Genomic DNA, 57,671 nt, shown 5'->3' with positions numbered 1-57,671 from the left:
TGGCTGTAATCCGCCGCTACCGAGGGCACTTTGCCCTGCGCTTTCAGGAAGGTGGCGGTATCGACAATCGCTTTGTTCACCGGCCCGGTCAGCTGCTGCACCTGCTGCGCAGGGGTCAGGTAGGTATTGCCTTTCACCAGCCCCGGCACGTCCGCTTCCGGCACGCCGCTCAGTCGGGCGAGTTTTTCCAGATTGGCGGGCTGCTTCAGCCATTCATCGGGGTTACTGATATAGGGCTGCTGGGCGTCGAGGGCGCTTTTGGCAAAGGCTTTCACCACCTCGGGATGTTTCTCAGCAAAGTCTTTGCGCACGACCCACACGTCGAGCGTCGGCGCGCCCCACTGGCCCACCTTTTCGGAGTCGGTCAGCACGGTGCCGTCTTTTTCCAGTTCGTTCACGGCTGGGGCCCAGACATAGGCTCCGTCAATATCCCCACGCTGCCAGGCCGCGATTATCGCGGGTGGCTGGAGATTAAGAATCTGAACCTGCCCCGGCTTGATGCCCCAGTGTTTGAGCGCCGCCAGCAGGCTGTAGTGGGTGGTAGAGATAAACGGCACGGCGATGCGCTTGCCGATCAGGTCTTCCGGTTTGGTGATGTTTTTCTTCACCACCAGCGCTTCAGAGTTACCGAGCTGCGAGGCGAGCAGGAACACCTCAATCGGCACCTGCTGGCTGGCCGCGACCGCCAGCGGGCTGGATCCGATATTGCCGATCTGCACGTCGCCGGAGGCTAACGCACGCACGACGGACGCCCCGCTGTCGAACTTGCGCCAGTCGACGTTCGCGCCGCTCGCTTTGGCAAAGGTGTTATCCGCCTGCGCAACTTTCGCCGGTTCCGCAGAGGTTTGATACGCGACGGTGACGTCTACCGCCTGCGCCTGAAAGGCCCACAGCGCCAGCGCGCCGAGAAGTGTGATTCGCGATGAAATTGCCATAGTATCTGCTCCCCTTGTTGTTATGAGGGCAGTATTTCCGGCGCGGGAATTTTGATAAAGGAATTAAAACGCATCGCTCATAACGATTCGTTTTTAGATAAAAAGTGGGAAAGGATAGTTGGTTTTGTGCGATTCGTTTTTTCCCCTCTCCCTGTGGGCTTAGGAATCTCCAGCAATTTTTTCCTGAAGCGATGAATGTAGCATCAGAATAATGAATGCCTTACAGCGGCGCCCTGGTCCGGCTGTAAATCGCCGAAGCGTTTCCGTAAGGCCGGGGCGAGGCGCACGGATGCGCCGAGAGGGCGTGGCCTGCAGGGATGCAGGCTCATGCCCGACCCGATAGCCTGAAGGAATAAGCTGAGGGTACCGCGAAGCGGCGATTTACCGCCGGGAGCCCGGGTCGCCAGGGTGGTGGCGATTGAGCCACCCTGGCACGTTCACCGGTCATGTCGTTACAGAATAGCAAGGAACATAAAGTGAACGTAATGACCACCACAGCCGTATGTTCCCCCTCACCCCAGCCCTCTCCCTCAAGGGAGAGGGGGCCGTCTGTGCAGCCATTAATTTGTAAGGATCCCTCACCCCCGTGGAAAAGGATCAGGATGAGAGCCTCAGCGCTTTGCGTTTAGCTCAGCAATATCCTTCGGTGTGGTGCGACAGCATCCACCGATTAATTTCGCTCCAGCCGCCAGCCACTGAGGCAAATAGCCCGCCAGCGTCTCGCACGCTTCGCCGTGGTGGTGCCAGGTTTTGGTCACCGCATCATAGTGCTCGCCCGAGTTCGGGTAGACCACCAGCGGCATCGCCGTCAGGCTTTGCAGATGTTTCAACGCCGCGGTGGTGTTTTCCAGGGCGATGCAGTTGATGCCCAGCGCGACAATGTGCGGGGAGTTTGCCAGCACGTCGACCACCTCACGCAGCGGCGTGCCGTCGCTCAGGTGCTCGCTATCACGCAGGGTAAACGAGAACCACGCCCGGGCGCGAGGATACTCGGCCAGAAGCGCCGCCAGCGCCTTAATTTCCCCAAACGAAGGCAGCGTTTCGCAGGCCAGCAGGTCAGCCCCCGCATCCAGCAGCGCTTCCACACGCGGGCGGTGGAAGGCGGTAAACGCCTCGGCGCTGCGCACGTAGTCGCCGCGATATTCCGAACCATCTGCCAGATACGCGCCGTACGGCCCCACGGAGCCTGCCACCAGCAGCGTACCTGCGTGCGGGTTTTCAGCCAGATACGCTTCGCGCGCCTTACGCGCCAGTTCCACGCTTTTGCCAATCAACGCCCGGGACTGTGCCTCGTCCAGCCCGCGTGCCGCGAAGCCCGCGGGCGTGGCCTGGTAGCTGGCAGTGATCGCCACCTGCGCCCCTGCGCGGTAATAATCAAGATGCACTTCGCGGATAAGTTCCGGGTTTTCTACCAACACTTTGGCAGACCAGAGGCTGTCTGCAAGGTTACACCCGCGCGCTTCCAGCTCCGTTGCCATCGCCCCATCCAGCACCACAAACGGCTGTTTTTCGAGAAGGGCGGTAAGCGGATTATTCTGCGACATGTTCAGGCTCCTGCGATGTCATATTTCGGGTCAGGTAGTACGCACCATAACACAGGGCGACAAACGGAAGCCCGCAATAAAGGGCAATACGCTGGCTCGGGTCAAACCACAGGCCGACACAGGCAACCACGCAGAGAATAAAACCGAGTACCGGCACCAGCGGATACCACGGCGCACGATACTGCAACGCAGAGAGCGGCTGGCCGGACTGCAGATGTCGGCGACGGAAAACGAAGTGCGACGCGCAGATGCTGATCCAGACCGCCACCACCGCAAAGCCGGAAATGGCCGAGAGCGCGACAAACACCGTGTCCGGGGCGATAACGCTTGAGAACAGCGCCAGCACGCCACCGAGCATGGAAACCGAAAGCGCCGTCAACGGCACGCCATTTTTGTTCACCCGGGCAAAGCAGCGCGGCAACGTTTTTTCGTTAGAGAGCGACCACAGCATGCGCCCGGAGGCATACAACCCGGAGTTGGCCGCCGAGAGGATCGCCGTCAGGATCACGAAGTTAAAGATATCTGCCGCGTAAGGAATACCGACCTTCTCAAACACCAGCACGAACGGGCTCTTTTCCACGCCCGCCTGCTGCATCGGGATCAGCGCCGCCAGTACAAACACGGTGCCGATAAAGAAGATAATCAGCCGCGCGATGGTGGTGCGGATTGCGACCGGAATGACCTTGTGCGGATTTTGGGTTTCGCCCGCCGCGATACCAATAAGTTCGGTGCCGGAGAAGGCAAAGTTCACCGCCACCATGGTCATCAGGATCGGCAGGCCACCGTGCGGGAACCAGCCCTCAGCGGTAATGTTGCTTAACCCCGGCGCAGGAGAACCGTCCTGCATCGGGATAAAGCCAAAGACCGCCGCCCCGCCGAGGATAATAAAGGCGATGATGGTGATAACTTTCACCAGCGAGAACCAGAATTCGCCTTCAGCAAAGAAGCGCGTGGAGATGACGTTAAGGCCAAAAATCACCACGCAGAAGACCACGCACCACGTCCAGACGGGCACCTGCGGGAACCAGTACTGCATGCAGAACCCGGCGGCGGTAAAGCTCGACCCGAGCGCCACCGTCCAGGTGAGCCAGTAGAGCCACGCCACGGTGTAGCCCGTCGCCGGACCAAGATAACGGGCGGCATAAACGTGGAACGCACCGGTTTCCGGCATCGCCACGGAAAGCTCACCAAGACACTGCATCACCAGCCAGACCACCAGCGCGCCAATCAGGTATGCCAGCAGCGTGCCCGCCGCCCCGGTCGTGGAAATGATATAGCCCGTATTAAAAAATAACCCAGTCCCAATCACGCCGCCCAGCGAGAGCATAATCAGGTGGCGTGTTTTCATGGTGCGCTTCAGCTGCCCATTTTCTTGTTGTGTTTGCATATTACCTTCTATACGTATGGACATCTAAACATCCAAAGAAGGTGTTATACCGCGATTGTTAATAAAAAGCTAGATGACCAGACGCAAACGAGCGCGCCGCGCACTGAGTCTGGGGTGGGATGTCAGGATGACATAGAGAAAAGGACGCCAGGCCATAAGCACCTCCGCAAGCTGATATGTATATCATGGTGCGGGAAGAGACGATCTTCGGTCAGTCGAAAGTGGGATCCGTGAAGAGTGGATTCATACCGCAACACTGTCCACAGAACAGGTAAGGCGCAAAGGTTGGTAATTCTCACAATCAGTTCTATAGTCGAACAGTTTCTTAGTAACCAGGAATGACTGATGCGCTTTAACGGACTGACCAAAGGTTTCTTTATTTTCATCCTCGCCCTTGTGACCTGGGCCTTCTTCGACGTGCTGTCGCCCTACTTCTCCGCAATACTGTGGGCCGCTATTCTGACCGTGATTTTTAACCCGGTAAAAAACAAGCTGCGCACCGCGCTGGGGGATCGCAACGGGCTGGCCTCGCTGCTGACCATCGGCATTATCTGCCTGATCGTCTTTATTCCGCTGATGGTGATCCTCTCCTCACTCGCCATTGAGCTGAACGTGGTGTACACGAAGCTTCAGGAGAACAACACGCAGTTTCCGGAAGTGGTGGCGAGCATCTTTAACCACCTGCCGGACTGGGCCAGCGGCTTCCTCGCGGATCACAACCTGAACAACGCGGCGCAGATCCAGAAAAAACTCTCCGATGTTGCGCTGCAGGGCGGGCAGTATCTGGCGGGTAGCGCGTTTCTGATCGGCAAAGGTACGTTTGGCTTTGCGATTAGCTTCGGCATCATGCTTTATCTGCTGTTCTTCCTGCTGAAAGACGGACCGTATCTGGTGCGCCAGATCCTCGACTCCCTGCCCCTGTCTGATTTCGCCAAACAACACCTGTTCGCCAAATTTGTCGGCGTATCGCGTGCCACGGTAAAAGGCACGGCGGCGGTGGCGGTGGTCCAGGGCATACTCGGCGGGATTGCGTTTGCCATTGTGGGCCTCGACGGCAGCGTCCTCTGGGGCGCGCTGATGGCTTTCCTCTCGCTGGTACCTGCCATCGGTTCGGCGATTGTCTGGGTCCCTGCCGCCATCTTCCTGTTCGCCACGCACCAGATCTGGCAGGGGCTGTTCATTGTCGGCTTCTTCGTGATAGTCGTCGGGCTGGTGGACAACATCCTACGACCGCTGCTGGTGGGTAAAGACACCAAAATGCCGGACTATCTGATACTGATCTCCACCCTCGGCGGCATGGAGCTGTACGGCATTAATGGCTTTGTCATTGGGCCGCTGATTGCCGCGCTGTTTATCGCCTGCTGGAACCTCTTCTCCGGCCGCGACCACGAAGGAAATGCTGAAGAGCTGGATGCCGATTTCATTGAAGAGGGAAAAAACCCTCCAGATTTGTAAGGATGTGACGATATAGACCCCACCAGGCGGCACTGTGCCGCCTTTTTTTCGCCTTAAATCAGCCGTTTTCTATAATCTGAAGAACGCCATCCTCTTCAAGTTGTAAAAGGATCACCAGGTGCGAATCGCGACAATTACTAACTGGGCCTATGGTGCCACGGTCTGCCTGACCATTGCGTCCGGTATTATCATGCTGCTGGCTTCCGGCGCCGACACCGCCGAGCGTCAGGCCATTGAACAGCGTCAACGTTTTGATGAGCTGACGGAAAATATTGAAACTGATGCCTGGGTACAGTCCGATTTAGCGCGCCTGTACGTCGTCAAAAAAGATCCTCAAATCCTCAAAGAGTATAACCAGTCAGAGAATAGCCTGAAGCACATCGAGCTGAAGCTGGAAAAACTGCAGGACGCTGGCGCATCGGATGACGAGCTTGCCCTGCTGCATGAAGGCTTAAAGATCGTTGATGAGCTGCAGGACGAACAGCAAATGGCCCTGGCGAACACGGCGCGGGGTGAAGACGCTCAGGCCATCGCCCTGCTCTATGGTGCCTCTTATGAGCAAGAGCTTGAGCGCGCCCAGAACCAGATCGATCACTTTCGCCAGATACTCGACAAACGTGTAATCACGTCCGTACGGGAGGCGACAAAAAAATCGAAAGCGCTGCGAACGGCCTCTGAGTTGATGGTTGGCCTCACCGCCCTGCTGTTCCTGTTTGTGCTTGGCTTTATATTAAAACGCCGCGTGCTGCGTCCGGTCGTGCGCCTGAGCGACGTGGTGCACCGCCTGGCATCACAGGACTACGCGGTGGAAACGCCCAACTTCAACCAGATTGATGAGATCGGCGATATGGCGCAGGCCATCCGCATCTTCCGTGAAAACGGCCTTGCGCGCCAGCGTCTGGAAAAAGAGCGCGATGCCGACTGGGCCATCCGCGAGCTGCTGGCGCGCATGACCCAGAGGCTGCAGGGATGTGAGAACGTAAACGATGTGATTAACGTGGCGGAGTTGTTTGCGCCCAATATTGCACCGGGGATCCCTGGCCGACTCTACGTTCTCGACCGGGATCCGTGGCAGATGCGCTGCGTCGCGCAATGGCTTGCGCCGGTGGGTGACGAGACGATGTTCCACCCTGACGAGTGCTGGGCCGTGCGTCGTGGTCAGAGCCATCCGCCGGTCAACGGTGAGCCGGATATCGCCTGCTATCACCTGCAGGAAGAGACGGCGAACAGCGCGCTGTGCGTGCCGCTTATCGCCCAGGGTGAGGCCATTGGCTTGCTCTCTTTCCAGAACATCAACGCGGACAATGCCCCTTCCCGCCCGTATCTTGAACTGATGGCTGAGGCGCTCGGACTGGCGCTGGCGAACCAACGTCTGCGCGACGCGTTACTGGAAAAAGCCCTGTTTGACCCGCTCACCGGCCTGCGTAATCGCCATCATCTGGAAGACACCCTGCACACCCAGATGGCACAAGCCATGCGTAACGATGAACCGGTTAGCTGCCTGATGATCGACATCGATCACTTCAAGAGCATTAATGACCGTTTCGGCCATGAGGCCGGAGACCTGGTCATTAAAAGCGTGGCGCTGATTGTTCAGCGAGCCGGGCATGACAGCGGGCTGGCCTTTCGCTTCGGGGGGGAGGAATTTCTGGTACTGCTTCCCGGCGCCGGAGAAGCAGAAGCGCATGCCTGTGCGCAGAAGATTTATGACGGTGTGCGTGAGCTGTCGCTTCGTTACGGCCTCTCAGAGATTGGGCCGGTGGATGTCTCGATTGGTATTGCCAGCTATCCAGAGCATGCCCAGAGCGACAACCTGCTGCGCGCCGCGGATGTCGCCTTATACCGGGCGAAAGAGCTGGGCCGGGCGCGGATTGTGAGTTTTGGGATGCTGGAAGCGGGTTAAGGTTAGACTCTTATTCATGACGCATGATGTTCATGTCATTGTTCTGACGCCAGAAGATCAATCATGGCCCGTGTGGCTGCTGACTGGCGTCGATGGGGCGCATAGATGAGCGAGAAAGGTCGCGATCGTCCACGAAGTTGCGGAAGTATCTCAACTAACTGGCCGCGCTGTATCTTCTCGCGGACAATGAATTCGTAGCTCTGACAGACCCCTATTCCATGTTCAGCCAGCGAAACCACGCCAAGGACATCATCTGAAATCTCGATGGTTGAATCTGGCTGCCAGTCAACATCCCGCTCATCCACGCGAAATACCCAGGGCGCAATACGGCCGGTACGCGGCATAATAAAAGGCAGGCACATATGCTGCCGCAGTTCATCGAGCGTCTGCGGCATTCCCATGCGATGAAGGTAAGCGGGTGAAGCAACCAACAGCAGTGCCGCATCCTGCAATTTACGCGCGACGAATCCACTGTCAGGCATTTGACCCAGGCGAATAGCCAGGTCGAATCCCTCAGCGATCAGGTCGACATTGCGATTGGTAATGTTCAGCTCCACCTGAACGCGCGGAAACTGTTGGGAAAAGCGGGCCAGCAAGGGCGGCAGACAATAATGCCCATAGGTGGTCGGGACGCTGATCCGTACCCGGCCAGTCAGATCCCCCTCCTGCCCCCGGCCATCGCGTTCGGCGTCATCAAGCAGGGAAAAAGCAGAACGCGCCTGCTCAAGATAAATCCGTCCGGCTTCCGTTAGCCCCACACGACGTGTGGTGCGTTGCAATAGCTGTCGTCCAAGACGCACTTCAAGACGGGAGACCGCACGACTCAACACTGAGGGCGTGGTTGAAAGGGCGACCGCTGCAGCGGTAAAGGAGCCATGTTCAACAACAGTAATGAAGACCTCAACATCGCCGAGATAATCGAATTTTCTGCTCATTTTGCTCTTTCAGGAACAAATGTTTTTCATTTTCGCTAATTTATCTCCGTTTGAGCGATGAGTAAAGTAGCCGCACTTGTTACCAAAAGGCAAAAACGATGGATCTTCAACTCAACGGTAAGACAGCACTTGTTACAGGGGCCACCGCAGGCATTGGGCTGGCTATCGCCAGTACTCTTGCGCGCGAAGGTGTTGCCGTCACGATTACCGGACGCGATCGGGAAAAACTGCACAATGCGGTAGCGAAAATTGCTCAGGCAGCTCCCCAGGCCCGGGTATCAGCCATTGTCGCCGATCTGGCTAACGCTGAAGGTGCAGAAGCGCTGATTAAGGCCTGTACGGATACCGATATTCTTATCAATAACCTGGGTTTTTATGAAGCCACCCCTTTCGCTGATATCACCGACGAGGAATGGCTACGCATGTTCAACATTAACGTGATGTCAGGCGTTCGTCTTTCACGGCATTACTTCCCACGCATGCTAGCACGCAACTGGGGCCGGGTGATTTTTATGTCCAGCGAAGTTGGCGCTTTCACTCCGCCAGACATGGTGCATTACGGCGTCAGCAAATCAGCTCAACTCGCCGTATCGCGAGGAATGGCAGAGCTGACGAAGGGTACCGGCGTAACGGTCAACAGCGTACTGCCATCGGCAACCCGCTCTGACGGAATCATTGATTACCTGCGCCAGACAGCGCCTGAACCTGGCATGACAGACCAGCAGATTGAAGCGCATTTCTTCCAGACCTACCGCCCCAGTTCCCTGATCGCGCGAATGATCGAGGCTGACGAGATAGCCGCTATGGTCGCGCTACTGGCAAGCCCACTCGGCGCGGCATCAAACGGGGCTGCGGTACGCGTCGAAGGCGGAACGTTCCGCTCCATTCTTTGATACCGCATTAAGAAACCGCGTCTTACTCACATCACCGGAGCATGTATGTCCTACCGTATCGGTACTTTCCCCGCCATTGCAATGGCGGCATTGTTCTCTTTCGCAAGCTGCGCCAGCGCGGCGGATCAGATGCCTCTTGAGCGCTGGCGCAGCTACTCAGGCGTAAGCTGGGATAAACCTGAAAACGTGCAAATGCCAGCCGTGTTTTCCGGGTCGGTGAATGCCCCCTTAGCAGGCATTCACTTTGATGCAAAGGGCCGGGCCTTTGTCAGTACGCCCCGACTGATTTCAGCCAGCGCCCCCGCCACGTTGAATATTCTCGACACCGATCCTCAGTCCGGACCCGCGCGCCTGACAGCATTTCCGTCCCGCGAGCGTAATGCGGTTGATTCCGCTCCCGATCAGAACCTGCGCAACGTGCTCGGCTTTTATGTTGATCGTAAAAACGGCTGGTTATGGGCGCTGGATATGGGGTTCATCGCGGGAGAAACGGAATCCCCTTCAGGCTCGCAGAAATTGGTCGTACTGGATCTCGACTCGGGCCGAACGGTTAAACGTATCCCCCTGGACGGCGTGGCCGACCGTAAGGCAAGTTTCCTTAATGATGTCGTTGTCGATGAGAATCATCGTATCGCATACATTTCCGACAGCGGGTCGCGCAGTGCGCCTGAAAACCGTGTCGGCCTGATCGTCGTGGATTTCGCCACCGGCACAGCCCGACGCGTGCTGAATAGTCACCCTGCCCTGCAGATTGAACCGGGGGTAAACGTCATTTCCCATGGCGCGGAGGTATGGCCAGGTAAACCGCTATTGATTGGTATCAACGGCATTGCGCTGTCTCCCGATGCAGAAACATTGTACTGGACGGTGACGACGGGAACACATGCATACGCGGTGCCCACTGCCGTGCTGAAGCAACATGATTCAACTGATGCGCAGATTGCCGCTCAAATTCAGAATCTGGGCACGGTGGGAGGTAATACTGACGGTTTGGTGACCGATGCAAAAGGCTACCTCTATATTACAGATGTCACCCATAACGGCATTGTCAGATATGATCCGAAGACCCGTAAAATGTTACTTATTGCTGCAAATGAAGCCATAAAGTGGCCAGACACACCGGCTATTCGCCCGGACGGTGACCTGATCTTCACATCAAGTAGCCTTAATGACCACTTCGCTGGAATGGTCAAACCAGGCCATGAACGGTACGATCTGTGGCGCTTGCGACAGGACACGAACCCGCCGATGAACACTCGCTAATATGGCTGCGCCACCCCATGGGTGGCGCTTTTTTAGCTGTGATGGGCAGGTAAAATCTGTGTCGTGAGAAAATAACGCTCATTTAAAACGATTATTTTTTAAACGCAAAAGAGCTTATTCAAGTAACGTTAGTTTGTCTCAAAATTTCAGTAGCACCATCCACAAATCAAACACCCTACCCCAAAACCACCCAACCCATTGTTTTTAATGGTTTTTACTAAACTAAACGTGCAGTAACAACCGCTACTCAACAAAATATGTAAACTACTGTGATAACTAAATTATAATTCATATACTTCGTTAAAAAAGTGGGGGTCAAAATGAGATTAACCTTAATGCTGTTGTGCTGTCTGGTGCCAACTTTAGCCTGGGCAGGTGAACTGCCAAAACCTGTTGGAAAACCTATTTTGACGATTTACGGTAATATAGAAAATACCAACGAAGAGGGAAAAGCAGTGTTTGATCTCGCCAGCCTTGAAAAACTAGGGATGGTGAGTTTCGAGACGACATCGCCCTGGTATAACGGACGTACTAAGTTTGAGGGTGTCCCAATGAGAAAACTCATGGATTATGTGGGGGCAAAGGGTACTAACGTTAACGTCATTGCGCTCAATGATTACTCTACCGTCATCCCTCTTAGCGACTTCAAAAAATACAACGCCATACTTGCCTTAAAGGTCAATGGCGAATATATGCGCATCCGCGACAAAGGCCCGTCGTTCATTGTTTACCCTTATGACAGTCTTCCTGAGTTGAATAATCAAATTTATTATTCGCGTTCAGCATGGCAGGTTAGCAAAATGAAGATTGAGTAGCAGTTCAGGAGAACATAATGAACAGGATACTGGTTGGTATCATTTTTTCTCTTTTTATCACGACAGGATATATTGCATTCCTTGTTTACGATCGACAGCAGGAGTTGCAAAAACTGACTCAATACACCGAGTCCTGGTCCGTGGCTCAACTGGTATCAGAGTATTACCGATTTGAATCATGGCTTGGTCTATACGCAACCGATACCGATGACGTTACGATAGACCAGGTCCGCATGCGTCTTGAAATTATGCTAAGCCAGAGCGATTTAATGAACGGCGGGGATTTAGGTCGCTATATTGACAGCGATAAAATGCACCAGGAACTCGCTTCGCGTTTAGAGAAAATACTGGCGTATCTGGATGGCAATCTCGAAAAAATGAGCCATTCGGAGTTACAGGCATACCTGAAAAATATGCATATGCTTGATGCGCCGCTCAGCCAACTTTCGGCCACGGCATTAACAAAAGATATTAATACAGTTAATGAATCAAACAGAAAAATCCAAATCCTGTATTATATTTACTCCGCACTTTCATTACTTCTGGTGATCTTAAGCTTTATTCTGGGCTTTTTAATGATCTACCAGAATAAAAACATTCTCAAAGCCCACATGCAGGTTAAAAGCCTGGCTGACGAACTACAGATATCAAAAGAAACGCTGCAGATTCAGAACGCGAAGCTGGAGTATGATGTTTATCATGATTCCCTGACCGGTATGAAAAACCGCCTTTTCTTCTGGGACGATCTCAACAAAATTAATCTTCAGGCGGATAAAAACCATATCCCCGTCACGGTAATGTTATTTGATTTAGACCGGTTTAAAGAGGTCAACGATACCTATGGTCATGATGCCGGAGATTTACTGCTGAACCAGGTCTCCCGCCGCCTTACCTCAATGAGCAGCGCGACGGATACGTTTTACCGTTTGGGTGGCGACGAGTTTGCCCTTCTCTCCAGCGGCCTGACGGAAAGCGCTGCGGTTTCGCGCGCCAAAGAGATCAGCGATCATATCAGCCAGCCCTATACGATTAATAACCAGCTGATAAAAATTGCCACCTGCGTGGGTATTGTTTTATCGGATAACGAACGACGCTCTGATTATCTTTACAAGTTTGCCGATCTCGCCCTCTACGAAGCCAAAAAAGAGGGCTCGCAGCAGATAAAAGTCTTCCGTCAGTGGATGCTGCAAAAACTGCAGGAAAGCAGAACCCTTGAACATGATATGGCGCTGGCGCTCGATCATCATGAATTTGTTGTGTATTACCAGCCTATTGTCGATGCATTCAGCAATGATATTTACGGCTATGAAGCGCTTATTCGCTGGATACACCCGCAGAAGGGAATACTGTCGCCGGATTACTTTATCTCTGTCGCTGAAAAAACAGGGATGATCAATGAGATCGGTAAAAATGTGCTTGAGCTTGCCTGCCGGGAGGCCGTTTCCTGGGCGGTTCCGGCACGGATCTCGGTGAACGTCTCGCCTGTTCAGTTAGGCACGAAATCCTTTACGGCGATGGTGCAGTCTATTCTGAAAGAGACTGGGCTACCGGCCAATCGCCTTGAGTTAGAAGTCACCGAGTCTTCACTCTTCAGTGACAGCAACACGCCAGTCACTATTCTCAAAAAGCTCAGATCGCTGGGGGTAAGAATTTCGATCGATGATTTCGGTACCGGGTATTCATCGCTCTCACGGCTCAGTGAACTCAACTTTGATAAAATCAAAATAGATAAATCCTTTGTGAATCCCATCTCCACGCAAGATGATGCGCTGAATATCGTTAAGCTGATCGCCGGTATGGCGAAGAGTCTTAATATGAGGGTCATTGCAGAAGGTGTCGAAACCGAAGCTCAGCTTGAACGTCTTCAGGCGCTTGGCTGCGACCTCGTGCAGGGCTATCTGTTCGGAAAACCGCAGGCTGAAGTCGACAAAAAAATAAAAAGCGGTGCAGCGTGATCCCACCGGGATCACACTTTTCAGCCGTGGGTATTCACATCCCCTCACCAGCTGTTACCATTCACCCCGTAAATACCTTTCAACTCAACCCGAGGCTTTGATGCTGGAGAATGTCATCATCCGATAATCAGCTCCCGACCTTTCAGGCCGGACTGATTATCAATGCGCCGAAATCGAATGCGGGCACCGCTGTGTGTTTGCACGTTTTGCACATGATGATTAAACAGGTTTTCCAGTATGAATTTATCCCGTCAGGAACAACGTACCTTACACGTTCTCGCCAAAGGTGGCCGTATTGTGCACGTCCGCGATACGTCCGGCCGCGTCACCGCCGTGGAATGCTACAGCCGCGAAGGGCTGCTGCTGTCTGATTGCACGCTCGCCGTCTTTAAAAAACTCAAAACTAAAAAGCTGATCAAATCCGTTAAGGGTCAGCCCTACCGCATCAATACCACCGGGCTGAACAACGTTCGTGCTCAGCCTGACAATCGTTAAGGAGAGGAATATGGATATCCCACGTATTTTTACCGTCAGCGAAAGCGAACACCGCATTCATAACCCCTTTACGCCAGAAAAGTACGCCACGCTGGGCCGCGTGTTACGCATGAAGCCAGACACGCGCATTCTCGATCTCGGCAGCGGCTCGGGAGAGATGCTTTGCACCTGGGCACGTGACCACGGGATTACCGGCACTGGCATCGACATGAGCCCGCTCTTTACTACGCAGGCCAAACTGCGCGCAGAGGAACTGGGCGTTGCCGAACGCGTTCAATTTTTTCATAACGACGCGGCAGGTTACGTTGCGGATGAAAAATGTGACGTGGCGGCGTGTATTGGCGCCACATGGATTGCAGGTGGCGTCGCCGGAACAATGAGCCTGCTGGCACAAAGCCTTAAGCGCGGGGGAATCATGCTCATCGGCGAACCTTACTGGCGGCGGCTTCCCGCAACGGATGAGGTGGCTCGGGCCTGTGGCGCCTCGTCCATCGCAGACTTTCTCACCCTGCCCGACCTCGTCGCCTCTTTCGATCGGCAAGGCTATGACCTGGTGGAAATGGTGCTGGCCGACCAGGAAGGCTGGGACCGATATGAAGCCGCGAAATGGATGACGCTGCGTCGCTGGCTGGAGCAACACCCTGACGATGACTTTGCGCAGGAGGTGCGAGCGGAGCTGAAAAGCGCGCCTGAACGCCATGTGACCTACACGCGGGAATACCTCGGCTGGGGCGTGTTTGCGTTAATGGCACGACAGGAGGACGTTTGCGGTACCGCCTAAAGGGGAAACCGGATCACACTGAGTATAAATCGTTGTCGAAACCCGCGGGGTAATAGTCTGATGGCGTGTTTATGCAGAAGCCTGAAGAAACAGTGGATGACCAATTTTCGTTGTCCAGGATAATGCCTCACTTTCGCCTGCCCTTACCGCCCCCTCCGGGGCGGTAAGGCTTTTTTGCCTTGTGAAACGCCCTGACTGGTCAACTCCTGGTTCCCAGTTCTGAACGAATGAGGCATTACAAGTTGGTAGTCGAATGATAAGGTAGATTTCCCTCTCTCTACCGGGATGAAGCCAACGTGAGTATTTCAGACAACTATGAATGGTATAAGAATGACTACCTGGTGAGTACAGACAGAGACAAGCTGGATGTGCAGGCCATCCATCAATATCTGACGAGATCAACCTGGGCAAAAGGTATTCGCCTGGACATAGTCTCTTCCTCAATAGAAAACAGTCTTAACTTTGGCGTTTACCATAATGGAAACCAGATTGGTTTCGCTCGTCTGATAACGGATTATGCAACCTTCGCCTACCTTTGCGATGTTTATATACTTGAAGACTATCAGGGTGAAGGGCTTGGAAGATGGGTTATGGAATGCATTCACAGTCACCCCGTGTTTGAGCCGCTTCGCAGGATCATGTTATTTACTACCACCGCGCCCTGGCTTTATGAGAAATTTGGCTACGAGCCCGTTAACAGGGAAAACTATGCCTGGACGATTACGCGGCCTGATATTTATGCGGGTGGGGAAAAAGAGGGTTGAGATTAGTTGACCGCTACAGAATTAAAAAGACCAGGTGTAGCTGGTCTTAAGTTTGGTGAGTATCTTCCATTGAATCGCCACGGATACTCTATGAATATAGTAAGGCTTTCTGAACCACCTAAAGTTAACGTTTGGCAAGGTGCTCAAGTGGCAGCACGGAGTTGCACTGCATGGGGATCTTCTTGTGCCGAGCCTTTCGGCGGTTTAACTTCTTTTTGTTCTCAGCCATCCTCAAGGTGATATATGGAAACAATAGTCACTATGAGGTATCAATGTACTGGTGAATTGAAGAAGTAAGCTCCGGGGGGTCATGTCCCCTTATTTTTTGGGATACGAAAAATTCAGCAGTAGCTAAATGTCATACTGACTTATCGTTGTACACTCTCCAAAACAAGGATAAAATCAAGATAATTCTTAAATAAATGGAATGGCGCATATGGTTAAGAAAATCACTTTACTGAGCTTGTCGGCTCTTTTTGCTACACAAGTTGCCTTCGCTGAGACTTCAAGCAATTGGATTGAAGTTACAACGAATAAAGATGGCGCTTTTTTAGTCAAAAAAGGCACATTCAGAAATGTAAAAGGTGATTCATCTGCTTTGTTCATGTATGAAAAAACAGATAAAAAAGTTGAATATTACAAAATTAGTATGAAAAACACAGATTGTGATAATGGATATGGTGAAATAAAATTTTCTATATGGATGGAAGTTTGGCTTTTAAAGGTGATTACGTGGCTGATGGGACCAGTGTTGGGGCTGGTCTTGGTGATTTCATCTGTGGTGTAAGAATCGCGGCTGACGCACAAAAAAGTTGAGGAAGGGGGGCATATGCTAAAAGCAACAGACCCTTCACCCTTAGGTAAATTTCCTCGCTTCTCTGTAGCCAGCTTAATTTCAGCTTCTTTGACTTTCATGCGCCCTAACCATGATTTGCCCTCCGGTGTTGCCAGAAATTTACGGGTGTGAATTTTGCGGTTGTTGCGTTTTGTAACTGATTTTTGGTTAGCTTTTTTACATGCTCCCCCCTACGCTGAATATGCCAGGGCTCAACGTAAAGCTGAGAGAAATTACAATGAAAGTCATAATGGTGTAGATCATTATTGTTAGGCACATAAGAAAAGACGGTGCGTAGCGCTTCCGAAGAGAGGATAACCCCTTAGCACTAACTCTTATCAGGTGAGCGTTATGCTCCGGCTATCTAAACCATGGCAGAGCCAGTTTCTTTTCCGATCCGGTTAGTCTGCCCAACATTACGCTGTTTTATCCTCCCCCACATCATCTCGACGTGTAGCATTATTGAGCACCGCGCGAAGCGCGGAACGTATACCCAAGGGTTCAAGTGATGTGTTTAGAGAGTTCAGCAACTCTTTCAGCTTCTGGGACTGGTAGCTGCCAGGTCAAAACATTGTACTCGACTTGAGCCAATACAACACAAAGGCGTCTATCAAGGATGATAATGAAAGATAGAACCCTGTATATTTTTTGACGCTAACTGATTGATTTTATTAGATGGTGCCGATAATAGGAGTCGAACCTACGACCTTCGCATTACGAATGCGCTGCTCTACCAACTGAGCTATATCGGCCCTGAGAGGCCGGTTACGAGTGTAACCACGGGGCAAAAGGTTAGATCTAACCGGGTGATGCGTCAATGCCCTTTTGAATCAAACGGCTATTTTTGCATCACCCGTGATTATTTACGCACGAATTGTATCGTCACCGAAGCCGATCCATTTGTACGTGGTCAGAGCTTCGAGGCCCATAGGGCCGCGCGCGTGCAGTTTCTGCGTGCTGACCGCCACTTCTGCGCCAAGTCCAAACTGGCCACCGTCGGTGAAGCGCGTTGAGGCGTTGACATACACCGCAGAGGAGTCCACTTCGTTCACGAAGCGATCGGCATTGCGCAGCGTACGCGTCAGGATCGCGTCAGAATGCTGGGTACCATGCTCACGGATGTGGGCAATCGCGTCATCGAGATCGCTAACAATCTTCACGTTCAGTTCCAGCGAAAGGAACTCGTCATCGTACTGCTCCGCTTTGACTGGCACTACCTTAGCCGGGCCATCCTGGAGCAGTGTGAGCGCATTGGCATCCGCGTGCAGCGTTACGCCGCTCTCCGCCATCTGTTTGCTCAGCGCCGGGAGGAAGGTATTTGCAATACCCTGATGCACCAGCAGCGTTTCCACGGTGTTACAGGTACTTGGACGCTGAGTTTTGGCGTTAACGATAATCTTCAGCGCCGGGGCAATCTCTGCGCTGTCATCGACAACGATATGGCATACGCCGATCCCGCCTGTAATGACCGGAATAGTGGACTGTTCACGGCACAGCTTGTGCAGACCTGCGCCACCGCGTGGGATCAGCATGTCGATGTATTTATCCATGCGCAGCATTTCGTTGACCAGCGCACGGTCTGGGCTCTCGATCGCCTGCACGGCTCCCGCCGGTAAGCCACACTCTTCCAGCGCCTGCTGAATGACGTTTACCGTCGCGGCGTTGGTGCGCCAGGTCTCTTTTCCGCCGCGCAGAATGGCAGCGTTACCGGTTTTCAGGCACAGAGAGGCGACGTCAACCGTCACGTTTGGACGGGCTTCATAAATCACACCAATGACGCCGAGCGGCACGCGGCGACGCTCCAGACGCAAACCGCTGTCAAGCAGCCCACCGTCAATCACCTGCCCTACCGGGTCAGCCAGATTACAAACCTGACGGACATCATCAGCGATGCCTTTCAGGCGCGCCGGCGTCAGCGCCAGGCGGTCGAGCATCGCTTCGCTCAGGCCGTTTTCACGCGCCTCAGCTAAATCTTGTTCGTTGGCTCGCAGGATCTCAGCGGATTGCGATTCCAGATAATCAGCGATTTTTTCCAGCACGCGGTTTTTCTCACGGCTGGAAAGGAGCGCCAGTTTGTAAGAGGCGGCCTTCGCGGCTGCGCCCATTTGTTCCAGCATGTTCTGGCTCCTTAACGAATAATCATGTCATCGCGGTGAACGGCAACCGGGCCATATTCATAGCCCAGAATGGCGTCGATCTGCTGCGAATGGTGGCCCGCAATACGGCGCAGCGCGTCGCTGTTATAGCGGCTTACGCCATGGGCAATGTCGCGACCTTCAAGGTTACGGATGCGGATCACTTCACCACGGGAGAAGTTGCCTGTCACGCTTTTAATTCCTTTAGGAAGCAATGAACTCCCTCGTTCCAGAATCGCCGCCGTCGCGCCTTCATCAACGGTGAGCTCACCGGCAGGAGGCGCGCCAAAAATCCAGCGCTTGCGGTTTTCCAGCGGGGATTCCTGCGCGTGGAAGCGGGTGCCGACAGAGATGCCTTCCATCACGTCACCAATCACGCCCGGGCGGCTGCCCGCCGCAATAATGGTGTCGATACCGGCACGGCACGCCACGTCAGCAGCCTGCAGCTTGGTTCCCATGCCACCGGTTCCCAGCCCTGAAACGCTGTCACCGGCGATGGCACGCAGCGCATCGTCGATGCCATGAACGTCGGTGATCAGTTCGGCTTCCGGGTTGGAGCGCGGATCGGCGGTAAACAGCCCTTGCTGATCGGTCAGAAGCAGGAGTTTATCAGCTCCAGCCAGAATGGCGGCCAGCGCAGAGAGATTATCGTTATCCCCCACTTTGATTTCAGCGGTGGCAACGGCATCGTTTTCGTTGATGACGGGAACAATGTTGTTGTCCAGCAGCGCGCGCAGGGTATCACGCGCGTTCAGGAAGCGCTCTCTGTCTTCCATATCCGCGCGCGTCAGCAGCATCTGCCCGACGTGAATACCATAGATAGAGAACAGCTGTTCCCAGAGTTGAATGAGTCGGCTTTGTCCCACGGCGGCCAGCAGCTGTTTAGAGGCGATCGTCGCGGGGAGTTCGGGGTAACCCAGATGTTCACGCCCGGCGGCAATCGCCCCGGAAGTCACAATCACAATACGATGCCCTGCGGCATGCAGTTGAGCGCACTGACGTACAAGCTCAACAATGTGGGCGCGATTTAGGCGGCGCGATCCGCCTGTTAACACACTGGTACCGAGTTTTACCACCAGCGTCTGGCTGTCACTCATGATTCTCTGCCGTTCAACGATAAGGGAAAGTAATGTCGAACGAACGTTTTAACAGGAGTCAGCCCGGTTGCCAACTGCCTTAGTACATCACAAAGCACTTTGTTGCGCGGGATCAGGAAGCGTAGCGGCAAAATTTGACGGATTTATTACCGAAATAATAAATCACAGTTTTTTAAAATTATTCTTAGTTTGTCATAAAAGTTTCATTCCAGAACGATAAAACCCTTCCTGTTTTTTCACGGGACTTAAGCATGAGCTTATCGTCCAGCGAATTTTTTTAGCGCGTTTATAAGACAGGATCGAAAATGAAAAAGAGCACTCTGGCATTAGTGGTTATGGGCGTGGTGGCTTCTGCATCCGTTCACGCAGCTGAAGTTTATAATAAAAACGGTAATAAACTGGACGTGTACGGCAAAGTTAAAGCGATGCACTATATCAGCGATGATGACACCAAAGATGGTGACCAGACGTACGTTCGCTTCGGTTTTAAAGGTGAAACCCAGATTAACGATCAGCTGACGGGCTATGGCCGTTGGGAAGCCGAATTTGCCGGTAACAAAGCCGAAAGCGACTCTTCTCAGAAAACACGCCTGGCGTTTGCGGGTCTGAAACTGAAAGACTTTGGTTCCCTGGATTATGGTCGTAACCTGGGTGCGCTTTACGACGTCGAAGCGTGGACCGATATGTTCCCTGAGTTCGGCGGCGACTCTTCCGCACAGACCGACAATTTTATGACCAAGCGTGCCAGCGGTCTTGCAACCTACCGTAACACCGATTTCTTCGGTGCGATTGATGGCCTGGACATGACGCTGCAGTACCAGGGCAAAAACGAAAACCGTGACGCCAAAAAACAGAACGGTGACGGTTTCGGTACCTCTCTGACCTATGACTTCGGCGGCAGCGATTTCGCCGTCAGCGGCGCGTACACCAACTCTGACCGCACCAACGCGCAAAACCTGCTGGCGCGTGGTCAGGGCCAGAAAGCGGAAGCCTGGGCTACCGGTCTGAAATACGACGCGAACGATATTTATCTGGCAGCCATGTATTCCGAAACCCGCAATATGACGCCAATTTCCGGCGGCTTTGCTAATAAAGCGCAGAACTTTGAAGTTGTTGCACAATATCAGTTCGATTTCGGCCTGCGCCCGTCTCTGGGCTATGTCCAGTCTAAAGGCAAGGATATCGAAGGGATTGGTGACGAAGACCTGGTGAAATATATCGATGTCGGCGCGACCTATTACTTCAACAAAAATATGTCCGCATTTGTTGATTATAAAATCAACCAGATTGACGACGATAATAAACTGGGCGTAAGCAGCGATGATATTGTTGCGCTGGGTATGACGTACCAGTTCTAAGATTATCCGAATAAGAAAATCCCGGCAGATGTGCCGGGATTTTTTTTGCCCGAAATGAATGCGGTCTGATGCCCTCACCCCGGCCCTCTCCCACAGGGAGAGGGAGAAAAGCATTACGCGGTCAGCTTCACCGCTTCGCTGGAAAAGTTATCCGCGGGTTCGAACTTCAGCTCCAGAGAGGCCAGCAGTGCGCTCGCTTTGTCATGGAACTCTTTGAGGGTATATTCCAGGCGATCAATCACTTCCTGATCGTTGATGGTGGTGGCCTGCCAGTTGCCGTCTTTATTAAACAGGCCAAACTGGTAGCTATAGGTAAAACGTTTCTCCTCAGCTTCCATTTCCATCCACCAGCCCCAGAATTCACGTTTTTCGGGTGCAGGCTTCACGTTGACGCAAACAGCCAGGCAGTCGAAAAAAAAGCGATTCTCTTCACACTGCTCTTCTCGAATATACGGGCCGAGAGCCATAAATTTCTTAATCAGCCTACTTTTCGGGTGTCCACTCGGTAACGTCATTGCGATCTCCTTTTGTGAAGCCACTGTTTTACCAAACCAGCAAAATTTAGCAATCTATTAACACAATCTCTGAGCGATCCAGCGCGTAATCTCTTTCAGTGCTTTGTCGAAATTCTGATATACCGGGCTGAACGGCACCTCAAGCAATTTGCCATCCGCAGATGACGAAGTGATTAAGCGTGACTCTTCCTCCGGGCTGAACGGATCGTTTTTCCAGAAGCCGGACAACATCGGCGTCGGGCAACGGCGTCCCAGCAAACCTTGCGTTTTTAACGAGTAACGATTGAGCTCAACGCGCAGCGCTTCATCTGATGCATCATGCATGCCAAGGCGGCTGGCCAGCACGTCAAGGTACATTTCCGGCACGCTGCCCTGACGGGCAGGATCGCTAAGCAGGGCGTGGACTACCGGGCCCAGGCACGCGACGGCCTTCAGGCGCGATGATTCAAGATAAGCCAGACGCACTGCGACGTTCGCCCCAAAGCGGAAGCCGAATGCCGCCACGCGGGTGTGGTCAACCCAAGGAATGTTTTCCAGCGCTTTTAGCGCATGCTGGTGCAGCAGACTGGAATCCTGAGTCAGCTTCCATTTGGATGAGAAACCAATTGAGGGCATATCAAGCGTCAACATCGCGATCCCTTTTGGTGCGAAGTAACGCTCATACAGGCTGTAATAGTCGATTTGCAGCGAATCCAGCCCGCCGCACATCAGGACGGTCGGGAACGGGCCGTCTCCTTCAGGCATATGAAGGAAGCCGGTGACGGGCGCACCGCCGGGAATGGTGAACTCCAGTTCGCGCATCTGGCCCGGAAGGCGCTGAGCCGCTTCTTCATAGGCTCGGTTCGCCAGCGCCTGAGCCTGCTCAGCCAGCTCATCACCTTTTAAATGCGGGTAGGCGGCAATGGCGTAGAGATTGGCTGCATGGAGCCAGTGCTTGCCGCTCCGCGTAGCATCTTCCTCCTGGCTGGCTTTTTGCTGCCAGAGCATCGCCTGTTTAGACCATTCATAGATCCAGTTGCCGCCGCGATAGCCGACCACCGTGTCGTAGAGTTCGCTGTCTGTGCGCTCCGACTCGCTCATGACGATACGCGCCTGCACATCCAGGATTTCACGCGGATCAATACCGCGCCAGATCCACATCAGGCGGTTAATCATGCGATACCAGTGGGGGACGTTTTTGCCGTCTAAGGCAGACTGGACGGCAGGCTGGATACCCGGATTGAACCGACGGACCAGCGTCGACGTTTCAGGGTGTTTGAAACGGGGTTTGAAGAGTGTCTCGGTGAGATTCGCCTGCGTCATTGCGTTGCCTCCATGGATACGTCATATAACGTCCATTGTAACGCGTGGCAGGATAAAAAGAACAACGCCCGACATAGCCGGGCGTGTAAAGTTACGTGCGGAAATTAACGGCCTGAAATAGGCGGTACAAAGACCACGCCCATATCCCATGGCTGTTCAATCCAGGTATCCTGAGGGATATCAATCACGTAATCGTCAACCAGTGGGCGACCCGCCGGTTTCGCGAAGATAGTGACGAAATGCGCTTTTGGATACATTTCGCGGATAGCCACCGCGGTACCACCGGTGTCCACCAGATCGTCGATGACGATAAAGCCTTCACCGTCGCCTTCAGCGCGTTTCAGCACTTTCAGCTCACGCTGGTTGTCGTGGTCATAGCTGGAGATGCAAACGGTATCGACATGACGAATACCCAGCTCACGTGCCAGCAGCGCCCCCGGTACCAGACCGCCACGGCTGACGGCAATAATGCCTTTCCACTGTTCGGAAGGCATCAGACGCGCAGCCAGTTTGCGGGCGTGAATCTGCAACATGTCCCAGGTGACGACGTATTTTTCGCTCATGTGAAGTGTCCCAGCCTGTTTTTATACGGCTTAAAAAGTGTTCGAGGGGGAAATAGGTTGCGCGAGATTATAGAGATCTGACGCACTAAAAACCAGTGTTTAGCGCCCTCTGCCTGAGTTTTTACATGCTTTATGCTACCAGCCCGCAGAGAAAGTGGTATTCTCAGTTGCATCTCGCAAGCCTGTCTTGTGGTAACTATTAACCTGCTAACCCTGTGACCTGCAACCTTGTTTGCAGAGCATCGACAAGGAGACTTATCGTGTCTGAACTGTCTCAATTATCTCCGCAGCCGCTGTGGGATATTTTTGCCAAAATCTGTTCCATTCCACACCCTTCCTACCATGAAGAACAGCTTGCCGAACATATTATGGGTTGGGCGAAGGAAAAAGGTCTGCACGCTGAACGCGACCAGGTTGGCAACATTCTGATCCGTAAACCGGCCACCGCAGGCATGGAAAACCGCAAACCGGTTGTACTGCAGGCGCACCTGGACATGGTGCCACAGAAAAACAACGACACCGTTCACGATTTCACTAAAGACCCGATCCAGCCCTACATCGACGGCGACTGGGTGAAAGCGCGCGGCACCACCCTGGGTGCAGATAACGGCATCGGCATGGCCTCTGCGCTGGCCGTGCTGGCGGATGACAGCGTTGAGCACGGTCCGCTGGAAGTGCTGCTGACCATGACCGAAGAAGCGGGCATGGACGGCGCATTCGGTCTGCAGGCGAACTGGCTGCAGGCTGATATCCTGATCAACACCGACTCCGAAGAAGAAGGTGAGATCTACATGGGCTGCGCGGGCGGGATTGATTTCATCTCTACCCTGCCACTGTCACGCGAAGCGGTGCCTGCGGGTTACCAGACCTTCAAGCTGACGCTGAAAGGGCTGAAAGGCGGCCACTCCGGCGGTGATATTCACCTGGGCCTGGGCAACGCCAACAAACTGCTGGCACGCTTCCTGGCGGGCCACGCGGCTGAGCTGGATCTGCGCCTGGTAGACTTCAACGGCGGTACCCTGCGCAATGCGATCCCACGCGAAGCCTTCGCCACCGTTGCAGTACCTGCAGCAAAAGCGGACGAGCTGAAAAAACTCTCCAGCGTCTACCTGGATATCCTGAAAAACGAACTGTCAGCGAAAGAGAAAAACCTGACCGTGGTGCTGGAGTCTGTTACTACCGACAAAGCCGCGCTGACCGTGCAGTCTCGTGACACCTTTGTTCAGTTGCTGAACGCGACACCAAACGGCGTGATCCGCAACTCTGACGTGGCGAAAGGCGTGGTAGAAACCTCACTGAACGTGGGCGTGGTCACCATGAGCGACGACAGTGCAGAAATTATCTGCCTGATCCGTTCCCTGATCGACAGCGGTAAAGAGTACGTGGTGAGCATGCTGGAATCTCTGGGGACGCTGGCGGGTGCCAAAACCTCCGCTAAAGGCAGCTACCCGGGCTGGCAGCCGGATGCCAGTTCTCCGGTGATGGCGCTGGTGCGCGAAACCTATCAGCGTCTGTTCAACAGCACGCCGAACATTCAGGTGATCCACGCGGGTCTGGAGTGTGGTCTGTTCAAGAAACCGTATCCGAACATGGACATGGTCTCTATCGGGCCAACCATTACCGGGCCGCACTCGCCGGATGAGCAAGTTCATATCGAAAGCGTGGGCCATTACTGGACCCTGCTGACCGAGTTGCTGAAGGCGATTCCTGCTAAGTAATTCGTCGTCTGTTGCCCGGTGGCGCTACGCTTACCGGGCCTACGATTGGCGTAATCTACAATCCCAAAACCAACTGACGCTCTAACTGTGGATCCAACAGTGTGACGTGCAGCCCCACCAGCCGTACTCCGCGCCCTGCCCGCCGTTCTTCCCATGCTTTTTTTGCCGTCGCGATAAGATCGTCTCTGTTCAGACGCGGCCAGACGTGCTCCTGCGTAGTCTGCTGGAAGTCGTTAAACTTGAGCTTCACGCCCTGCCGGGCGATGAGCAGATCGGGCTTAACCTTCGCTAAGCGCCTTTCCAGCTCAGGATAAAGCTGTTCAGTGATGATGAATTCACATTCGGACCAGTCGTGAATATCTTCCATCAGCGTGCGTTCAACACCAACCGATTTACGCAACCGCTCGCTGCTTACGCTGCGTTCGTCAATGCCCTGACTGCGTTCCCACAGCACGCGACCAAACTTTCCGAAACGCTTGAGTAGCATAGCCAGATCGCTTCGCTGCACATCTTCGCAGGTGCGTAATCCCATACTTTCCAGCTTCGCGGCGGAGACTTTGCCTACGCCGGGGATTTTGCAAAGCGGAAGCGTTTTCAAAAACGCAGGCACCTCTTCGGGGGTAATGACGTACTGACCGTTGGGTTTATTTAAATCGGAGGCGATTTTAGCGAGAAATTTTACCGGCGCGACCCCTGCTGATGCGGTGAGATTCAGCTCGCTGGAAATAGTCTGGCGGATCTCCTGCGCCATCAGGGTGGCGGAGCCGTGACAGTGAAGGCTGTCGGTGACGTCAAGATAGGCTTCGTCCAGGGATAGCGGCTCAATCAGTGAGGTATAGCGTGAGAAGATTTCCCGTATATGGTTCGACGCTTCTTTATAGGCTTCAAAGCGCCCAGGCAAAAGGGTGAGGTGCGGGCAGAGTTTTAACGCCATCGCCGTCGGCATGGCGCTGCGCACGCCAAATTTGCGCGCAGGGTAGTTGGCGGTGCTGATCACCCCACGCTGTACGCGGCTGCCGCCAATGGCGATGGGGATATCCCGCAGCGCCGGGTTGTCACGCATCTCCACTGCGGCAAAAAAGCAGTCCATATCGACATGGATTATTTTGCGCATAGTAAGCCCTCACTCATCACTGGATAAGTATACAGTAAACAAATGAGGGTTGAGAAGTGTACGTGGGAATTGTCGGGTGGCGGCTTCGCCTTACCCGACTAACAAGACTAAATAATGCGCTGCTGTTCGCGGGCCATTCTTTTTTTCCGCGCATCGCACGGTTCCGGGCAGTCGCAGACCTTTTCCATTCCGAGAGAAGAGATCCCGCCGCAGCTGCCCTGAATGCTTTTACGCTTGATGATCCAGCCTAATGACATGCCGAATACCACCAGCACAAACACCGCAAAGGTCGCCAGAAAGGTCAACATGATCAGCCTCCGAAATCATCAAGGAGGATGTTCTCATCTTCCACGCCGAGATCTTTCAGCATCTTGATCACAGCGGCGTTCATCATTGGCGGACCACACATGTAGAACTCGCAGTCTTCTGGTGCCGGGTGCTGTTTGAGGTAATTTTCATAGAGCACGTTGTGGATGAAGCCCGTATAGCCTGTCCAGTTATCTTCCGGCTGCGGGTCGGAAAGCGCCACGTGGAAGGTAAAGTTAGGGTTCTCACGCGCCAGCTGTTCGAACTCATCGTCATAGAACATTTCGCGCAGGGAACGCGCCCCATACCAGAAGCTGATCTTACGCGTGCTCCCAAGACGCTTGAGCTGGTCAAAGATGTGTGAGCGCATCGGCGCCATACCCGCGCCCCCGCCGATAAAGACCATTTCTGCGTCGGTATCTTTGGCAAAGAACTCCCCGAACGGACCGGAGATGGTGACTTTGTCGCCAGGCTTGAGGGACCAGATGTACGACGACATCACGCCCGGCGGGGCATGTGGCACGTTTGGCGGCGGAGTGGCGATACGCACGTTGAGCATAATGATGCCCTTCTCTTCCGGGTAGTTAGCCATGGAATAGGCGCGAAGCGCGGGCTCTTTGACCTCGGAAACAAAGCGGAAGAGATTAAATTTATCCCAGTCGGCACGGTACTCTTCAGGCACGTCGAAGTCGGCATACGCCACGGTGTGTGCCGGACAATCAATCTGGATATAGCCACCCGCACGGAACGGGACGCTCTCCCCTTCAGGCACACGCAGCTTAAGCTCTTTAATGAAGGTGGCTTTGTTATCGTTAGAGATAACCTCGCACTCCCATTTTTTCACGCCGAAGATCTCTTCCGGCAGCTCAATCTTCATGTCCTGACGCACCGCGACCTGGCATGCCAGACGACAACCCTCTTTCGCTTCACGTTTCGTAATATGCGACAGTTCTGTGGGCAGAATATCACCGCCACCCTCTTTCACCGTCACACGGCACTGCCCGCATGAGCCGCCGCCACCGCAGGCTGACGAGACAAAGATCCCGTTGCCGGAGAGCGTATTAAGCAGTTTATCCCCTGCCGGGGTACGGATCTGATTCTGGGGATCGTCATTGATATCAATGACCACATCACCGGAATTGACCAGCTTCGCGCGCGCCGCCAGAATCAGCCCTGAGAGCACCAGTACTATCAGCGTGAACATCACCACGCCAAGAATAATTTCCATCTTTTAGCCCTTATAGCTGCACACCGGAGAAGGACATAAAGCCCAACGCCATCAGGCCGGTGGTGATAAAGGTGATCCCTAAGCCACGCAGCCCGGCAGGGACGTTGGCATATTTCATTTTTTCGCGGATCCCCGCCATGGTAACAATCGCCAGCATCCAGCCGATACCGGATCCAAAGCCATACACCACGGATTCACTGAAGTTGTAATCACGCTGAACCATGAATGAGACGCCACCAAAGATGGCACAGTTTACGGCGATGAGCGGCAGGAAGATCCCCAGCGCGTTGTACAGCGACGGGAAATACTTATCGAGGATCATCTCCAGGATTTGCACCAGCGCCGCAATTACCCCGATAAAGGTGATGAAGTTCAGGAAGCTGAGATCAATCCCCTCCACCAGCGCACTGTCCCGCAGCACAAAGTTGAACACCAGGTTGTTAATCGGAACGGAAAGCCCCAACACCACGGTGACCGCCACGCCCAGACCAAATGCCGTCGAGACCTTTTTGGAAACGGCAAGGAACGTACACATGCCCAGGAAGAAGGCGAGCGCCATGTTTTCAACAAACACCGCGCGCACAAATAAACTCAGGTAATGAGCCATTGTCGGTTACTCCTTTTCTTGCTGTTCGGGCTTCAACGTACGAATCAGCCAGATCAGCAAACCGATAATGAAAAATGCGCTTGGGGCCAGCAGGAACAGTCCGTTTGGCAGATACCAGCCGCCGTTCTGTACCGTGTCCAGCACCGTGATGCCAAACAGCTTGCCGCTGCCAATAAGCTCGCGCAGGAAACCGACCGTCAGGAGGATCACGCCGTAGCCCAGACCGTTGCCGATCCCATCCATAAAGCTCGCCAGCGGCGGCATTTTCATGGCGTAGGCTTCAGCGCGTCCCATCACGATACAGTTGGTGATAATCAGGCCGACAAACACCGAAAGCTGCTTCGAGGTTTCATAAGCAAACGCGCGCAGCAGCTGATCAACGACGATCACCAGCGAAGCGATGATCGCCATCTGGACGATGATCCTTACGCTGTTGGGTATGTGGTGGCGGATCATTGAGATAAACATGCTGGAGAACGCTGTCACCAGCGTAACTGCCAGCGTCATCACTACCGCCGTTTCCAGTTTGGTCGTCACCGCCAGGGCAGAGCAAACGCCCAGCACCTGCAGCGTTATCGGGTTATTGGCTAAAAGTGGGCCAATCAGTACCTTTTTAACTTCTTTCAGTTCACCCGTATCAGCCATTGTTTAGCGCTCCTTCACGTACGTTTTTCAGGAAGGGACCAAAGCCCAGTTCACCCATCCAGAAATCAAAACTGTGCTGCACCCCGTTAGAGGTGAGCGTGGCCCCGGAAAGGCCGTCAACGGCGAAGTCATCACCGGGACGCGCCCCCCCTTTCACCACCTTAAGCGCAGGCTGACCGTTATCGTCGAGTACTTTTTTACCGACAAACTGCGCACGCCAGTTAGGGTTCTCAACTTCGCCACCCAGCCCCGGCGTTTCGCCCTGATCATAATAAGTAATGCCTTTGACCGTGCGGCCATCGGTGTCCAGCGCCACAAAGGCGTACATCATTGACCACAAGCCGTTACCATAGATGGGTAAAACCACTTCCTGCACGCGTTTTTGCTCGTCACGAACGAGATAAATCTCCGCAATATTGCTGCGGCGCTTAATCCCTGCCGGATCCTGAGAGGCATCAAGCGAAGTGCTCATCTGCGGATCTTTCAGCGCCAGCGCCTGGTTATATTTCGCCGGGTCTTTATCCATCAGTTCACCGGTTTTTAAATTCACCAGCCGTGCGGTAATGCGTTCAGCAAACACGGCTGAGACGTCGTCCTTCGTCATGCCTTCCTGCATCAGCCCGGCCACGGCCAGGATGTTACGCTGTTTATCCAGCGCCCGTTGCTCCTGCTGCAGCGGTTTTAACCCGACGGCAGAACCGGCGACGACAATGGAACAGACCAGGCAAAGCACCAGAACCACCAGCAATGTTTTGCTGATGCTGTCGTTATTTTTGACTTCAGCCACGCGCCTTCCTCCGCTTAATGTTGGCGCGCACGACCAGATAGTCGAACAGCGGCGCAAACAGATTGGCAAACAGAATGGCCAACATCATCCCTTCCGGATAGGCCGGGTTGACCACGCGAATCAATACACACATCACCCCAATGAGCGCGCCGTAACACCATTTACCTCTGTCGGTAAACGAGGCCGAGACGGGATCGGTGGCCATGAACATCATGCCAAACGCAAAACCGCCCAGCACAAGGTGCCAGTACCACGGCATAGAGAACATCGGGTTCGTGTTTGAACCAATGAGATTGAACAGGGTGGCAGTAAGCACCATCCCGAGCATCACGCCTGCGACGATGCGCCAGGAGGCCACGCGACCAAAGAGAATGATCGCCCCACCGAGCAAAATCATCAGGGTAGACACTTCCCCGATGGAGCCCGGGATGTTGCCAATAAACGCATCAAACCAAGTCACCGGCTGGCCGGTCGCATTATTGACCAGCGTTTCACCGCCGCCTGCCGCCCACTGGGAAAGGGGTGTCGCACCGGAGAAACCGTCCGCAGCCGTCCACACCAGGTCACCTGAGATCTGCGCCGGGTAGGCAAAGAAAAGGAACGCACGCCCCGCCAGCGCCGGGTTCAGGAAGTTACGCCCGGTCCCGCCGAAGATCTCTTTGGCAATCACGACGCCAAAGCTTATCCCCAACGCCGCCTGCCAGAGTGGCAGCGTAGGTGGCACAATCAGCGCAAACAGGATAGAGGTAACAAAGAAGCCCTCGTTAATCTCGTGTTTGCGGATGATGGCGAACAGCACTTCCCAGAAACCGCCCACGATAAAGACAGTCATATAAATCGGCAGGAAGAATACCGCCCCCAGCGTCATCATGCTGAGCCAGCCCGCGTCCGCCGCGAAGCTCACGCCTAACGACTGTGCCAGGCGGTAGTGCCAGTCAGACTGAATGACCTGCGCCAGCTGCTGCGCATCATAGAGATGATGCAGCGCCGGAATGGTTTGCAGCCCCACGTTGTACATACCCCAGAACATGGCCGGGAAGACCGCAAACCACACCAGGATCATCATGCGTTTCAGGTCGATGGCATCGCGAACGTGCGCCGCCCCTTTCGTCACCAGACCCGGCGTGTAGAAAATGGTCGTCGTCGCTTCGTACAGCGGGTAGTACTTCTTCAGTTTACCCTCGGTAAAATGCGGCTCTATTTTTTCAAAGAGGTGTTTTAAGCCCATCGTTATCCTTCCTGCTCAATGCGGGTTAACACCTCGCGCAATACGGGTCCATATTCGTATTTACCTGGACACACATAGGTACACAGCGCCAAATCTTCTTCATCCAGCTCGAGACAGCCCAGCGCCTGCGCGCCGTCGGTATCACCGGCAAGGAGATCGCGCAGCAGCACGGTGGGCAGAATGTCCAGCGGCATCACGCGTTCGTAGTTGCCAATCGGGACCATTGCGCGCTCCCCGCCGTTCGTGCTGGTGGAGAAATTAAAGAGCTTATGACGCAGGAAGTGACCCAGCGTAGTGCGGGTCACGGAGTATTTCTCTGCACCCGGCAGCACCCAGCCGAACAGCTCTTTCTCACGCCCTTCCTGCACAACGCTCACCTGAAGATGGAAACGGCCCAGGTACGCATGCGCATCAACTGCACGGCGCCCACTGAGTACTGAACCGGAAATCAGGCGGTTTTCACCCTCTTTCGTTTCCCCGGAAAGCAGGTCATTAAGATCGGCTCCCAGAAGCGTTTTTACCAGGCGCGGGTTTGCAGCCTGCGGACCGCCGATAGCGATGATCCGCTCAGCGCAGAGAACGCCAGTGGTAAAGAGCTTACCAATGGCAATGACGTCCTGATAATTAAGATGCCAGACCTGTTTTTTCAGACTCACCGGCTCAAGGAAGTGAATATGGGTGCCGACCAGCCCAGCCGGATGTGGACCCGAAAATTCATTAAACGTGACCTGCCCCTGCGGATGGCCGCCAAGCTTGCCACCGCCGGCCTGGCAGACGTGAACTTTTCCGGGCGTCAGGCGCGTTAAAACCGTCAGCCCGGCATCGAAGGCTTTACGCTGCGCCAGAATAACGGGCTGCGGGTCTGCGCTGAGCGGGTTGGTGTCGATGGCCGTCACGAATATGGCAGCCGGGGCCGTATCAGGAGCGGGGGATTTGCTGAAAGGACGCGTGCGAAGTGCCGTCCACAAACCGGATGCCAGCAGTTGAGCCTGCACAGTTTCCCGACTAAGCGACGCGAGTTCTGCGGCGTCGTAATGGGCAAACTCACGCTGTTCATCGCCTTCAATGCGGATCACCACCGACTGAAGGACACGGCGCTCGCCACGATTGATCGCCACAACGGTGCCGCTGGCGGGAGCAGTGAACAGCACGCCGGGATTTTTTTTATCCTCAAAGAGCGCCTGCCCTTTGATAACGCGATCGCCCTCCTGAACCAGCATAGAGGGGCGCATTCCCAGATAATCGTCGCCTACGATGGCGACATGACGGACACTTGCACCGGGCGAAACGTGCTGCTCGGGCACGCCTGCAATCGGCAGATTAAGTCCTTTTTTTATTTTAAACATGTGGTTAGCAGGTTTCCATAAACAACAATCCAGTGGGCGCGAAGTGTACCATTTTCCCCTTCTCACGGGCAGGGGATCCGCCTTCGGGCGCGCCAAATTGCGAGCTAATACGCAAAGTTCCTGGAGCCAGCGTGATTTTGATGGTTTATAAAGTAAAACTAATTTGTAAACTCATCGCCCGACTCTTGCGAAAATCTATAGCGGTGCTAATGTGAGCGCTCCTAACAGAATAATCTGATTTCGGGTCTCTTTTGCCGCCCTGGCAAGTTGATCTACGTTTTATCAAGGAACTTGTAGTATGCGTAAAATCGCATTGTTCATTGCGATGCTTCTGATTCCGTGCATGTCGTTTGCCGGGCTGCTCAGCAGCAACAGCTCCACGACGCCGATCAGCAAAGAATATAAACAGCAGTTAATGGGATCGCCGGTTTATATTCAAATCTTCAAGGAAGAACGCACGCTCGATCTATTTGTGAAAATGGGCGAGACATATCAGCTGCTTGATAGCTACAAAATTTGTAATTACTCCGGCGGGCTGGGGCCAAAACAGCGCCAGGGTGATTTTAAAAGTCCGGAAGGGTTTTATAACGTTCAGCGTAGCCAGCTCAAACCAGACAGCCGCTTCTATAAAGCCATTAACATCGGTTTCCCCAATGCCTATGACCGTGCTCACGGTTATGAAGGGAAATACCTGATGATCCACGGTGCCTGCGTGTCTATCGGCTGTTATGCGATGACCGATGCCGGCATTGATGAAATTTTCCAGTTCGTAACAGGCGCACTGGTGTTCGGGCAGCCTAACGTTCAGGTCAGCATTTATCCGTTCCGTATGACAGATGCCAACATGGCCCGCCATAAATACTCCTATTACGCCGATTTCTGGAAACAGCTGAAGCCGGGTTACGACTACTTTGAGCAGACCCACAAGCCGCCTGTGGTTTCTATCGTCGATGGCCGTTACGTGGTCAGCAAACCGCTGAGCCACGAAGTCGTCCATCCACAGCTGGCGTCAAATTACACGGTCCCCGAGACAAAATAGCACCCACTCGCCTGGCATGATCTTTTGCCAGGCTTCGTTGCCCGTCAGCGGCTGCGTCGCAATGACTGTGACCACATCGTTCGGTGTGGTCTCTTTCTGAAAGTCTATCTCCACATCCTGATCGAGCAGCTTTGCAACGCCAAACGGCGCACGGCGCGTGATCCAGAACAGGTTCGTCGAACAGAACGCCATGACATAGCGTCCGTCTGACAGCAGCATGTTAAACACGCCTTTTTCACGTAGCTCGGATGCCAGCGTCGCGATGTATTTAAACACGGCGGTCATGTTGCCGGGCGTACGAGGATAACGTTCCGTCAGCTTGTGCAGTAGCCAGCAGAAGGCTTTTTCGCTATCCGTTTCGCCGACCGGGCGGAAATTCCCCGTCTCCAGCGACTTATAGCCCGTCAGTTGCCCGTTGTGCGCGTAGGTCCAGTTTCGCCCCCACAGTTCACGGGTAAACGGATGGGTATTTTCCAGCGCCACTTCGCCGCGGTTTGCCTGACGGATGTGCGCAATCACCGAGCGGGACTTGATGGGATAGTCCTGCACCAATTTGGCAATCGGTGAGTTATAGCTGGGCTGTGGATCTTTGAACGTGCGACACCCTTTGCCTTCGTAGAAGGTAATGCCCCAGCCGTCTTTATGCGGCCCGGTTCCTCCACCGCGCTGCACCAGCCCGGTGAAACTAAAGCAGATATCGGTTGGCACATTGGCGCTCATCCCGAGCAGTTCGCACATACATCACCTCCACAACAGCGGGGGCAAGAGTGCCCCCAGCGAAGTCTTACTTAGCCATCTCTTTTTCGATCAGCTGGATCAGGATATGGATCACTTTGATGTGAATTTCCTGAATACGGTCAGCATAACCGAAGTGCGGAACGCGAATTTCGACATCCGCCGTACCGTCCATCTTACCGCCATCTTTACCGGTCAGGGTGATGACTTTCATCCCTTTTTCACGCGCGGCGGCGATCGCTTTGATCACGTTGCCGGAGTTGCCAGAGGTAGAGATCCCCAGCAGCACGTCGCCTTCACGGCCTACCGCTTCAACGTAGCGGGAAAAGATGTGGTCGTAACCGAAGTCGTTGCCTACGCAGGAGATGTGGCTGACGTCGGAAATCGCAATCGCCGGGTAGCCCGGACGGTTTTCGCGATAGCGTCCGGTCAGCTCTTCTGCAAAGTGCATGGCATCACAGTGGGAACCACCGTTACCGCAGGAGAGCACTTTGCCGCCCGCTTTAAAGCTGTCGGCCAGCAGGACCGCCGCGCGCTGAATAGCGTGAATGTTGGCATCATCTTTCAGAAAGTTAGCCAGCGTTTCCGCCGCTTCGTTCAGTTCGTTACGAATAAGATCCTGGTACATGAGGATAATCCTTCAGTATTGATGAAATAACACAGTGGAGTGTACCGGATAGCGGGAAAAGCGAGAAGCTAAAGCCATGCGAATCCTCCGGCGTTTTGCTTTTTCGTGCCGGCGAAAACACGAACAATGTGAGCCCGGTTGTAATTATTTTGTAAACACATTGCTAAAGGAAATAACATCAACTACAACCATATCATCACAAGTGGTCAGACCTCCTACAAGCAAGGGAGCTTTTCTTTATGATGATTTTGAGCATTCTCGCAACTGTTGTACTGCTCGGTGTGTTGTTCTATCACCGCGTCAGTTTATTCCTGAGTAGTGTGATTCTGCTGGCCTGGACGGCTGCACTTGGCGTCGCTGGTCTGTGGAATATCTGGCTTTTAGTTCCGCTGGCCATCATTCTTCTGCCGTTTAACTTTACCCCGATGCGTAAGTCGATGATCTCCGCGCCGGTGTTCAAAGGCTTCCGCAAAGTGATGCCGCCAATGTCGCGGACTGAGAAAGAAGCGATTGATGCCGGTACCACCTGGTGGGAAGGCGACCTGTTCCAGGGCAACCCGGACTGGAAAAAGCTGCATAACTATCCGCAGCCGCGTCTGACCGCTGAAGAACAGGCTTTTATTGACGGCCCGGTGGAAGAAGCGTGCCGCATGGCAAACGACTTTGCCATCACCCATGAAATGGCCGATCTGCCGCCAGAGCTGTGGGCGTATCTGAAAGAACATCGCTTCTTCGCGATGATCATCAAGAAAGAGTATGGCGGTCTGGAATTCTCCGCTTACGCTCAGGCTCGCGTCCTGCAAAAGCTGGCGGGCGTCTCCGGGATCCTGGCGATTACCGTTGGCGTGCCTAACTCCTTAGGCCCGGGTGAACTGCTGCAGCATTACGGTACCGAAGAGCAGAAAGATCACTACCTGCCGCGTCTTGCGCGTGGTCAGGAAATCCCTTGCTTCGCGCTGACCAGCCCGGAAGCGGGTTCCGATGCAGGCGCGATCCCGGATACCGGCGTGGTCTGCATGGGCGAGTGGCAGGGCGAGCAGGTGCTGGGCATGCGCCTGACCTGGAACAAGCGTTATATCACCCTGGCGCCAATCGCCACCGTGCTGGGTCTGGCCTTTAAGCTCTCTGACCCGGAAAAACTGCTGGGCGGCGAAGAAGATCTGGGCATTACCTGTGCGCTGATCCCAACCTCTACCCCAGGCGTTGAAATTGGTCGCCGTCACTTCCCGCTGAACGTGCCGTTCCAGAACGGTCCAACCCGCGGTCAGGACATCTTTGTGCCGATTGATTACATCATCGGTGGTCCGAAAATGGCCGGTCAGGGCTGGCGTATGCTGGTGGAATGTCTGTCGGTTGGCCGCGGCATTACCCTGCCGTCGAACTCTACCGGTGGCCTGAAATCTGTGGCGATGGGGATTGGTGCATACGCCCACATCCGCCGTCAGTTCAAAATCTCCATCGGCAAGATGGAAGGTATCGAAGAGCCGCTGGCGCGTATCGCGGGTAATGCCTACGTGATGGATGCCGCCGCATCTTTGATTACCTACGGCATCATGCTGGGCGAAAAACCGGCCGTGCTGTCCGCGATTGTGAAATACCACTGTACCCACCGCGCGCAGCAGTCGATCATTGACGCGATGGATATCGCAGGCGGTAAAGGCATTATGCTCGGCGAAGGCAACTTCCTGGCGCGCGGCTATCAGGGCGCACCGATTGCCATCACCGTGGAAGGGGCCAACATCCTGACCCGCAGCATGATGATCTTTGGTCAGGGCGCAATCCGCTGCCATCCGTACGTGCTGGAAGAGATGGCCGCTGCGCAGAATAATGACGTGGATGCCTTCGATAAGCTGCTGTTCAAACATATCGGTCACGTGGGTAGCAACAAGGTGCGTAGCTTCTGGCTGGGCCTGACGCGCGGTCTTACCAGCGCGACGCCAACCGGCGATGCGACCAAACGTTACTACCAGCATCTGAACCGTCTGAGCGCCAACCTGGCTCTGCTGTCGGATGTTTCCATGGCCGTTCTCGGCGGTAGCCTGAAGCGTCGCGAGCGTATCTCTGCCCGCCTGGGGGATGTGCTGAGCCAGATTTTCCTGGCCTCTGCGGTCCTGAAGCGTTACGACGACGAAGGGCGTCAGGAAGCGGATCTGCCGCTGGTACACTGGGGCGTTCAGGATGCGATGTATCAGGCAGAACAGGCGATTGAAGATCTGCTGGCGAACTTCCCGAACCGCTTTGTCGCAGGCGCCCTGCGCGTGGTGATCTTCCCGACCGGACGTCACCACCTGGCACCGTCCGACAAGCTGGACCACAAAGTGGCGAAAATCCTGCAGGTACCAAGCGCGACACGCTCCCGTATCGGCCGTGGTCAGTACCTGGCCCCTACGCCACATAACCCGGTGGGTCTGCTGGAAGAGGCGCTGCTTGATGTAATGGCCGCCGACCCAATTCATCAGAAGATCTGCAAACAACTGGGCAAAAACCTGCCGTTCACCCGTCTGGATGAACTGGCGAAACAGGCGCTGTCAGGTGGCATTATCGATAATGCTGAAGCAGCAATTCTGGTGAAAGCCGAAGAGAGCCGTCTGCGCAGTATTAACGTCGATGATTTCGAACCGGACGAGCTGGCAACACAGCCGGTAAAGCTGCCAGAGAAGCACCGAAAACCTGAAGCGGCATAACCCGTTTCGTTCTGACAAACCCCGCCGCGCGCGGGGTTTTTTATTGCCACATTTTCTCGTAATGACGTGCTACAGTGTCAAAAAGGGGTCGTTTGAGGAGTCTGTATCGTGCCGGGTTTGAAGATTTCGATTTTGCAGCAACCTTTAGTGTGGATGGATGGCCCTGCCAACCTGCGCCACTTTGATCGTCAACTGGAAGAGATTACCGGACGAGATGTGATTGTCCTGCCGGAGATGTTCACCACCGGCTTCGCCATGGAAGCAGCTAAGCAATCAATGCCTCAGGATGACGTGGTCGCCTGGATGCATACCAAAGCGCAGCAAACAAACGCGCTGATCGCGGGTAGTGCCGCCCTGCAAACCGAGCGCGGGCCAGTGAACCGTTTTCTGCTGGTTGAGCCGGAAGGGAAAGTGCATTTTTACGATAAACGCCACCTGTTCCGCATGGCGGATGAGCATCATCACTATGAAGCGGGTAACGAGCGCGTGGTATTCGAGTGGCGCGGCTGGCGCATTCTGCCGCTGGTCTGCTACGACCTGCGCTTCCCGGTGTGGTCGCGCAACCGCAACGATTATGACCTGGCGCTGTATGTCGCCAACTGGCCAGCACCGCGCTCGCTGCACTGGCAGTCGCTGCTGGTGGCGCGCGCCATTGAGAACCAGGCGTATGTGGTGGGCTGTAACCGTGTGGGGACGGATGGCAACGGGCATCACTACCGCGGCGACAGCCGGGTGGTAAATCCGCAGGGTGAGATTATTGCGACTGCCGAGCCGCATCAGGCAACGCGAATTGATGCGGAGCTATCGTTGACCGCGCTGAAGGAGTATCGGGAGAAGTTTCCGGCCTGGCAGGATGCGGATCCGTTTAGCATCGGGTAAAAAAAGCCGGGTGGCGGCTACGCCTTACCCGGCCTACAAATGTTGATCGCGCGTTTAACTCACCAACGCCTGCCCGTCTTTGCGGCTCTCCGTCGCAGCCACGTAATGCCCTTCCGGAAGGCGATAAATCACCTGCGCACCGCCGAAGTTATAATCCTGCAGCGGATCTTCCACCACGATCTGGTGTCCGCGTTCGCGCAGCGCGGCGATAGTATTGCGATCGAACGTTGATTCGACGATCACTTCCCTGCCCTGCACCACGCGCCAGCGCGGAGCGTCAATCGCCGCCTGCGGGTTTTGCCCGTGCAGCATAATGCGCAGCGCCATCTGCATGTGTCCTTGCGCCTGCATCGGGCCGCCCATCACGCCGAAGGACATCAACGGCTTGCCGTTGCCGTCCATCGCAAAGCCCGGAATGATGGTGTGGAACGGACGCTTGCTGCCCGCCAGCGCGTTTGGATGATTAGGATCCAGCGAAAAACCACAGCCCCGGTTTTGCAGGCTAATCCCGGTATCTGGCACCACGATCCCTGAACCAAACCCCATATAGTTGGACTGAATAAAGGAGACCATCATCCCGCTGGCATCCGCAGTGCTGATGTAGACCGTACCGCTCTGGGTGGGTGAACCGTAGACAAAATCAGAGGCGCTTTCGTGGTTGATCAGCGCCGCACGCGATTTCAGGTAATGATCGCTCAGCAGCTCTTTGGCCGCGAACGCCATATGATCTTCATCCGCCACGTAGCGGTCGAGATCCGCCAGCGCCAGCTTCATCGCTTCAATGGACAAATGCAGAGACTGCACGGAGTCCGGATGATGCTGCTCGATGCCGCACTGCTCCAGAATACCCAGCGCAATCAGCGTGGCGATCCCCTGGCCGTTTGGCGGCAGCTCCTGCACCGAACCACCCGCGAAGTCGCGTGAAAGCAGGTCTACCCAGTCCACGCGGTGGCTGGCGAGATCTTCAGCCGTCAAATGCGCGCCGTGTTCTTTGGCGAAGGCGGCAATTTTCTGCGCCAGCTCGCCGCGGTAAAACGCGTCGCCGTTGGTTTTCGCTATCAGTTCCAGCGAATTCGCCTGCGCCGGATTACGGAAGATCTCCCCCACTCGCGGCGCGCGGCCTTCCGGCGCGAAGCAGGCGCTGAAGCCAGGCTGATCTTTCAGCTTGTTGTAGCCGCGCTGCCAGAGATGGCCAATCAGCGGCGAAACCGGGAAACCGTTTCGCGCATAGTCAATGGCTGGCTGCGCCAGCGTGGTCAGCGGCAGCGTGCCGAAACGCTCTGCCAGTGCGACCCAGCCGGATACCGCACCGGGCACGGTCACGGCGTCCCAGCCGATTTCGGGTACCGCCGTTTTTCCGGCAAAGAGATCCGCATGCCAGCTGGCCGGTGAGCGCCCCGACGCGTTCAGACCGTGAAGTTTTTCACCGTCCCAGACGATGGCAAAGGCATCACTGCCGATCCCGTTACCGGTCGGCTCGACTACTGTCAGCGCCATCGCGGTGGCGATCGCCGCATCAACGGCATTACCGCCCAGCTGCAGCATTTTCATTCCTGCCTGCGCCGCCAGCGGTTGCGAAGTGGCAACGGCGTTATGGCCCATCATCGGCGGGCGTCGTGATTCGTAACCGGACGTAAAATCAAGCGCTTTAGTCATCATGACTCCTTAGTCGTGGCGCGGATCGAGCGCATCGCGCAGCCCGTCGCCAAGTAAATTGAAGCCCTGCACGGCAAGGAAAATTGCCACGCCGGGGAAAACGGACATCCACGGCGCCTGCTCAAGAAAACCTTTCGCGGTGTTGAGCATTGACCCCCAGGACGGATTGGGCGGCTGCTGCCCCAACCCTAAAAACGACAGGCTGGCTTCGGCGATAATCGCCGAGGCAATCGCCAGCGTGGCCTGTACCAGGATCGGTGACATCACGTTGGGCAGCACGTATTTGATGATGATCCAGCGATCCGGCAGTCCAATCGCCCGCGCGCCGTCGATGTACTCTTCGTTGCGGATGGCGATCACCTGCCCACGCGTCAGACGGGCGAAGATCGGCATCGCGGAAAGGCCAATGGCGATCATCGCGTTGGTCAGGCTTGGGCCTAAAAATGCCCCCAGCGCGATCGCCATGATCAGAAACGGGCAGGCCAGCAGCGCTTCAATGAAGCGCGAGATAACCCCATCCCACATCTTCTGGAAATACCCCGCTACCAGCCCCAGCGGCACGCCGATCGCTACCGCGATAACGACCGACATACAGCCCGCCATCAGCGAGGTTCTCGCCCCCCAGATAATGCGGGATAAAATGTCGCGCCCCAGCTCGTCGGTGCCGAACCAGTACATTGCCGACGGCGCTTTACGCACCGCCAGGAAGTTGGCTTTGACCGGGTCGAACGGGGCAATCCACGGCGCCAGCAGCGCCACCAGCACAAAGAAGCCCACCACCACCGCGCCAATCACCGCACTTTTATTGGCGAGGAATTTCTTTAGCACCCGGTTTTGCGCGCGCGGCTGCGCGGGCACAGCGGTTTGCGTCGTCAGTTCCGCCATGGTTAACCTCGCATTTTCGGGTTGATAAGAACGTAGAGCACGTCAGCCAGCAGGTTGAGCAGCAGGAAGCCGATCGCCACGATCAGCACCACGCCCTGCACCACCGCGTAGTCTCGGTTAAATACCGAATCGACGATCATCTTGCCGAAGCCGGGAATGGTGAAGACCTGCTCGGTCAGCACCGCACCGCCCAGCAGCTCACCAAACAGCAGCGTCGTAAGGGTGATCACCGGCACCAGCGCATTGCGAAACGCGTGCTTTAAGATCACCGCTTTCGGCAGTAATCCTTTCGCGCGCGCGGTGCGGATGTAATCCGCTTTCAGGACCGCAATCATCGATGCTCGGGTATGGCGCATCAGCGTCGCCGCCAGCCCTGTACCGAGAACGGCTGCGGGCAGCAGCAGCGTGCGCAGGTTTTGCACCGGATCCTCACTGAACGGTACATAGCCGGACGCGGGAAGCCACTGCAGCTTCACCGAGAAGACCAGAATCAGCAGGATCCCCAGCCAGAAATGGGGGATCGAGATCCCCGAGATCGCCACAAAGTTCGCCCCGTGATCGATCCAACTGTTTTTGTTCACTGCCGCGAGGATCCCCATGCTAATGCCAAATACCAGCGCGATAATCATCGCCAGCAGCGACAGCTCCAGCGTCACAGGCAGCTTGCTGGCAATAAGCTGCGTCACCGGTTCGTGCGTGCGTAAGGAGACCCCCAGGTCGCCCTGCAATGCGCGCGTTAGCCAGTTGAAATACTGCACAGGAATGGGCGCATCCAGATTGAGCTCAGCACGCAGCTGGGCGATAACCGCCGGATCGCGCTCCTCCCCGGCCATGGCGATCAGCGGGTCGCCGGGCAGCAGTTTTTGCAGGCCAAACACCATCATGCTCACCAGCAGCAGGGTCGGGATGGCCAGCAGCAGACGTTTGCAAATCAGTTCCAGCATGGGTTCTCCTCAGGACGTTTATTTCGCCAGCGTCAAACCCGCCAGACGCACGATGCCGTCCGGGTAAGGCTTAAAGCCCTGCACGCGCTTGTTCAGACCAAAAATGCGCGGCTCGAAGTAGAGGTAGGCAATCGGCATGTCGGTTTGCAGCTGTTTCACCACCTTGTCATACAGCGGCTGGCGTGCGGCCTGGTCGGTGCTCTGGCGCGCCTGAGTCAGCCATTCGTCGACCTGCGCGTTGCTGTAGCGTCCGTCATTCAGAGTGCCTTTGCTATGGACAAAGCCGTAGATGCTGCCGTCCGGGTCCGGGCGGCCCGACCAGCCGGAGAAACTGAGCTGATAATCACCACTCTGCTGACGATCCAGCAGCGTCGCGAATTCGGTCATCTGCAGGTTGAGCGTGAAGCCGGCCTCGGCAACCATTGCCTGCAGAACCTGACCCACCTGCTGCGAGGTCGGGTTGTTCGGCACCAGCAGGTTGACGGTCAGCGGCGTGGTGACGCCTGCCGCTTTGAGCAGCGCTTTGGCTTTATCGACGTCACGGGGCGGAACCGGCAAATTGACGTGATATGGGCTCACCGTGGAAAACGCCTGGTTTGCCGGCGTGTATAGCCCTTCAAAGACCACCTGATTTAGCGCATCACGGTCGATGGCCTGCGAAAATGCCTCGCGTACGCGGGCATCTCTGAACGGATCGTTCGCCGGGACCTTGCCGTTATTGATGTTGAAGGTAATACCCTGGTAACCCAGACCCGTTACCTTCGCCAGCGCCAGCTTGCTGTCGGCTTCAACGGTTTTAACGTCGCTGGCCGCAATGCCTTCGGTCAGGTCGAGATCGCCTGCCCGCAGGTTCGCGAGGCGCACGGAGGCGTCCGGGATCGGCAGATAGATAATTTTGTCGAAGTGGTAGGCGTCTTTATTCCAGTAATTGTCGAAGCGAGTCAGAACAATGCGGTCCTGGGACACGCGGCTGTCAAACTTATAAGGACCGGAACAGACCGGATGGGCGGCAAAGTCAGGCTTTTTCGCCGCGTCGGGTGCCATCATCGCGCCCGCGCGGTCAGTCAGCTGCATCAGCAGCGCGGCGTCAGGGGTTTTCAGGTGCAGCGCAATCTGCATCGGACCGGTGACCTCTACCGATTCCACCGAGGAGATCTCGCTTTTGCGCAGGGAGCCTTTTAGGGTCAACGCACGGTCGAGGTTGTATTTCGCAGCAGCGGCGTCGAATTTCTCGCCGTCATGGAAGGTCACCCCCTCACGGAGATCCATGGTCAGCGTTTTGCCGTCATCGCTCCAGGCCCACGACTTCGCCAGACCTGGCACCACTTTCAGATGCTCGTCGACATCCACCAGCCTGTCGCACAGGGAAGCAAAGACAAAGCGGCCATAGTAGGTGCGCGCCAGATGCGGGTCGAGCATGTCCGGGTCAGCTCCCAGACCAATTCGCAGCACGCTTTCAGAATGGGCGGGCAGCGCCGCGCCAAGCAACATAACACTTCCCAGTACGGTCAAAAGAGAATTACGCATTGTCATTATCATGAGTTCCTTGAAGGAAGGGAGGAGTGAGTGGCCGCGTGTTCAAACAGCGCGCGGCGGCGCAGAAAAGCTGCGGATGGCGGTGCTATCTGAATAACACTGCGATCGCGATTGATGTCCTGCCAGCGGTGACAGGCAACCTGACGTCCACCGTCCAGCACCTGATTAATTGGCTCAACCTGACGGCATTCATCGGTAACATACGGGCAGCGGGTATGGAAACGGCAGCCGGATGGAGGGCTCGCCGGGTTCGGCAGATCCCCCTGCAGCAGCGGTGCGTCGCGTTCAATGCCCGGCTGCATCTGTGGTGCCGAGGCGATCAGTGCCTGGGTATAAGGGTGCAGCGGGGCGTCAAAGATCTCGTCGACGGTCGCAAGTTCAACGATTTGCCCGAGATACATGACCGCCACGCGGTCGCTCATATGGCGAATCACCGCCAGGCCGTGGGCAACGATCACCATCGTCAGCCCGAGCTGGTGCTTCAGGCTTTCCAGCAAATTGACGACCTGCGCCTGGACGGAAACATCCAGCGCAGAGACGGGTTCATCGCCAAGCAACAGTTTTGGTCCCGAGGCCAGCGCGCGCGCAATGCCGATACGCTGGCGCTGGCCGCCGGAAAATTCGTGCGGATAGCGCCCGGCCCAGGCGGCAGGCAGGCCAACGGTTTTGAGGAGTTCGGCGACGCGGTACTGACGATCGGCTTTCTTCATGTTCTGGTGCAGCCACAGCGGCTCACCGACGATCTGCTCCACCGTCATGCGCGGGTTCAGCGAGGCAAACGGATCCTGGAAAATAATTTGCAGCTCACGCCGGAGCTGGTTCAGACGGGTGCCCGAGGCGTCGGTAATCTCCTCACCCTGGTAAAACACGCGCCCTTCACTGGCGGCGAGCAGGCGCAGCAGCAGACGCCCAAGGGTGGATTTGCCGGAGCCAGACTCGCCGACAATTGCCAGCGTTTCACCCGGCATCACGGCAAGCGAAACGCGATCGACCGCCGTAACAAACCGGGCCGGTGAAAAGAGTTTTTTCGGACCAGGGAAGCGCTTGCTGAGGTCACGGGCTTCAAGAATTGGCGTAGTCATGCGGTCTCTCCCAGGGCAATGTGGAGTTCGAGCGGCACGCGGAAGCAGGCGACCTGATGACCCGCGCCGAGCGTGTTGAGCGGCGGTTTTTCATCATGGCAGCGAGACTGCGCAAACGGGCAGCGCGTCGCAAAACGACAGCCTTTCGGCATGGATTCCGGGAGCGGGACCGACCCGGGAATGGTGGAGAGCTGGCCTTTACGTGCGCCCAGCGAAGGGATTGAGCCCATCAGGCCGATGGTGTACGGGTGCTGCGGGTCGGCAAAGATGGCCTCGACGCTCCCCTGCTCCACCACCTGCCCGGCATACATTACCGCCACCTGCTGGGCGACTTCGGCCACCACGCCTAAATCGTGGGTGATCATCAGGACCGCCGTGCCGGTTTCTTCTTTGAGGGTGTTGAGCAAGGTGAGGATTTGCGCCTGGATGGTGACGTCGAGCGCGGTAGTCGGTTCATCGGCAATCAGTAATTTAGGATGGTTGATCAGCGCCATGGCAATCATCACACGCTGGCGCATACCGCCGGAAAGCTGATGCGGGTAAGCCTTGAGGCGCATCTCCGCCGCGGGGATCTGCACCTTCTCCAGGATCTGCAGCGCGACCTTCATCGCCTCTGTGCGGGAAACGCTCTGGTGACGCATGACCGCTTCACTGAGCTGATCGCCTAATGTGAAAGCGGGATTGAGCGAGGTCATTGGCTCCTGGAAAATCATCGCCAGCTCGCTGCCGCGCAAATCGGCATAGTCCCGCGGCGAGAGCTTTCGCAGATCGTGACGGCGAAACTGCATCTCTCCGCTGACAATCTGCGCGCTGGCGGGCAGTAACCCCATCAGCGCCAGTGAGGTGATACTTTTCCCGCAGCCGGACTCTCCCACCAGCGCCAGCGTCTCGCCTGCTTTGACCGTCAGGGAAATGCCGTCCAGTACGCTAACCGGCGAGCCGGAAAATTTAACGTTGAGATTATTCAGCCGAAGTACAGGCGTGGTGTCCTTAAACGGGATCGTCGTCATAGCGTGAAGTCGTCCTCAAGGTGGATCGCCTGAATCAGGGCGGTTTGCAGGCTAAGCAGGTGTTCGCGCATGGCGGCAGCTGCTTCATTAGGCTGGCGATGGATAATCGCAGACATGATCTTGTGATGGTGGTCGTTATAGCTGTCGACACGTTCGGGCGTGCGGGCTAATTCGCGCAGATGCTGCCAGCCCGGTTCGCGCCGCACGGCATCAATCGCGTCAAACAGGCCAAGCATCAGGCGGTTGCCCGCAGCCTCGGCAATAGCGCGGTGAAAGGCGCTATCCCACAGTTCGTTGAGATCGCGGTCATCCGGGCTGACCTTGTCGATGCGTTCCAGCATGCGCTGCATGAGCGCGAGGTTTTCCCTGGTGGCACGCAGTGCCGCAAGCCGGGCTAAGCCGGGTTCGAGCTGTAGACGAGCTTCCATAACTTCCAGCAGGTTGGTTTGCTGAACCAATCCCTGAAGCGCCAGCGGTTCAACAGGGGCAGCGGGACCAATAAAGGTGCCTTTACCCTGTTTACGCCAGATCCGTCCTTCCTCTTCCAGCACATCCAGCGCGCGACGCACTTCGCGTCGTCCGACGCCGAGAGTTTCCGACAGCTCACGTTCTGTGGGCAGCGGAGTGCCTGGTGTTGACTCATGCTGGTTGATAAGCCCGCGCAACTGCTCAAGCGCGGTACTGGAATTGGCCAGAAACCGTGACGGTTTTTCCAAATTGGTTCGCTCGCTATCATCATTATTTTCTTTTTATTAACGATAAGTTATTGATATGGAATGAACCTTATCGTGCTAATGATTAAGCAATAACCGAACCAATTATTTATTGGTTCAAAAACTTTCACGATATCTACTGTAAGCGAATGATTTCATGAAAATTATTTTTACAAAGCGACACAGTCTGATGAAGGCCAAAAAGTGGCTGGGCGAAAGAATGCACAAATACAGTGCAAATAACGCACTAATGCTGAGCAAATGTTAATTAATTGCACCACATAAATTAACATTTTGTTAATGAAAAGAAAGGGGGAATAAAGACACAGGCTGTTGAAACGACGAAGGCCTGAATCATTTCTGATTCAGGCCTTCTGAATAGTGGCGGAACGGACGGGACTCGAACCCGCGACCCCCTGCGTGACAGGCAGGTATTCTAACCGACTGAACTACCGCTCCACTGTTCCCGTTTGGGGAACGAGGCGCATATTACGGTGTGCTTCCGATCTCGTCAACGCTTTTTCTCACGTTTTGAATCGTTTGCTGCAAAAATCGCCCAACCGATGATTTTACAGACATTATGGCGTTTTTTCAGGCGCGCCACATACAGCTGCCACCCTTCTTCTGTACCAGATCGAGACGGGATTCATGGTTAAGTAACTCTTCATCACTGGCTAAAACAACCCGTAAACGACTTGCCTGACGGACCACGCGCTGGATGCCCGCTTCGCCCTGCGCCTGCTGCGACTCATTTTCCATGCTGAATTTCATCGACGTCTGACCGCCGGTCATCGCCAGATAGACATCAGCCAGAATCTGGGCATCGAGAAGTGCCCCGTGCAGCGTTCGCTTGGTGTTGTCTATTTCATAACGTGAACAGAGTGCATCGAGGCTGTTACGCTTGCCGGGAAACATCTTCCTCGCCAGCGCCAGGCTATCGGTCACTTTGCAGAAGGTATTGGTTTTCGGAATATCGCGATGGAGCTTACTAAACTCATAGTCCATAAAGCCGATATCGAACGACGCGTTATGGATGATTAACTCAGCGCCTTTGATGTAGTCGAGAAACTCGTCTGCCACCTCAGCGAAGGTCGGTTTATCCAGCAAGAACTCATCGGCAATACCGTGAACGCCAAACGCTTCTGGATCCACCAGCCGATCGGGTTTGAGGTAGACGTGGAAGTTGTTCCCCGTGAGACGACGGTTCACCACTTCAACGGCACCGATCTCAATAATCTTGTGCCCTTCGTAGTGCGCGCCGATCTGGTTCATACCGGTGGTTTCGGTATCGAGGACAATCTGGCGAGTAATTGCAGTGCTCATAGCGGTCATTTATGTCAGACTTATCGTTTAACTGAACGTTTCAATACAGGAAGTCTACCAGAGATGCGTAAACAGGTAGAAATTTTCACCGATGGATCTTGTCTCGGGAACCCAGGACCCGGCGGCTACGGCGCGATTATGCGCTATCGTCAGCATGAGAAAACTTTTAGCGAAGGGTATTTCCTGACCACCAACAACCGTATGGAGTTGATGGCGGCCATTGTGGCGCTGGAAGCCTTAAAAGAACACTGCGACGTGGTGTTGAGTACGGATAGCCAGTACGTGCGACAGGGTATCACCCAGTGGATCCACAACTGGAAAAAACGCGGCTGGAAAACTGCAGACAAGAAGCCCGTGAAGAACGTCGATCTCTGGAAGCGCCTTGATGCGGCACTGGGCCAGCACGAGATTAAGTGGGAGTGGGTTAAAGGCCACGCCGGCCACCCGGAAAACGAGCGCTGCGATGAACTGGCGCGCGCGGCGGCCTCAAATCCGGCCCATGAGGATACTGGCTACCAGCCTGAATCCTGATCAGGGTTTTCTGTACTGCCGCGTTGCGCCAACGGTCTGGCGGATGGGCGTTTTCGATTTGCTCTGCTTCATGGGGTTAAGCGTCAGAGGGATGGTTCGCTTACGCGCGACGATAAACTGCATGCAGCCTAATGCGGGCAAATGCGTACTCAATAAAACTCCCCCCTGACGTGCCCACGGCAGTACCTGAAAACCGCCATAGTTGAGCACTTCAAAGTTGAGCAGTGACAGCCAGTCGAGCTGGCGCATCATGGTGAACATCCGGCTGTTATAGGGTGGCGTTCGGCGCAATACAGGCACCAGCTTACGTAACCCCATCAGACTCAGCGGATTAAAACCGCTAAGTATCAGCCAGCCGTCATCAATCAGCACGCGATCGGCTTCACGCAGCATACGATGAGGATCGCTGCACCAGGGCAGCGCGTGGGCAAGAAGACACGCATCTACGGATTTTTCCGCAAACGGTAGATGCAATGGGTCAGCCTTCACCTGAACCGGCGATCCGCCGAGAGAGACATTGACCTGATGTGAGATGGCGCAGCTTTCGGTATTGATTTCTGCGCTGAGATTGCCAATCTTAAGCAGGTGAAAGCCATACATTTTCGCGAGCCAGGGCTTCAGCTGTTGCTCAAGCGCCTCGCGATAGTATTCACCCCAGGGCAATTCCGCCCAACGTTCCGGTGCTGCGACAGTCTGAGGTATCCTTGCCGGTTTCATCAAAACACCCGCCACGCTATAAGAGGTAATGTATGAATCTTATCAGTATTCCTGCTTTTCAGGACAATTACATCTGGGTTTTGGTCGATAACGATCGTCGATGCGTCATTGTCGATCCCGGCGAATCCGCCCCTGTGCTTGATGCAATAAAGGAGAACGGCTGGCAGCCAGAAGCCATACTGTTGACGCACCATCATAACGATCACACTGGCGGCGTGCCGGAACTGCGCGCTCATTTTCCGCATCTTGTGGTTTACGGACCGGCTGAGACACAAGATAAGGGAACGACGCAAGTAGTCAATGAGGGCGAAAATATCCACATCCGTGAGTGGGAGTTTTCCGTATTTGCTACGCCAGGTCACACTTTGGGACATCTGTGTTTCTACAGTAAACCTTATCTTTTTTGTGGCGACACCCTCTTCTCAGGCGGTTGCGGAAGACTTTTTGAAGGCACACCAGAACAGATGTATCAGTCTTTACAAAAGATTAGTGCTTTACCCGATGACACACTTATATGTTGTGCCCATGAGTATACATTAGGGAATATGAAGTTTGCGGTGAGCCTCTTACCCGAGGATCGGGCGATTCAGGATTATTATCACAAAGTGAAGGAGTTACGTGCAAAAAACCAAAATACACTACCCGCAATTCTGAAAAATGAGCGCCGAATTAATTTATTTCTGCGAACAGATGATATTGATTTAATTAATAAAATTAACCAAGAAACAAATTTGCAACAACCAGAACAGCGATTTGCATGGTTAAGGTCAAAGAAAGATAACTTCAGATAAATGCGGGTTGCCTTTTCAAAATTTCGCCGTTATCATCGCTCGTCTTTTAAGCAACTATTGACACACACATGAAGGCAAAAGCGATATTACTCGCCTCTGTCCTGCTTGTAGGTTGCCAGTCGCAGAACGGCAGCAACGTACAACAGCACGCACAGAGCCTTTCTGCAGCTGGTCAAGGGGAAGCAGGGAAGTTTACAAGTTCGGCGCGATGGATGGACGATGGGACATCTTTCGCGCAGGAGCAAGACTTGTGGACCTCTATTGGCGACGAGCTAAAGATGGGAATTCCGGAAAACAGCCGGATTCGCGAACAGAAGCAGAAGTATTTAAGAAATAAGAGCTATCTCCACGATGTAACGTTACGGGCAGAGCCGTATATGTACTGGATAGCCGGGCAAGTTAAGAAACGTAACATGCCTATGGAGCTGGTACTCCTACCCATAGTGGAGAGCGCTTTTGACCCACACGCGACGTCTGGCGCCAATGCCGCAGGCATTTGGCAGATCATTCCGAGCACCGGGCGAAACTATGGTCTGAAACAGACCCGCAACTATGATGCGCGTCGGGATGTTGTCGCTTCAACGACAGCCGCTCTCGACATGATGCAACGTCTGAATAAGATGTTTGACGGCGACTGGCTGTTAACGGTCGCAGCGTATAATAGTGGCGAGGGTCGTGTACTGAAGGCAATGAAAGCGAATAAAGCACGGGGTAAATCCACCGATTTTTGGTCGCTCTCACTGCCACAGGAAACGAAGATTTACGTACCGAAGATGCTGGCCTTGAGCGATATTCTCAAGAACAGCAAGCGTTACGGTGTACAACTGCCAACACCAGACGAAAGTCGTGCACTGGCGCGCGTTCGCCTCAGCAACCCTGTGGATATTCAACAGGTTGCTGATATGACGGGTATGTCGGTAAGTAAACTTAAAACCTTTAATGCAGGCGTTAAAGGCTCAACGCTGGGGGCTAGCGGCCCACAGTATGTGATGGTTCCGCAGAAACATGCTGAGCAATTGCGTGAGTCTTTAGCATCGGGTGAGATTGCCGCCGTTCAGTCAACGCTGATCGCCGATGCTTCATCCGTTAACAGCCGCAGCTATAAGGTGCGTTCAGGTGATACGCTTTCTGGCATTGCATCACGTCTTGGCGTGACGGCGAAAGATCTGCAGCAGTGGAATGATCTGCGCAGCTCAGGTCTGAAAGTGGGTCAAACTCTGACGGTAGGCGCAGGTAGCAGCGCACAGCGTCTCGCCAGCAACAGCGATAGCATCACTTATCGCGTACGTAAAGGCGATTCACTGTCCAGTATCGCAAAACGACATGGCGTGAACATCAAAGATGTAATGCGCTGGAACAATGATACTGACAATCTGAAACCAGGCGACCAGTTGACGTTGTTTGTGAAGAACAGCGCTACGCCAGACTCCTGATTACACGATCGAAAGATAAAAAGGCACCGATTCCCCTCGGTGCCTTTTTTGTTTATCCCGCTTTTTGCGCTTCAGCCATGATGGTATCGCTGGTAAACGATCCATCCTCCTGCAATTCAAAGTACGCTTTTACCTCAGCAGAGGCACTCTCCTGATAGAGGCGAATCGCCTGACTTAATGCTTCCGGGGTACGCATACGGGCAATCCACGAAGGGTATTCCAGCGGCAAACGATCTGTTGTTAACATCCGGGTAATCAACCCCGCTTCAGTGATAAGCGATAACCACTCTCCGCTGGAGTAGTTTTGTACGTGGGAAGTATCACGCAGCGCTTCTACTGTCTGCAGCCAGATATCGCGCACCGGATGCCCGGGAGACATCACATCCATAATAATGAAGATCCCGCCCGGCTTCAGGACTCGTTTGACTTCACGTAATGCCTGGCCGACATCATGCCAGTGGTGCGCGGAATAACGGCTAATCACCACCTCAAACGAGGCATCATCAAACGGTAAGGACTCGGCGTACCCCTGGCGCGTATCCACGTTGCTCAGCCCTTTCTCTCTCGCCGCCTCAGCAACAACATCCAGCATCTGACTGGATAAGTCATACGCGGTGACCTTCGCCACCTGCTGCGCAGCCGTAAAGCTGGCATGCCCTGCCCCACAGCCTAAATCCAGCACGTGCGCCTGCGGGAATGCTGCCAGACGTTCGCCGAGACGCAGCAGGTCACGACCTGAAGCATGCACGGCGCTGGTCAGATAGGCATTTGCCTGGGAGCCAAACTGTTTTTCTACGTTGTCATGATGGGAGTGTGTTGTTGTCATCGTACTGTCCTTTGTTGGTTAAAAATAAAAGGGCAGCACCCGCGCAGGCCTGCCCCACGGCAGACCTGACACACCATTATTTATCAGGTTTGCCGGGACTGAATTCGACTAGTAGAGGGTTGTGATCGGAGGCGCGCGTGACCAGAACAGAGGCATCATGCACGCTCAGACCACGATAGAAGACAAAATCGAGAGGTCGACCAAAGGCTTTTTTACGCTGATCGTCACTAAAACGGACTTCACGCAGAGACATTTCACGCGCAAAGCGATACAGCGCATTCATGCGCGGACGACTCCAGGCATTGAAATCACCGGCCATAATGATAGGCCCGCTGTGGTGGGCAATTTGATCGCCAATGGGAAGTAACTGCTTACTGTACACATCCACGCCCAGGCTGAAATTTACCGCGTGGATGTTCACCACCATCAGCATCCGGGTATCCGGCAGCGGATAGACGGTCACCAGCGCCGATTTCGCCAGACGCAGTATAGGCTCGCGCTCACGCAGCGGGCAGCAGTAAACCGGGTGTGCTGAAGAGAGGGTCATCACGCCTGAAGGATGTTGCGGCAGGACAAACGCCGGCACCTGGTCGGCAGCAAGATAGTTCGTTGTGGCAAACCGAACCAGTTCAGGTGTGGTTTGCGCCTCTTGAAGCAGAACCAGATGAGCATCCTTACCAAAATTCTTGAGTACCGATAACCACTCCGCACGCTGCTGCTTAAAGATATTCCAGACCAGTACCCGAATTTTGTCATCGCTGCTTAACGGTGTCCCTGCGGGTAATGCCTGGCTTATGCTCGCAAACGACCCCGGAGGCAAGATCCTCTCCGCGGGCATTCCGGCAACATAACGCATGGCATAGGTATTTTTTCGCACTTTTGGAAACGGCCTCTGTAACATGAACCAGCCCGAAAACGGACTGGTTCTAATGTTATAGGGACTTTAGGTCACACTTTCAACGCAATTTCTGAGAAACCGCTTTCCAGTTTTGTAAGCAAGCACTTACTGATGTTATCCCAGTGCTACGCGAGTAGGTTTATCGAGGCGGCCACTCAGCCCTATCAGCAGGAAAGCGACAAGGACGATCACCGCACCAATCCAGGGTGTCTGGGTTAATCCAAAGTGTTCGACGGTTTGTCCGCCAATAATGGAGCCCAGCGCGATCCCAATATTGAACGCGGCAATGTTCAGTCCGGATGCCACATCCACGGCGTTTGGCGTATAGAGCTCCGCTTTCTGAACAACATAAACCTGAAGCCCGGGCACGTTGCCAAAAGCGAAGACACCCATTACCAGTACCGTGATCAGTGCGGCGTATTGCATGGACGCCGTGAACTGGAATATCAACAGCAGAACCACCAGGGCGGCGAAGATAAATTTCAGCGCCGGAACCGCACCATGTTTATCTGCAAGCTTGCCGCCCCAGATATTGCCAATCGCCACGGAAATACCGTATCCCAGCAAAATCCAGCTCACGGCACTCGGGGAGAAGCCTGCCAGGTCCTGCATCATCGGTGCCAGGAAGGTGAAGGCGGTAAATACGCCTCCATAGCCCAGAGCCGTGACCGCGTAGATGATCAGCAAACGCGGATGGGTAAGCACCTTTAGCTGATCGCTCAGGCTGGCGCTGGCCCGGCCTGGAATAGTCGACGGTACCAGCAGCAGGCTAGCAACAAGGGCAATAACCCCCAATAAGGAGACGGCCAGAAACGTCTCACGCCAGCCGAAGTGCTGTCCGATAAACGTGCCTAGCGGCACACCCGTAACGAGTGCGACGGTCAGTCCACCAAACATGATCGCAATAGCTGAGGCTGCTTTCTCTTTGGGGACCAGGCTGGTTGCAATGGTGGAACCAATTGAGAAGAACACGCCGTGTGCAAGGCCGGTCAACAGACGGGCAATTACCAGGGTGGTGTAGTCCGGTGCCTGCCAGGCCAGAATGTTACCGGCGGTGAACAACACCATCAACGCAACTAACAGCTGCTTACGCGGAAAACGTCCGGTCAGAGCCGTCAGCACAGGCGCACCGACGGCGACGCCCAGGGCGTAGATTGACACCAGCAATCCGGCGGAAGGCAGCGAGATCGCAAGCTGGTTAGCAATGGTGGGAACCAGTCCCACGATAACAAATTCGGTCGTGCCAATTGCAAAGGCACTGATCGTCAGGGCAAGTAGCGCCAGTGGCATAAAATACTCCGTATCATCAGGATTAAGATGACAGGCAGTATGCGCCAGTGCTTAAATAACAAAAATGGTCAAAATATCAATAGAATTTTGCAGGTGGTGCAACAATGAAAGCAACGTCAGAAGAGCTGACAATCTTTGTCGCCGTTGTTGAAAGCGGTAGCTTTAGCCGGGCAGCCGAACAGCTGGGACAGGCTAACTCGGCCATCAGCCGCTCAGTGAAAAAGCTGGAGATGAAGCTTGGGGTGAGCCTGCTCAACCGGACGACGCGGCAACTGAGCCTGACGGAAGAAGGAGAGCGTTATTTCCGCCGCGTGCAGTCGGTGCTGCAGGAGATGGCTGCAGCAGAGACAGAAATTATGGAAAGCCGCAGCACGCCGCGGGGATTGCTGCGCATTGATGCGGCCACGCCGGTAGTACTGCACTTTCTGATGCCGCTGATCAAACCTTTTCGTGAACGCTATCCGGAGATGACGCTTTCTTTGGTCTCATCAGAGACATTTATCAACCTCATCGAGCGTAAAGTGGATGTGGCTATCCGGGCCGGTACACTGACCGATTCAAGCTTGCGCGCCCGCCCGCTTTTTGCCAGCTACCGAAAAATTATCGCGTCGCCGCAGTACATTGCTGAGCACGGTAAACCGGAGACCGTTGAAGAGTTGAAGCAGCATCTTTGTCTGGGCTTTACGGAACCGGTATCACTGAACACCTGGCCTGTCGCCTGTCGTGATGGTCAGCTTCATGAAATTACCAGTGGGTTATCGTCAAACAGTGGAGAAACGCTAAAGCAACTGTGTCTTGAAGGGAACGGCATCGCGTGCCTGTCTGACTATATGATAGATAAGGAGATTGAACGAGGTGAACTGGTGGAACTGATGGCGGATAAACGTTTGCCGGTCGAGATGCCTTTTAGCGCAGTGTATTACAGTGACAGAGCGGTGAGTACGCGGATTCGTGCTTTTATTGACTTCCTGAGTGAACATATAAAGACAGCTCCCGGAGGAGCTGTATGAGGGTTAAGGCGACAGAGGGTTAGTGAAACTTAATCCCAGTCAGGCGCTAAACCTTCCGGGCTGACCAGGCGATCGTTGCACTCCAGTGCTGCGATCGCTTTTTTATCGTCATCATCCAGATGAAGGTCGACCGCTGACAGGTTGCTGGCCAGGTTTACACGTTTGGTTGACGATGGGATCACGGCATAACCTTCGCCCATTGCCCATGCCAGAATGACCTGTGCCGGAGTCGCGTTATGTTTTTCTGCAATACGTATAATCGCCTCATCTTTCAGCGCCTTACCATAAGCCAGCGTCATGTATGACGTGATGTGGATACCGTGCTGCGTTGCCCAGTCCACGACTTTATGGTTTTGCAGATAAGGTGAAAGTTCAATCTGGTTGGTCGCGATATTTTCTGCACCTACTGCGGCAATGGCTTTTTCCATCAGCGGAATGGTGAAGTTTGAAATACCGATTTCACGCGTTAATCCCTGCTTTTTCGCTTCCATCAGCGCCTGCATGAACTCTTCTACAGAAACGGCATCGTTTGGTGATGGCCAGTGGATCAGCGTCAGGTCCACGTAGTCAGTACGCAGCTTTTTCAGACTCTCTTTCAGGCTCGGGATCAGTTTGTCTTTGCTGAGGTTTTCAATCCAGATTTTGGTGGTGATAAATATCTCGTTACGCGGTACGCCACTCTCTTCAATGGCCTGTCCAACGGCAGCTTCATTTTCATAGATCTGTGCCGTATCAATTGCGCGATAGCCTAACTCGAGTGCCGTTTTAACAGATGCGATAACAACGTCGTCTTTCAGGCGGAAAGTGCCCAGACCAAATGCAGGGAGAGTCATAGTATTCCTCAATCATTATGTTCGTAAACTGAGGAGGATTATCGCTGGCGTTGTTATATTGAAAAAGATCGTAAAACGCAGAGGATTTTTGCTCATTTCGCAATAATTAAACAGCAGATAAGAAAAAAGCCCTGAGCGTTAACTCAGGGCTTTCAATAAGTGGCGGAACGGACGGGACTCGAACCCGCGACCCCCTGCGTGACAGGCAGGTATTCTAACCGACTGAACTACCGCTCCACCGAAGACTGCTTGTAACCACCGGATTTATGCACCGGCTTACCACTTACTTTGATGCCTGGCAGTTCCCTACTCTCACATGGGGAGACCCCACACTACCCTCGGCGCTACGGCGTTTCACTTCTGAGTTCGGCATGGGGTCAGGTGGGACCACCGCGCTAAAGCCGCCAGGCAAATTCTGTTATCTGTATCAGGCTGAAAATCGTCTCTCTCACGCCAAAACAGCTTCGGCGTTGTAAGGTTAAGCCTCACGGTTCATTAGTATCGGTTAGCTCAACGCATCGCTGCGCTTACACACCCGACCTATCAACGTCATAGTCTTTAACGTTCCGTCAGGAGACTTAAAGTCTCAGGGAGAACTCATCTCGGGGCAAGTTTCGTGCTTAGATGCTTTCAGCACTTATCTCTTCCGCATTTAGCTACCGGGCAGTGCCATTGGCATGACAACCCGAACACCAGTGATGCGTCCACTCCGGTCCTCTCGTACTAGGAGCAGCCCCCCTCAATTCTCCAGCGCCCACGGCAGATAGGGACCGAACTGTCTCACGACGTTCTAAACCCAGCTCGCGTACCACTTTAAATGGCGAACAGCCATACCCTTGGGACCTACTTCAGCCCCAGGATGTGATGAGCCGACATCGAGGTGCCAAACACCGCCGTCGATATGAACTCTTGGGCGGTATCAGCCTGTTATCCCCGGAGTACCTTTTATCCGTTGAGCGATGGCCCTTCCATTCAGAACCACCGGATCACTATGACCTGCTTTCGCACCTGCTCGAGCCGTCACTCTCGCAGTCAAGCTAGCTTATGCCATTGCACTAACCTCCTGATGTCCGACCAGGATTAGCTAACCTTCGTGCTCCTCCGTTACTCTTTGGGAGGAGACCGCCCCAGTCAAACTACCCACCAGACACTGTCCGCAACCCGGATTACGGGTCTACGTTAGAACACCAGCCATTAAAGGGTGGTATTTCAAGGTCGGCTCCACGCAGACTGGCGTCCACGCTTCAAAGCCTCCCACCTATCCTACACATCAAGGACCAGTGTTCAGTGTCAAGCTATAGTAAAGGTTCACGGGGTCTTTCCGTCTTGCCGCGGGTACACTGCATCTTCACAGCGAGTTCAATTTCACTGAGTCTCGGGTGGAGACAGCCTGGCCATCATTACGCCATTCGTGCAGGTCGGAACTTACCCGACAAGGAATTTCGCTACCTTAGGACCGTTATAGTTACGGCCGCCGTTTACCGGGGCTTCGATCAAGAGCTTCGCGTTACCGCTAACCCCATCAATTAACCTTCCGGCACCGGGCAGGCGTCACACCGTATACGTCCACTTTCGTGTTTGCACAGTGCTGTGTTTTTAATAAACAGTTGCAGCCAGCTGGTATCTTCGACTGATTTCAGCTCCACCCGCAGGGGCTTCACCTACATATCAGCGTGCCTTCTCCCGAAGTTACGGCACCATTTTGCCTAGTTCCTTCACCCGAGTTCTCTCAAGCGCCTTGGTATTCTCTACCTGACCACCTGTGTCGGTTTGGGGTACGATTTCGTGTTACCTGATGCTTAGAGGCTTTTCCTGGAAGCAGGGCATTTGTTACTTCAGCACCGTAGTGCCTCGTCATCACACCTCAGCGTTAAAAAGGTACCGGATTTACCTGGAACCTCCGCCTACATGCTTAAACCGGGACAACCGTCGCCCGGCTAACATAGCCTTCTCCGTCCCCCCTTCGCAGTAACACCAAGTACAGGAATATTAACCTGTTTCCCATCGACTACGCCTTTCGGCCTCGCCTTAGGGGTCGACTCACCCTGCCCCGATTAACGTTGGACAGGAACCCTTGGTCTTCCGGCGAGCGGGCTTTTCACCCGCTTTATCGTTACTTATGTCAGCATTCGCACTTCTGATACCTCCAGCAACCCTCACAGGCCACCTTCAACGGCTTACAGAACGCTCCCCTACCCAACAACGCATAAGCGTCGCTGCCGCAGCTTCGGTGCATGGTTTAGCCCCGTTACATCTTCCGCGCAGGCCGACTCGACCAGTGAGCTATTACGCTTTCTTTAAATGATGGCTGCTTCTAAG

The 57,671-nt window shown here is 54.5% G+C and carries 50 protein-coding genes, 3 tRNA genes, 2 rRNA genes and 1 pseudogene (1 of these 56 running past the window's edge); 19 read left to right on the top strand and 37 right to left on the bottom strand.

What is annotated here, in order from left to right; genetic code table 11:
• From tauA to mmuP, 3 genes are all read right to left on the bottom strand, one after another.
• Nucleotides 1-935 carry the 5' portion of a taurine ABC transporter substrate-binding protein gene (gene tauA / locus ACOTY9_RS16985; protein ID WP_200924908.1) on the bottom strand. It extends 28 nt beyond the left edge of the window, so the window shows 935 of its 963 coding nt (coding positions 1-935); it begins with the start codon at nucleotides 933-935; the stop codon falls past the left edge of the window.
• Nucleotides 936-1,546: 611 nt separating this feature from the next.
• Nucleotides 1,547-2,479, bottom strand: coding sequence for a homocysteine S-methyltransferase (gene mmuM / locus ACOTY9_RS16980; RefSeq protein WP_200924907.1), 933 nt, complete (start codon nucleotides 2,477-2,479; stop codon nucleotides 1,547-1,549).
• On the bottom strand, nucleotides 2,466-3,866 hold the full coding sequence (gene mmuP / locus ACOTY9_RS16975) for an S-methylmethionine permease (protein WP_014882714.1): 1,401 nt from the start codon (nucleotides 3,864-3,866) through the stop codon (nucleotides 2,466-2,468). Before mmuP ends, mmuM begins: the two co-directional genes overlap by 14 nt.
• A 345-nt stretch (nucleotides 3,867-4,211) precedes the next feature.
• On the opposite strand from mmuP, the gene ACOTY9_RS16970 reads away from it, so the two are divergent.
• Both ACOTY9_RS16970 and ACOTY9_RS16965 read left to right on the top strand, forming a co-directional pair.
• The gene (locus ACOTY9_RS16970; RefSeq protein WP_014882713.1) at nucleotides 4,212-5,321 is read left to right on the top strand and encodes an AI-2E family transporter; all 1,110 of its coding nucleotides are present in this window, start codon (nucleotides 4,212-4,214) and stop codon (nucleotides 5,319-5,321) included.
• Between the two features lie 118 nt (nucleotides 5,322-5,439).
• Complete coding sequence (locus ACOTY9_RS16965) at nucleotides 5,440-7,224, top strand: diguanylate cyclase (protein WP_087529061.1); 1,785 nt, start codon at nucleotides 5,440-5,442, stop codon at nucleotides 7,222-7,224.
• Between the two features lie 35 nt (nucleotides 7,225-7,259).
• Here the strand turns inward: ACOTY9_RS16965 and ACOTY9_RS16960 are convergent, their stop codons facing one another.
• Nucleotides 7,260-8,159, bottom strand: coding sequence for a LysR family transcriptional regulator (locus ACOTY9_RS16960; protein ID WP_032637378.1), 900 nt, complete (start codon nucleotides 8,157-8,159; stop codon nucleotides 7,260-7,262).
• Nucleotides 8,160-8,257: 98 nt separating this feature from the next.
• Here ACOTY9_RS16960 and ACOTY9_RS16955 point away from each other — a divergent pair, with 98 nt between their 5' ends.
• The 8 genes from ACOTY9_RS16955 to ACOTY9_RS16920 all read left to right on the top strand — a co-directional run bounded on the left by ACOTY9_RS16955 (nucleotide 8,258) and on the right by ACOTY9_RS16920 (nucleotide 15,912).
• Complete coding sequence (locus tag ACOTY9_RS16955) at nucleotides 8,258-9,052, top strand: SDR family NAD(P)-dependent oxidoreductase (RefSeq protein WP_023332201.1); 795 nt, start codon at nucleotides 8,258-8,260, stop codon at nucleotides 9,050-9,052.
• 45 nt (nucleotides 9,053-9,097) lie between these two features.
• Complete coding sequence (locus ACOTY9_RS16950) at nucleotides 9,098-10,315, top strand: L-dopachrome tautomerase-related protein (RefSeq protein ID WP_087529060.1); 1,218 nt, start codon at nucleotides 9,098-9,100, stop codon at nucleotides 10,313-10,315.
• Between the two features lie 320 nt (nucleotides 10,316-10,635).
• Nucleotides 10,636-11,130, top strand: coding sequence for a molybdopterin-dependent oxidoreductase (locus tag ACOTY9_RS16945; protein ID WP_032628721.1), 495 nt, complete (start codon nucleotides 10,636-10,638; stop codon nucleotides 11,128-11,130).
• A gap of 17 nt (nucleotides 11,131-11,147) precedes the next feature.
• A complete protein-coding gene (locus ACOTY9_RS16940) occupies nucleotides 11,148-13,085 on the top strand; it encodes a putative bifunctional diguanylate cyclase/phosphodiesterase (RefSeq protein ID WP_045269293.1) in 1,938 nt (645 codons plus the stop codon).
• A 237-nt stretch (nucleotides 13,086-13,322) separates the two neighbouring features.
• A complete protein-coding gene (locus tag ACOTY9_RS16935) occupies nucleotides 13,323-13,580 on the top strand; it encodes a YjhX family toxin (RefSeq protein ID WP_014882706.1) in 258 nt (85 codons plus the stop codon).
• 10 nt (nucleotides 13,581-13,590) lie between these two features.
• Nucleotides 13,591-14,361 (top strand): class I SAM-dependent methyltransferase, encoded by a 771-nt coding sequence (locus ACOTY9_RS16930; protein ID WP_348565971.1) that lies wholly within the window; start codon nucleotides 13,591-13,593, stop codon nucleotides 14,359-14,361.
• Nucleotides 14,362-14,657: 296 nt separating this feature from the next.
• Nucleotides 14,658-15,125: a GNAT family N-acetyltransferase gene (locus ACOTY9_RS16925; RefSeq protein WP_348565970.1), complete on the top strand. Its 468-nt coding sequence runs from the start codon at nucleotides 14,658-14,660 to the stop codon at nucleotides 15,123-15,125.
• A gap of 436 nt (nucleotides 15,126-15,561) precedes the next feature.
• Complete coding sequence (locus ACOTY9_RS16920) at nucleotides 15,562-15,912, top strand: hypothetical protein (RefSeq protein ID WP_348565969.1); 351 nt, start codon at nucleotides 15,562-15,564, stop codon at nucleotides 15,910-15,912.
• A 724-nt stretch (nucleotides 15,913-16,636) separates the two neighbouring features.
• On the opposite strand, the gene ACOTY9_RS16915 is transcribed toward ACOTY9_RS16920, so the two are convergent.
• The 3 genes from ACOTY9_RS16915 to proB form a co-directional block, all read right to left on the bottom strand.
• A tRNA-Thr gene (locus ACOTY9_RS16915) sits at nucleotides 16,637-16,712 on the bottom strand.
• Between the two features lie 111 nt (nucleotides 16,713-16,823).
• The gene (gene proA, locus ACOTY9_RS16910; protein ID WP_348565968.1) at nucleotides 16,824-18,077 is read right to left on the bottom strand and encodes a glutamate-5-semialdehyde dehydrogenase; all 1,254 of its coding nucleotides are present in this window, start codon (nucleotides 18,075-18,077) and stop codon (nucleotides 16,824-16,826) included.
• Between the two features lie 11 nt (nucleotides 18,078-18,088).
• Nucleotides 18,089-19,192, bottom strand: coding sequence for a glutamate 5-kinase (gene proB / locus ACOTY9_RS16905; protein WP_014882684.1), 1,104 nt, complete (start codon nucleotides 19,190-19,192; stop codon nucleotides 18,089-18,091).
• A 305-nt stretch (nucleotides 19,193-19,497) separates the two neighbouring features.
• On the opposite strand from proB, the gene phoE reads away from it, so the two are divergent.
• Entirely contained in the window at nucleotides 19,498-20,550 is a 1,053-nt protein-coding gene (gene phoE, locus ACOTY9_RS16900; RefSeq protein ID WP_014882683.1) for a phosphoporin PhoE, read from the top strand.
• A 113-nt stretch (nucleotides 20,551-20,663) separates the two neighbouring features.
• Here the strand turns inward: phoE and crl are convergent, their stop codons facing one another.
• From crl to gpt, 3 genes are all read right to left on the bottom strand, one after another.
• Complete coding sequence (crl, locus tag ACOTY9_RS16895; RefSeq protein ID WP_014882682.1) at nucleotides 20,664-21,065, bottom strand: sigma factor-binding protein Crl; 402 nt, start codon at nucleotides 21,063-21,065, stop codon at nucleotides 20,664-20,666.
• Between the two features lie 57 nt (nucleotides 21,066-21,122).
• Nucleotides 21,123-22,367: an esterase FrsA gene (frsA, locus tag ACOTY9_RS16890; RefSeq protein WP_014882681.1), complete on the bottom strand. Its 1,245-nt coding sequence runs from the start codon at nucleotides 22,365-22,367 to the stop codon at nucleotides 21,123-21,125.
• 104 nt (nucleotides 22,368-22,471) lie between these two features.
• Entirely contained in the window at nucleotides 22,472-22,930 is a 459-nt protein-coding gene (gene gpt, locus ACOTY9_RS16885; RefSeq protein WP_003863205.1) for a xanthine phosphoribosyltransferase, read from the bottom strand.
• Nucleotides 22,931-23,190: 260 nt separating this feature from the next.
• On the opposite strand from gpt, the gene pepD reads away from it, so the two are divergent.
• A complete protein-coding gene (gene pepD, locus ACOTY9_RS16880) occupies nucleotides 23,191-24,648 on the top strand; it encodes a cytosol nonspecific dipeptidase (RefSeq protein ID WP_014882680.1) in 1,458 nt (485 codons plus the stop codon).
• Nucleotides 24,649-24,703: 55 nt separating this feature from the next.
• Here the strand turns inward: pepD and dinB are convergent, their stop codons facing one another.
• The 8 genes from dinB to ACOTY9_RS16840 all read right to left on the bottom strand — a co-directional run bounded on the left by dinB (nucleotide 24,704) and on the right by ACOTY9_RS16840 (nucleotide 31,909).
• Nucleotides 24,704-25,762 carry a DNA polymerase IV gene (gene dinB / locus ACOTY9_RS16875; RefSeq protein ID WP_348565966.1) on the bottom strand — a complete coding sequence of 353 codons (1,059 nt, stop codon included), beginning with the start codon at nucleotides 25,760-25,762 and terminating at the stop codon, nucleotides 24,704-24,706.
• Nucleotides 25,763-25,869: 107 nt separating this feature from the next.
• Nucleotides 25,870-26,070, bottom strand: coding sequence for a (Na+)-NQR maturation NqrM (gene nqrM / locus ACOTY9_RS16870; RefSeq protein WP_014882678.1), 201 nt, complete (start codon nucleotides 26,068-26,070; stop codon nucleotides 25,870-25,872).
• Nucleotides 26,071-26,072: 2 nt separating this feature from the next.
• On the bottom strand, nucleotides 26,073-27,296 hold the full coding sequence (gene nqrF, locus ACOTY9_RS16865; RefSeq protein WP_032637417.1) for an NADH:ubiquinone reductase (Na(+)-transporting) subunit F: 1,224 nt from the start codon (nucleotides 27,294-27,296) through the stop codon (nucleotides 26,073-26,075).
• Nucleotides 27,297-27,306: 10 nt separating this feature from the next.
• The gene (gene nqrE, locus ACOTY9_RS16860) at nucleotides 27,307-27,903 is read right to left on the bottom strand and encodes an NADH:ubiquinone reductase (Na(+)-transporting) subunit E (protein ID WP_006810004.1); all 597 of its coding nucleotides are present in this window, start codon (nucleotides 27,901-27,903) and stop codon (nucleotides 27,307-27,309) included.
• A gap of 6 nt (nucleotides 27,904-27,909) precedes the next feature.
• Nucleotides 27,910-28,548 (bottom strand): NADH:ubiquinone reductase (Na(+)-transporting) subunit D, encoded by a 639-nt coding sequence (locus tag ACOTY9_RS16855; protein WP_014882676.1) that lies wholly within the window; start codon nucleotides 28,546-28,548, stop codon nucleotides 27,910-27,912.
• Complete coding sequence (locus tag ACOTY9_RS16850; RefSeq protein WP_014882675.1) at nucleotides 28,541-29,335, bottom strand: Na(+)-translocating NADH-quinone reductase subunit C; 795 nt, start codon at nucleotides 29,333-29,335, stop codon at nucleotides 28,541-28,543. The genes ACOTY9_RS16855 and ACOTY9_RS16850 overlap by 8 nt, the downstream gene beginning before the upstream one ends.
• Nucleotides 29,328-30,563: an NADH:ubiquinone reductase (Na(+)-transporting) subunit B gene (locus ACOTY9_RS16845; protein ID WP_014882674.1), complete on the bottom strand. Its 1,236-nt coding sequence runs from the start codon at nucleotides 30,561-30,563 to the stop codon at nucleotides 29,328-29,330. The genes ACOTY9_RS16850 and ACOTY9_RS16845 overlap by 8 nt, the downstream gene beginning before the upstream one ends.
• Nucleotides 30,564-30,565: 2 nt before the next feature.
• A complete protein-coding gene (locus ACOTY9_RS16840; protein WP_023338096.1) occupies nucleotides 30,566-31,909 on the bottom strand; it encodes a Na(+)-translocating NADH-quinone reductase subunit A in 1,344 nt (447 codons plus the stop codon).
• A 298-nt stretch (nucleotides 31,910-32,207) separates the two neighbouring features.
• Between ACOTY9_RS16840 and dpaA the strand changes: the two genes are divergently transcribed.
• The gene (dpaA, locus tag ACOTY9_RS16835) at nucleotides 32,208-32,948 is read left to right on the top strand and encodes a peptidoglycan meso-diaminopimelic acid protein amidase (protein ID WP_014882672.1); all 741 of its coding nucleotides are present in this window, start codon (nucleotides 32,208-32,210) and stop codon (nucleotides 32,946-32,948) included.
• Here dpaA and ACOTY9_RS16830 read toward each other — a convergent pair.
• Nucleotides 32,919-33,686, bottom strand: a complete 768-nt coding sequence (locus tag ACOTY9_RS16830; RefSeq protein ID WP_014882671.1) for a class II glutamine amidotransferase — start codon at nucleotides 33,684-33,686, stop codon at nucleotides 32,919-32,921. The two genes, dpaA and ACOTY9_RS16830, sit on opposite strands and share 30 nt — an antisense overlap.
• Before the next feature lie 46 nt (nucleotides 33,687-33,732).
• Entirely contained in the window at nucleotides 33,733-34,311 is a 579-nt protein-coding gene (gene lpcA / locus ACOTY9_RS16825) for a D-sedoheptulose 7-phosphate isomerase (protein WP_021242877.1), read from the bottom strand.
• 239 nt (nucleotides 34,312-34,550) lie between these two features.
• Between lpcA and fadE the strand changes: the two genes are divergently transcribed.
• Together fadE and ACOTY9_RS16815 are read left to right on the top strand one after the other, a co-directional pair.
• Nucleotides 34,551-36,995, top strand: coding sequence for an acyl-CoA dehydrogenase FadE (gene fadE / locus ACOTY9_RS16820; RefSeq protein ID WP_348565965.1), 2,445 nt, complete (start codon nucleotides 34,551-34,553; stop codon nucleotides 36,993-36,995).
• 108 nt (nucleotides 36,996-37,103) lie between these two features.
• Nucleotides 37,104-37,874: an amidohydrolase gene (locus tag ACOTY9_RS16815; protein ID WP_014882669.1), complete on the top strand. Its 771-nt coding sequence runs from the start codon at nucleotides 37,104-37,106 to the stop codon at nucleotides 37,872-37,874.
• 54 nt (nucleotides 37,875-37,928) lie between these two features.
• Here the strand turns inward: ACOTY9_RS16815 and ACOTY9_RS16810 are convergent, their stop codons facing one another.
• The 9 genes from ACOTY9_RS16810 to dnaQ form a co-directional block, all read right to left on the bottom strand.
• A complete protein-coding gene (locus tag ACOTY9_RS16810) occupies nucleotides 37,929-39,530 on the bottom strand; it encodes a gamma-glutamyltransferase family protein (protein ID WP_014882668.1) in 1,602 nt (533 codons plus the stop codon).
• A gap of 9 nt (nucleotides 39,531-39,539) precedes the next feature.
• Nucleotides 39,540-40,415, bottom strand: coding sequence for an ABC transporter permease (locus ACOTY9_RS16805; protein WP_348565964.1), 876 nt, complete (start codon nucleotides 40,413-40,415; stop codon nucleotides 39,540-39,542).
• Nucleotides 40,416-40,417: 2 nt separating this feature from the next.
• Nucleotides 40,418-41,359: an ABC transporter permease gene (locus ACOTY9_RS16800; RefSeq protein ID WP_348565963.1), complete on the bottom strand. Its 942-nt coding sequence runs from the start codon at nucleotides 41,357-41,359 to the stop codon at nucleotides 40,418-40,420.
• Nucleotides 41,360-41,377: 18 nt separating this feature from the next.
• Nucleotides 41,378-42,892, bottom strand: a complete 1,515-nt coding sequence (locus ACOTY9_RS16795) for an ABC transporter substrate-binding protein (protein WP_014882665.1) — start codon at nucleotides 42,890-42,892, stop codon at nucleotides 41,378-41,380.
• A 2-nt stretch (nucleotides 42,893-42,894) separates the two neighbouring features.
• Nucleotides 42,895-43,977: an ABC transporter ATP-binding protein gene (locus ACOTY9_RS16790; RefSeq protein WP_176260336.1), complete on the bottom strand. Its 1,083-nt coding sequence runs from the start codon at nucleotides 43,975-43,977 to the stop codon at nucleotides 42,895-42,897.
• Nucleotides 43,974-44,987, bottom strand: coding sequence for an ABC transporter ATP-binding protein (locus tag ACOTY9_RS16785; protein ID WP_348565962.1), 1,014 nt, complete (start codon nucleotides 44,985-44,987; stop codon nucleotides 43,974-43,976). Before ACOTY9_RS16785 ends, ACOTY9_RS16790 begins: the two co-directional genes overlap by 4 nt.
• Nucleotides 44,984-45,703 carry a FadR/GntR family transcriptional regulator gene (locus tag ACOTY9_RS16780; protein ID WP_014882662.1) on the bottom strand — a complete coding sequence of 240 codons (720 nt, stop codon included), beginning with the start codon at nucleotides 45,701-45,703 and terminating at the stop codon, nucleotides 44,984-44,986. The genes ACOTY9_RS16785 and ACOTY9_RS16780 overlap by 4 nt, the downstream gene beginning before the upstream one ends.
• Nucleotides 45,704-46,082: 379 nt before the next feature.
• Nucleotides 46,083-46,159, bottom strand: a tRNA-Asp gene (locus ACOTY9_RS16775).
• 132 nt (nucleotides 46,160-46,291) lie between these two features.
• Nucleotides 46,292-47,023, bottom strand: a complete 732-nt coding sequence (dnaQ, locus tag ACOTY9_RS16770) for a DNA polymerase III subunit epsilon (protein WP_032629739.1) — start codon at nucleotides 47,021-47,023, stop codon at nucleotides 46,292-46,294.
• Here dnaQ and rnhA point away from each other — a divergent pair.
• A pseudogene (gene rnhA / locus ACOTY9_RS16765) lies at nucleotides 46,977-47,554 on the top strand (ribonuclease HI). The gene dnaQ and the pseudogene rnhA sit on opposite strands and share 47 nt — an antisense overlap.
• On the opposite strand, the gene ACOTY9_RS16760 reads toward rnhA, so the two are convergent.
• Nucleotides 47,555-48,271 carry a class I SAM-dependent methyltransferase gene (locus ACOTY9_RS16760; protein ID WP_014882659.1) on the bottom strand — a complete coding sequence of 239 codons (717 nt, stop codon included), beginning with the start codon at nucleotides 48,269-48,271 and terminating at the stop codon, nucleotides 47,555-47,557.
• Between the two features lie 32 nt (nucleotides 48,272-48,303).
• Here ACOTY9_RS16760 and gloB point away from each other — a divergent pair, with 32 nt between their 5' ends.
• The gene (gloB, locus tag ACOTY9_RS16755) at nucleotides 48,304-49,062 is read left to right on the top strand and encodes a hydroxyacylglutathione hydrolase (RefSeq protein WP_045281945.1); all 759 of its coding nucleotides are present in this window, start codon (nucleotides 48,304-48,306) and stop codon (nucleotides 49,060-49,062) included.
• A gap of 68 nt (nucleotides 49,063-49,130) precedes the next feature.
• Entirely contained in the window at nucleotides 49,131-50,495 is a 1,365-nt protein-coding gene (mltD, locus tag ACOTY9_RS16750; protein WP_045134675.1) for a murein transglycosylase D, read from the top strand.
• A gap of 52 nt (nucleotides 50,496-50,547) precedes the next feature.
• Here the strand turns inward: mltD and ACOTY9_RS16745 are convergent, their stop codons facing one another.
• From ACOTY9_RS16745 to ACOTY9_RS16735, 3 genes are all read right to left on the bottom strand, one after another.
• On the bottom strand, nucleotides 50,548-51,321 hold the full coding sequence (locus tag ACOTY9_RS16745) for a class I SAM-dependent methyltransferase (RefSeq protein WP_117582218.1): 774 nt from the start codon (nucleotides 51,319-51,321) through the stop codon (nucleotides 50,548-50,550).
• A 76-nt stretch (nucleotides 51,322-51,397) separates the two neighbouring features.
• Nucleotides 51,398-52,198 (bottom strand): endonuclease/exonuclease/phosphatase family protein, encoded by an 801-nt coding sequence (locus ACOTY9_RS16740; RefSeq protein WP_014882655.1) that lies wholly within the window; start codon nucleotides 52,196-52,198, stop codon nucleotides 51,398-51,400.
• A gap of 135 nt (nucleotides 52,199-52,333) precedes the next feature.
• The gene (locus tag ACOTY9_RS16735) at nucleotides 52,334-53,509 is read right to left on the bottom strand and encodes an MFS transporter (protein ID WP_023332149.1); all 1,176 of its coding nucleotides are present in this window, start codon (nucleotides 53,507-53,509) and stop codon (nucleotides 52,334-52,336) included.
• A gap of 104 nt (nucleotides 53,510-53,613) precedes the next feature.
• Here ACOTY9_RS16735 and yafC point away from each other — a divergent pair, with 104 nt between their 5' ends.
• Entirely contained in the window at nucleotides 53,614-54,519 is a 906-nt protein-coding gene (gene yafC / locus ACOTY9_RS16730; protein ID WP_045281943.1) for a DNA-binding transcriptional regulator YafC, read from the top strand.
• 29 nt (nucleotides 54,520-54,548) lie between these two features.
• Here yafC and dkgB read toward each other — a convergent pair whose 3' ends face one another.
• The 4 genes from dkgB to ACOTY9_RS16710 form a co-directional block, all read right to left on the bottom strand.
• Nucleotides 54,549-55,352 (bottom strand): 2,5-didehydrogluconate reductase DkgB, encoded by an 804-nt coding sequence (gene dkgB, locus ACOTY9_RS16725; protein ID WP_063861271.1) that lies wholly within the window; start codon nucleotides 55,350-55,352, stop codon nucleotides 54,549-54,551.
• Nucleotides 55,353-55,512: 160 nt separating this feature from the next.
• Nucleotides 55,513-55,589: transfer RNA gene (locus ACOTY9_RS16720), tRNA-Asp, on the bottom strand.
• Nucleotides 55,590-55,645: 56 nt separating this feature from the next.
• Nucleotides 55,646-55,761 (bottom strand): 5S ribosomal RNA (gene rrf, locus ACOTY9_RS16715).
• Between the two features lie 65 nt (nucleotides 55,762-55,826).
• Nucleotides 55,827-57,671 (bottom strand): 23S ribosomal RNA (locus tag ACOTY9_RS16710); the annotation flags it as partial.

The organism is Enterobacter cloacae complex sp. SHL012 (assembly GCF_049237505.1).
GTDB classification, from domain to species: Bacteria; Pseudomonadota; Gammaproteobacteria; order Enterobacterales; family Enterobacteriaceae; genus Enterobacter; species Enterobacter kobei.
The sequence above is the reverse complement of the archived record's forward strand: the minus strand, read 5'-3'. Positions and strand labels throughout refer to the sequence as shown.

Bases quoted from the DNA above. Each gene is read 5' to 3' on its own strand.
- mmuM (WP_200924907.1), bottom strand. From the start codon at position 2,479: ATGTCGCAGAATAATCCGCTTACCGCCCTTCTCGAAAAACAGCCGTTT.
- mmuP (WP_014882714.1), bottom strand. From the start codon at position 3,866: ATGCAAACACAACAAGAAAATGGGCAGCTGAAGCGCACCATGAAAACA.
- ACOTY9_RS16970 (WP_014882713.1), top strand. From the start codon at position 4,212: ATGCGCTTTAACGGACTGACCAAAGGTTTCTTTATTTTCATCCTCGCC.
- ACOTY9_RS16960 (WP_032637378.1), bottom strand. From the start codon at position 8,159: ATGAGCAGAAAATTCGATTATCTCGGCGATGTTGAGGTCTTCATTACT.
- ACOTY9_RS16955 (WP_023332201.1), top strand. From the start codon at position 8,258: ATGGATCTTCAACTCAACGGTAAGACAGCACTTGTTACAGGGGCCACC.
- ACOTY9_RS16950 (WP_087529060.1), top strand. From the start codon at position 9,098: ATGTCCTACCGTATCGGTACTTTCCCCGCCATTGCAATGGCGGCATTG.
- ACOTY9_RS16945 (WP_032628721.1), top strand. From the start codon at position 10,636: ATGAGATTAACCTTAATGCTGTTGTGCTGTCTGGTGCCAACTTTAGCC.
- ACOTY9_RS16940 (WP_045269293.1), top strand. From the start codon at position 11,148: ATGAACAGGATACTGGTTGGTATCATTTTTTCTCTTTTTATCACGACA.
- ACOTY9_RS16935 (WP_014882706.1), top strand. From the start codon at position 13,323: ATGAATTTATCCCGTCAGGAACAACGTACCTTACACGTTCTCGCCAAA.
- ACOTY9_RS16930 (WP_348565971.1), top strand. From the start codon at position 13,591: ATGGATATCCCACGTATTTTTACCGTCAGCGAAAGCGAACACCGCATT.
- ACOTY9_RS16920 (WP_348565969.1), top strand. From the start codon at position 15,562: ATGGTTAAGAAAATCACTTTACTGAGCTTGTCGGCTCTTTTTGCTACA.
- proA (WP_348565968.1), bottom strand. From the start codon at position 18,077: ATGCTGGAACAAATGGGCGCAGCCGCGAAGGCCGCCTCTTACAAACTG.
- proB (WP_014882684.1), bottom strand. From the start codon at position 19,192: ATGAGTGACAGCCAGACGCTGGTGGTAAAACTCGGTACCAGTGTGTTA.
- phoE (WP_014882683.1), top strand. From the start codon at position 19,498: ATGAAAAAGAGCACTCTGGCATTAGTGGTTATGGGCGTGGTGGCTTCT.
- crl (WP_014882682.1), bottom strand. From the start codon at position 21,065: ATGACGTTACCGAGTGGACACCCGAAAAGTAGGCTGATTAAGAAATTT.
- frsA (WP_014882681.1), bottom strand. From the start codon at position 22,367: ATGACGCAGGCGAATCTCACCGAGACACTCTTCAAACCCCGTTTCAAA.
- gpt (WP_003863205.1), bottom strand. From the start codon at position 22,930: ATGAGCGAAAAATACGTCGTCACCTGGGACATGTTGCAGATTCACGCC.
- dinB (WP_348565966.1), bottom strand. From the start codon at position 25,762: ATGCGCAAAATAATCCATGTCGATATGGACTGCTTTTTTGCCGCAGTG.
- nqrM (WP_014882678.1), bottom strand. From the start codon at position 26,070: ATGTTGACCTTTCTGGCGACCTTTGCGGTGTTTGTGCTGGTGGTATTC.
- nqrF (WP_032637417.1), bottom strand. From the start codon at position 27,296: ATGGAAATTATTCTTGGCGTGGTGATGTTCACGCTGATAGTACTGGTG.
- nqrE (WP_006810004.1), bottom strand. From the start codon at position 27,903: ATGGCTCATTACCTGAGTTTATTTGTGCGCGCGGTGTTTGTTGAAAAC.
- ACOTY9_RS16855 (WP_014882676.1), bottom strand. From the start codon at position 28,548: ATGGCTGATACGGGTGAACTGAAAGAAGTTAAAAAGGTACTGATTGGC.
- ACOTY9_RS16845 (WP_014882674.1), bottom strand. From the start codon at position 30,563: ATGGGCTTAAAACACCTCTTTGAAAAAATAGAGCCGCATTTTACCGAG.
- ACOTY9_RS16840 (WP_023338096.1), bottom strand. From the start codon at position 31,909: ATGTTTAAAATAAAAAAAGGACTTAATCTGCCGATTGCAGGCGTGCCC.
- dpaA (WP_014882672.1), top strand. From the start codon at position 32,208: ATGCGTAAAATCGCATTGTTCATTGCGATGCTTCTGATTCCGTGCATG.
- ACOTY9_RS16830 (WP_014882671.1), bottom strand. From the start codon at position 33,686: ATGTGCGAACTGCTCGGGATGAGCGCCAATGTGCCAACCGATATCTGC.
- lpcA (WP_021242877.1), bottom strand. From the start codon at position 34,311: ATGTACCAGGATCTTATTCGTAACGAACTGAACGAAGCGGCGGAAACG.
- fadE (WP_348565965.1), top strand. From the start codon at position 34,551: ATGATGATTTTGAGCATTCTCGCAACTGTTGTACTGCTCGGTGTGTTG.
- ACOTY9_RS16810 (WP_014882668.1), bottom strand. From the start codon at position 39,530: ATGACTAAAGCGCTTGATTTTACGTCCGGTTACGAATCACGACGCCCG.
- ACOTY9_RS16805 (WP_348565964.1), bottom strand. From the start codon at position 40,415: ATGGCGGAACTGACGACGCAAACCGCTGTGCCCGCGCAGCCGCGCGCG.
- ACOTY9_RS16800 (WP_348565963.1), bottom strand. From the start codon at position 41,359: ATGCTGGAACTGATTTGCAAACGTCTGCTGCTGGCCATCCCGACCCTG.
- ACOTY9_RS16795 (WP_014882665.1), bottom strand. From the start codon at position 42,892: ATGACAATGCGTAATTCTCTTTTGACCGTACTGGGAAGTGTTATGTTG.
- ACOTY9_RS16790 (WP_176260336.1), bottom strand. From the start codon at position 43,977: ATGACTACGCCAATTCTTGAAGCCCGTGACCTCAGCAAGCGCTTCCCT.
- ACOTY9_RS16785 (WP_348565962.1), bottom strand. From the start codon at position 44,987: ATGACGACGATCCCGTTTAAGGACACCACGCCTGTACTTCGGCTGAAT.
- dnaQ (WP_032629739.1), bottom strand. From the start codon at position 47,023: ATGAGCACTGCAATTACTCGCCAGATTGTCCTCGATACCGAAACCACC.
- ACOTY9_RS16760 (WP_014882659.1), bottom strand. From the start codon at position 48,271: ATGAAACCGGCAAGGATACCTCAGACTGTCGCAGCACCGGAACGTTGG.
- gloB (WP_045281945.1), top strand. From the start codon at position 48,304: ATGAATCTTATCAGTATTCCTGCTTTTCAGGACAATTACATCTGGGTT.
- mltD (WP_045134675.1), top strand. From the start codon at position 49,131: ATGAAGGCAAAAGCGATATTACTCGCCTCTGTCCTGCTTGTAGGTTGC.
- ACOTY9_RS16745 (WP_117582218.1), bottom strand. From the start codon at position 51,321: ATGACAACAACACACTCCCATCATGACAACGTAGAAAAACAGTTTGGC.
- ACOTY9_RS16735 (WP_023332149.1), bottom strand. From the start codon at position 53,509: ATGCCACTGGCGCTACTTGCCCTGACGATCAGTGCCTTTGCAATTGGC.
- yafC (WP_045281943.1), top strand. From the start codon at position 53,614: ATGAAAGCAACGTCAGAAGAGCTGACAATCTTTGTCGCCGTTGTTGAA.
- dkgB (WP_063861271.1), bottom strand. From the start codon at position 55,352: ATGACTCTCCCTGCATTTGGTCTGGGCACTTTCCGCCTGAAAGACGAC.